The organism is Pseudomonas sp. MOIL14HWK12:I2 (assembly GCF_000510745.1).
GTDB classification, from domain to species: domain Bacteria; phylum Pseudomonadota; class Gammaproteobacteria; order Pseudomonadales; family Pseudomonadaceae; genus Chryseomonas; species Chryseomonas oryzihabitans.
In genome coordinates, this window is sequence record NZ_AZOA01000009.1 from 56105 (window position 1) to 112538 (window position 56434).

Annotated in this window: 54 protein-coding genes (2 of these 54 cut by a window edge); 35 read left to right on the forward strand and 19 right to left on the reverse strand. The window is 61.4% G+C overall.

All coding sequences use genetic code 11. The features are described from left to right. From PSK12I2_RS0107325 to PSK12I2_RS0107370, 9 genes are all read left to right on the forward strand, one after another. Positions 1-1551 carry the 3' portion of a hypothetical protein gene (locus PSK12I2_RS0107325; protein ID WP_027597876.1) on the forward strand. It extends 672 nt beyond the left edge of the window, so the window shows 1551 of its 2223 coding nt (coding positions 673-2223); its start codon lies off the left edge, out of view; the stop codon is at positions 1549-1551. 427 nt (positions 1552-1978) lie between these two features. Next, positions 1979-2683 (forward strand): hypothetical protein, encoded by a 705-nt coding sequence (locus PSK12I2_RS0107335; RefSeq protein ID WP_027597877.1) that lies wholly within the window; start codon positions 1979-1981, stop codon positions 2681-2683. A 12-nt stretch (positions 2684-2695) separates the two neighbouring features. Beyond that, complete coding sequence (locus PSK12I2_RS0107340; protein WP_051398693.1) at positions 2696-3448, forward strand: TIGR03759 family integrating conjugative element protein; 753 nt, start codon at positions 2696-2698, stop codon at positions 3446-3448. After that, complete coding sequence (locus tag PSK12I2_RS0107345; RefSeq protein ID WP_156930125.1) at positions 3445-4011, forward strand: transglycosylase SLT domain-containing protein; 567 nt, start codon at positions 3445-3447, stop codon at positions 4009-4011. Before PSK12I2_RS0107340 ends, PSK12I2_RS0107345 begins: the two co-directional genes overlap by 4 nt. Beyond that, positions 4008-4508: an integrating conjugative element protein gene (locus tag PSK12I2_RS0107350; protein ID WP_027597880.1), complete on the forward strand. Its 501-nt coding sequence runs from the start codon at positions 4008-4010 to the stop codon at positions 4506-4508. The genes PSK12I2_RS0107345 and PSK12I2_RS0107350 overlap by 4 nt, the downstream gene beginning before the upstream one ends. A gap of 9 nt (positions 4509-4517) precedes the next feature. Continuing rightward, positions 4518-4775, forward strand: coding sequence for a hypothetical protein (locus PSK12I2_RS0107355; protein ID WP_027597881.1), 258 nt, complete (start codon positions 4518-4520; stop codon positions 4773-4775). Positions 4776-4777: 2 nt separating this feature from the next. Continuing rightward, positions 4778-6943, forward strand: coding sequence for a type IV conjugative transfer system coupling protein TraD (gene traD, locus PSK12I2_RS0107360; RefSeq protein ID WP_027597882.1), 2166 nt, complete (start codon positions 4778-4780; stop codon positions 6941-6943). A 40-nt stretch (positions 6944-6983) separates the two neighbouring features. Further along, complete coding sequence (locus tag PSK12I2_RS0107365; protein ID WP_027597883.1) at positions 6984-7730, forward strand: TIGR03747 family integrating conjugative element membrane protein; 747 nt, start codon at positions 6984-6986, stop codon at positions 7728-7730. A gap of 108 nt (positions 7731-7838) precedes the next feature. Continuing rightward, the gene (locus PSK12I2_RS0107370) at positions 7839-9299 is read left to right on the forward strand and encodes a UvrD-helicase domain-containing protein (RefSeq protein WP_027597884.1); all 1461 of its coding nucleotides are present in this window, start codon (positions 7839-7841) and stop codon (positions 9297-9299) included. 96 nt (positions 9300-9395) lie between these two features. Here PSK12I2_RS0107370 and PSK12I2_RS0107375 read toward each other — a convergent pair whose 3' ends face one another. Continuing rightward, positions 9396-9926 (reverse strand): hypothetical protein, encoded by a 531-nt coding sequence (locus tag PSK12I2_RS0107375; RefSeq protein ID WP_027597885.1) that lies wholly within the window; start codon positions 9924-9926, stop codon positions 9396-9398. A gap of 31 nt (positions 9927-9957) precedes the next feature. Then, complete coding sequence (locus tag PSK12I2_RS0107380; RefSeq protein ID WP_027597886.1) at positions 9958-10257, reverse strand: hypothetical protein; 300 nt, start codon at positions 10255-10257, stop codon at positions 9958-9960. A gap of 470 nt (positions 10258-10727) precedes the next feature. Between PSK12I2_RS0107380 and PSK12I2_RS0107385 the strand changes: the two genes are divergently transcribed. Genes PSK12I2_RS0107385 through arsH form a run of 4 tightly spaced genes read left to right on the forward strand, consistent with a single transcriptional unit; the run spans position 10728 to position 13586 of the window. Continuing rightward, positions 10728-11102, forward strand: a complete 375-nt coding sequence (locus PSK12I2_RS0107385; protein ID WP_037007576.1) for a metalloregulator ArsR/SmtB family transcription factor — start codon at positions 10728-10730, stop codon at positions 11100-11102. After that, positions 11096-12385, forward strand: a complete 1290-nt coding sequence (locus tag PSK12I2_RS0107390) for an arsenic transporter (protein ID WP_027597888.1) — start codon at positions 11096-11098, stop codon at positions 12383-12385. Before PSK12I2_RS0107385 ends, PSK12I2_RS0107390 begins: the two co-directional genes overlap by 7 nt. Before the next feature lie 8 nt (positions 12386-12393). Further along, complete coding sequence (locus PSK12I2_RS0107395) at positions 12394-12867, forward strand: arsenate reductase ArsC (RefSeq protein ID WP_027597889.1); 474 nt, start codon at positions 12394-12396, stop codon at positions 12865-12867. After that, complete coding sequence (gene arsH, locus PSK12I2_RS0107400) at positions 12864-13586, forward strand: arsenical resistance protein ArsH (RefSeq protein ID WP_027597890.1); 723 nt, start codon at positions 12864-12866, stop codon at positions 13584-13586. Before PSK12I2_RS0107395 ends, arsH begins: the two co-directional genes overlap by 4 nt. Positions 13587-13845: 259 nt before the next feature. On the opposite strand, the gene PSK12I2_RS24550 is transcribed toward arsH, so the two are convergent. Together PSK12I2_RS24550 and PSK12I2_RS0107405 are read right to left on the reverse strand one after the other, a co-directional pair. Then, positions 13846-14310, reverse strand: coding sequence for a DUF411 domain-containing protein (locus tag PSK12I2_RS24550; RefSeq protein ID WP_084222070.1), 465 nt, complete (start codon positions 14308-14310; stop codon positions 13846-13848). Positions 14311-14545: 235 nt separating this feature from the next. Further along, positions 14546-15325: a cation diffusion facilitator family transporter gene (locus PSK12I2_RS0107405; RefSeq protein WP_027597891.1), complete on the reverse strand. Its 780-nt coding sequence runs from the start codon at positions 15323-15325 to the stop codon at positions 14546-14548. 68 nt (positions 15326-15393) lie between these two features. On the opposite strand from PSK12I2_RS0107405, the gene PSK12I2_RS23810 reads away from it, so the two are divergent. Continuing rightward, positions 15394-15828, forward strand: coding sequence for a helix-turn-helix domain-containing protein (locus tag PSK12I2_RS23810; protein ID WP_037007578.1), 435 nt, complete (start codon positions 15394-15396; stop codon positions 15826-15828). 166 nt (positions 15829-15994) lie between these two features. On the opposite strand, the gene PSK12I2_RS0107415 is transcribed toward PSK12I2_RS23810, so the two are convergent. The 4 genes from PSK12I2_RS0107415 to PSK12I2_RS0107430 all read right to left on the reverse strand — a co-directional run bounded on the left by PSK12I2_RS0107415 (position 15995) and on the right by PSK12I2_RS0107430 (position 21982). Beyond that, positions 15995-16204 carry a hypothetical protein gene (locus PSK12I2_RS0107415; protein WP_027597892.1) on the reverse strand — a complete coding sequence of 70 codons (210 nt, stop codon included), beginning with the start codon at positions 16202-16204 and terminating at the stop codon, positions 15995-15997. Positions 16205-16295: 91 nt separating this feature from the next. Further along, positions 16296-19433 carry a CusA/CzcA family heavy metal efflux RND transporter gene (locus PSK12I2_RS0107420; RefSeq protein WP_027597893.1) on the reverse strand — a complete coding sequence of 1046 codons (3138 nt, stop codon included), beginning with the start codon at positions 19431-19433 and terminating at the stop codon, positions 16296-16298. A 9-nt stretch (positions 19434-19442) separates the two neighbouring features. Then, positions 19443-20717, reverse strand: a complete 1275-nt coding sequence (locus PSK12I2_RS23815; protein WP_027597894.1) for an efflux RND transporter periplasmic adaptor subunit — start codon at positions 20715-20717, stop codon at positions 19443-19445. A 41-nt stretch (positions 20718-20758) separates the two neighbouring features. Beyond that, complete coding sequence (locus tag PSK12I2_RS0107430) at positions 20759-21982, reverse strand: TolC family protein (RefSeq protein ID WP_027597895.1); 1224 nt, start codon at positions 21980-21982, stop codon at positions 20759-20761. A 252-nt stretch (positions 21983-22234) separates the two neighbouring features. On the opposite strand from PSK12I2_RS0107430, the gene PSK12I2_RS0107435 reads away from it, so the two are divergent. Together PSK12I2_RS0107435 and PSK12I2_RS0107440 are read left to right on the forward strand one after the other, a co-directional pair. Next, complete coding sequence (locus PSK12I2_RS0107435; RefSeq protein ID WP_027597896.1) at positions 22235-22909, forward strand: heavy metal response regulator transcription factor; 675 nt, start codon at positions 22235-22237, stop codon at positions 22907-22909. Continuing rightward, a complete protein-coding gene (locus PSK12I2_RS0107440) occupies positions 22906-24279 on the forward strand; it encodes a heavy metal sensor histidine kinase (RefSeq protein WP_027597897.1) in 1374 nt (457 codons plus the stop codon). Before PSK12I2_RS0107435 ends, PSK12I2_RS0107440 begins: the two co-directional genes overlap by 4 nt. Positions 24280-24557: 278 nt before the next feature. On the opposite strand, the gene PSK12I2_RS23820 is transcribed toward PSK12I2_RS0107440, so the two are convergent. From PSK12I2_RS23820 to PSK12I2_RS0107470, 6 genes are all read right to left on the reverse strand, one after another. Then, positions 24558-25964, reverse strand: a complete 1407-nt coding sequence (locus tag PSK12I2_RS23820) for a heavy metal sensor histidine kinase (RefSeq protein ID WP_051398694.1) — start codon at positions 25962-25964, stop codon at positions 24558-24560. Continuing rightward, a complete protein-coding gene (locus PSK12I2_RS0107450; RefSeq protein WP_027597898.1) occupies positions 25961-26647 on the reverse strand; it encodes a heavy metal response regulator transcription factor in 687 nt (228 codons plus the stop codon). The genes PSK12I2_RS23820 and PSK12I2_RS0107450 overlap by 4 nt, the downstream gene beginning before the upstream one ends. 55 nt (positions 26648-26702) lie before the next feature. Next, a complete protein-coding gene (gene copD / locus PSK12I2_RS0107455; RefSeq protein WP_027597899.1) occupies positions 26703-27635 on the reverse strand; it encodes a copper homeostasis membrane protein CopD in 933 nt (310 codons plus the stop codon). A gap of 1 nt (position 27636) precedes the next feature. Beyond that, positions 27637-28014, reverse strand: a complete 378-nt coding sequence (gene copC / locus PSK12I2_RS0107460; protein WP_027597900.1) for a copper resistance system chaperone CopC — start codon at positions 28012-28014, stop codon at positions 27637-27639. Positions 28015-28067: 53 nt separating this feature from the next. Continuing rightward, positions 28068-28937 carry a copper resistance protein B gene (locus PSK12I2_RS0107465; protein ID WP_256203959.1) on the reverse strand — a complete coding sequence of 290 codons (870 nt, stop codon included), beginning with the start codon at positions 28935-28937 and terminating at the stop codon, positions 28068-28070. 266 nt (positions 28938-29203) lie between these two features. Next, positions 29204-31048 (reverse strand): copper resistance system multicopper oxidase, encoded by a 1845-nt coding sequence (locus tag PSK12I2_RS0107470; RefSeq protein ID WP_027597902.1) that lies wholly within the window; start codon positions 31046-31048, stop codon positions 29204-29206. 396 nt (positions 31049-31444) lie between these two features. On the opposite strand from PSK12I2_RS0107470, the gene PSK12I2_RS0107475 reads away from it, so the two are divergent. The 14 genes from PSK12I2_RS0107475 to PSK12I2_RS0107535 all read left to right on the forward strand — a co-directional run bounded on the left by PSK12I2_RS0107475 (position 31445) and on the right by PSK12I2_RS0107535 (position 41265). Next, the gene (locus tag PSK12I2_RS0107475) at positions 31445-31774 is read left to right on the forward strand and encodes a hypothetical protein (protein ID WP_027597903.1); all 330 of its coding nucleotides are present in this window, start codon (positions 31445-31447) and stop codon (positions 31772-31774) included. 163 nt (positions 31775-31937) lie between these two features. Beyond that, on the forward strand, positions 31938-32234 hold the full coding sequence (locus PSK12I2_RS0107480) for an RAQPRD family integrative conjugative element protein (protein ID WP_027597904.1): 297 nt from the start codon (positions 31938-31940) through the stop codon (positions 32232-32234). Next, entirely contained in the window at positions 32231-32470 is a 240-nt protein-coding gene (locus PSK12I2_RS0107485; protein WP_027597905.1) for a TIGR03758 family integrating conjugative element protein, read from the forward strand. The genes PSK12I2_RS0107480 and PSK12I2_RS0107485 overlap by 4 nt, the downstream gene beginning before the upstream one ends. 18 nt (positions 32471-32488) lie before the next feature. Beyond that, on the forward strand, positions 32489-32854 hold the full coding sequence (locus PSK12I2_RS0107490) for a TIGR03745 family integrating conjugative element membrane protein (protein ID WP_051398696.1): 366 nt from the start codon (positions 32489-32491) through the stop codon (positions 32852-32854). 15 nt (positions 32855-32869) lie between these two features. After that, positions 32870-33250, forward strand: coding sequence for a TIGR03750 family conjugal transfer protein (locus tag PSK12I2_RS0107495; RefSeq protein ID WP_027597907.1), 381 nt, complete (start codon positions 32870-32872; stop codon positions 33248-33250). Next, entirely contained in the window at positions 33247-33903 is a 657-nt protein-coding gene (locus tag PSK12I2_RS0107500; RefSeq protein ID WP_027597908.1) for a PFL_4703 family integrating conjugative element protein, read from the forward strand. The genes PSK12I2_RS0107495 and PSK12I2_RS0107500 overlap by 4 nt, the downstream gene beginning before the upstream one ends. Beyond that, positions 33900-34805 carry a TIGR03749 family integrating conjugative element protein gene (locus PSK12I2_RS0107505; RefSeq protein WP_037007580.1) on the forward strand — a complete coding sequence of 302 codons (906 nt, stop codon included), beginning with the start codon at positions 33900-33902 and terminating at the stop codon, positions 34803-34805. Before PSK12I2_RS0107500 ends, PSK12I2_RS0107505 begins: the two co-directional genes overlap by 4 nt. After that, positions 34789-36291, forward strand: a complete 1503-nt coding sequence (locus tag PSK12I2_RS0107510; protein WP_027597910.1) for a TIGR03752 family integrating conjugative element protein — start codon at positions 34789-34791, stop codon at positions 36289-36291. The genes PSK12I2_RS0107505 and PSK12I2_RS0107510 overlap by 17 nt, the downstream gene beginning before the upstream one ends. After that, complete coding sequence (locus PSK12I2_RS0107515; protein ID WP_027597911.1) at positions 36269-36715, forward strand: TIGR03751 family conjugal transfer lipoprotein; 447 nt, start codon at positions 36269-36271, stop codon at positions 36713-36715. The genes PSK12I2_RS0107510 and PSK12I2_RS0107515 overlap by 23 nt, the downstream gene beginning before the upstream one ends. Beyond that, positions 36715-39732 (forward strand): conjugative transfer ATPase, encoded by a 3018-nt coding sequence (locus PSK12I2_RS23825; protein WP_051398697.1) that lies wholly within the window; start codon positions 36715-36717, stop codon positions 39730-39732. Before PSK12I2_RS0107515 ends, PSK12I2_RS23825 begins: the two co-directional genes overlap by 1 nt. Further along, positions 39729-40040 (forward strand): hypothetical protein, encoded by a 312-nt coding sequence (locus PSK12I2_RS0107525; RefSeq protein ID WP_027597912.1) that lies wholly within the window; start codon positions 39729-39731, stop codon positions 40038-40040. Before PSK12I2_RS23825 ends, PSK12I2_RS0107525 begins: the two co-directional genes overlap by 4 nt. 32 nt (positions 40041-40072) lie before the next feature. Then, positions 40073-40726 carry a DsbA family protein gene (locus PSK12I2_RS23830; protein ID WP_177324642.1) on the forward strand — a complete coding sequence of 218 codons (654 nt, stop codon included), beginning with the start codon at positions 40073-40075 and terminating at the stop codon, positions 40724-40726. Next, positions 40707-40886, forward strand: a complete 180-nt coding sequence (locus PSK12I2_RS24825; protein WP_156930126.1) for a hypothetical protein — start codon at positions 40707-40709, stop codon at positions 40884-40886. The genes PSK12I2_RS23830 and PSK12I2_RS24825 overlap by 20 nt, the downstream gene beginning before the upstream one ends. Next, positions 40870-41265 carry a hypothetical protein gene (locus PSK12I2_RS0107535; RefSeq protein WP_027597913.1) on the forward strand — a complete coding sequence of 132 codons (396 nt, stop codon included), beginning with the start codon at positions 40870-40872 and terminating at the stop codon, positions 41263-41265. Before PSK12I2_RS24825 ends, PSK12I2_RS0107535 begins: the two co-directional genes overlap by 17 nt. 323 nt (positions 41266-41588) lie before the next feature. Here the strand turns inward: PSK12I2_RS0107535 and PSK12I2_RS24555 are convergent, their stop codons facing one another. Then, positions 41589-41999 carry a VOC family protein gene (locus tag PSK12I2_RS24555; protein WP_084222071.1) on the reverse strand — a complete coding sequence of 137 codons (411 nt, stop codon included), beginning with the start codon at positions 41997-41999 and terminating at the stop codon, positions 41589-41591. Between the two features lie 79 nt (positions 42000-42078). After that, on the reverse strand, positions 42079-42819 hold the full coding sequence (locus PSK12I2_RS0107540) for an SDR family NAD(P)-dependent oxidoreductase (RefSeq protein ID WP_027597914.1): 741 nt from the start codon (positions 42817-42819) through the stop codon (positions 42079-42081). Between the two features lie 160 nt (positions 42820-42979). Here PSK12I2_RS0107540 and PSK12I2_RS23835 point away from each other — a divergent pair, with 160 nt between their 5' ends. Then, positions 42980-43582, forward strand: a complete 603-nt coding sequence (locus PSK12I2_RS23835) for a TetR/AcrR family transcriptional regulator (protein WP_037007582.1) — start codon at positions 42980-42982, stop codon at positions 43580-43582. A gap of 29 nt (positions 43583-43611) precedes the next feature. On the opposite strand, the gene PSK12I2_RS0107550 is transcribed toward PSK12I2_RS23835, so the two are convergent. From PSK12I2_RS0107550 to PSK12I2_RS0107560, 3 genes are read right to left on the reverse strand one after another with little or no spacing between them, the layout of a single operon-like run. After that, positions 43612-44589, reverse strand: coding sequence for a trans-acting enoyl reductase family protein (locus PSK12I2_RS0107550; RefSeq protein WP_027597915.1), 978 nt, complete (start codon positions 44587-44589; stop codon positions 43612-43614). Next, positions 44586-44987 (reverse strand): VOC family protein, encoded by a 402-nt coding sequence (locus PSK12I2_RS0107555; protein WP_027597916.1) that lies wholly within the window; start codon positions 44985-44987, stop codon positions 44586-44588. The genes PSK12I2_RS0107550 and PSK12I2_RS0107555 overlap by 4 nt, the downstream gene beginning before the upstream one ends. 18 nt (positions 44988-45005) lie before the next feature. Beyond that, positions 45006-45749, reverse strand: coding sequence for an SDR family NAD(P)-dependent oxidoreductase (locus tag PSK12I2_RS0107560; RefSeq protein ID WP_027597917.1), 744 nt, complete (start codon positions 45747-45749; stop codon positions 45006-45008). Between the two features lie 138 nt (positions 45750-45887). Between PSK12I2_RS0107560 and PSK12I2_RS0107565 the strand changes: the two genes are divergently transcribed. From PSK12I2_RS0107565 to PSK12I2_RS0107585, 4 genes are all read left to right on the forward strand, one after another. Further along, a complete protein-coding gene (locus tag PSK12I2_RS0107565; RefSeq protein WP_027597918.1) occupies positions 45888-46778 on the forward strand; it encodes an AraC family transcriptional regulator in 891 nt (296 codons plus the stop codon). Between the two features lie 429 nt (positions 46779-47207). After that, positions 47208-55766: a GH36-type glycosyl hydrolase domain-containing protein gene (locus tag PSK12I2_RS23840; RefSeq protein ID WP_084222072.1), complete on the forward strand. Its 8559-nt coding sequence runs from the start codon at positions 47208-47210 to the stop codon at positions 55764-55766. Positions 55767-55997: 231 nt separating this feature from the next. Continuing rightward, positions 55998-56198 carry a hypothetical protein gene (locus PSK12I2_RS0107580; protein ID WP_027597919.1) on the forward strand — a complete coding sequence of 67 codons (201 nt, stop codon included), beginning with the start codon at positions 55998-56000 and terminating at the stop codon, positions 56196-56198. A gap of 75 nt (positions 56199-56273) precedes the next feature. After that, positions 56274-56434, forward strand: partial view of a Crp/Fnr family transcriptional regulator gene (locus PSK12I2_RS0107585; protein ID WP_027597920.1) — the beginning only. 562 nt of this gene lie beyond the right edge of the window; only the first 161 of its 723 coding nucleotides appear in the window; its start codon is at positions 56274-56276; its stop codon lies off the right edge, out of view.

Below are 56434 nucleotides of genomic sequence, written 5' to 3' on the forward strand. Positions count from 1 at the left end.
ACGATCGCCAACATCAAGTCGTTTCATTCACACGACGGATTGGGCGATGGCAGCCTGGCCGATGCAGCGGCATCACTATGTCTAATATCAGCCTCGACCAACTGTGGACTCGCCAACGAGTGGGTTAAGGTCAACGGCGCTCCCTCCACTCGAGTAGTGACCTTCCTGTCTTTCGTAAGCAACTCCGACTCATGCACAGTGCTTCATACCATCGACAAACCAGAGGATTTTGAATCTGTAGCCGAAAGTGACTCAACCGAAGGTCGTAAGCTCATTCGTATCCACGGTGAACGATTTGTTGCCCAGCATACCGAAACTCGTGTGCTCAATATTGGCATGGGTCACCTGCCAGAAGGTCTTCAGACCAAATTTTTTTCATTTATGGGAAAAGGCTTATTCAGGTGTTTCAGCCGAATCCCCCAAAGAGAACGCTACAGAACCGTGCAGGTAGACAAGGACAAGCTTGTGCATACTGTGGAATTCAAAAAGTGGTTCGAAAAAATGCTCATGGAGGAGTCTCCTGCCTCAACATCGCTCATCATCCATGACGATGATAGTGCCAGTCAGAAGATGGCTCTGGATGCCTTGGCATTCCTTAATGAAAGGGGCCTTCGCTGTAAAGTGGTATGCGCTTCAGCCTTCGACCCTAATGCCAAATTTAATGGGTCAGTGATTATCGTTGCCGCTGCAGCAGAGCGGGGCACCCTGCTCCTGAGCATTAGTCGCCGCCTCAGGTCTGCCCAAGAGACTGGCACTCGCATATACCTTGTAGGTGCCCTTTTGGGCCGCTCGCATGAGCTGATGGATGAGCTTGCGTCTAACCTCACGCAGCCGCCAAAAGGGAGTCGTAAGTATGTCTTCAAATCCTTTATCGAGATTCCAGCCGCTAGCCTCGCTTGCAACAATCACTGGCATCAGGAACAAAAGATGCTCAACCGGTTGCTTTCATTTGGAGAAGAAGGCGTATCTGACGTTGTAAAAGCGCGTATCAAAGCCTTTGATGACGCTACTACTGACGGCCTTTCTGAAGATGCATTCTGGCCGAGCAGCTACCAACCGGGTCAAATGAAGCTTACAAAAGGCTTCGCGTTCGTCAGCGGAGATAACGATGTCACCGTGGCCGCATGTACGGATATTTTCCTGACGATTCTTTGGATCCTACAGAACGCCCGGAAAGGCGCCAAAATCGATCAATCGAAGCGATTGGAGTCCGGCGAACTTCAACAGGTACTGCTCTCCCCCGAGATATTCTCTCGATACGACGACGGGATTATTCAAGGGGCTTTCCTGAGAGCTGCGCTTCCTACTGAGCTTGATTACAGCGCCCATGAAACGCACAGCGCGTCTATGGCCGATATCATCTTGCGTGTTGTCCAGGGCCACGGTTTCGAGCGGGGTGATGCTTCAATGGAATTCATCACCGCCTTGGCCATTGGTAAAATTCGCCTCCATAGAGAAGTGGACGAAAGGCTTCGAAATAGCATCAGGCTAGCTTTTCCTGGTCACACCGATGCGATCAAAATTCTCTTTGGAGAAGAGTCGCCATTCTAGGACTGCTGGAGCGTCGGGTGCCCTGATGCTGTGATAAATGCTCAGTTGTGGATCAAATGATCCTAAACACCGAGTTGAGCCTTTACTCATCGACCGACCGTACCGGGACTACACTAAACTGGTACGGTCGCTGCCGGGTGTAACGCTGCATTAGGAACCGTCTAATCCCAGATGCCGTACCCATTCGAGGTGCTAACCTGGCGCTCGAGGTTGATCACCCCACCTTTTTCTAGCCGAATCACAAGCATCTTCGTAGCCCTTTCAGCTAAAGCGAGCATCATACCTGCCTGCTTTCGTCCGCCGGCTAAAGGGCGACCTATGGGCTGTTGAACCCCAAAACCTAACCTCCTGAGACCTAGATAAGGTTTCCTACTGACCCCTTCCCGCGCTTCTGCGACCGTGCACGGCATCCTGTGCGAGGTCCCCTATGAAGCGCCTTTCCCTCTCTCAAACGCTTGCCGCCGTAGGCTTTGCTGCCTTGTCAGGTGCCTGCCTGTATCTCTACGTTGAGCTGTCCCACGTAAATCGTGACCTGAACGCGACGGCAGACCAGAACACGGTCCAGGCCATTACCCAACGTCTGGACAAGATGCAGGACCAGATGGATGGCTTCGCCGGCGGCAAGCCTGTGCAGGACGCCGATTTTCGCGCCAGTCAGCAAGCGCTATCCCAACGGATCGATACCGCCCAGGCGATGCTGGTGGAGATCCAACGTGCCAATCAGACCGCGCTGCAGGGCATGGCCCAATCCGGCGACCTGGTCGTGATCGAGGCCAAGCTGGAAGGCCTGCAAAACGACCTTGGCGAACTGCGGCGAAAAGCGGTGGAACCCTCCAAGGCACCGCCCCCGCTGATCGTTCCCAAGCAGCGCAGTGCTCCGGCAACCGTGCGCAAGCCCGACCCACCGAAGCCGGTCGACACCCCTCCCCCCTTTACCGTCGTGGGCATCGAGTACCGCGGCGGCGAGCGCTTTCTCTCAGTCGCCCCTCCCGGTAGCACCCAGCTCAGCGAGCTCTACCTGGTGCGCCCGGGCGACAACGTCGGCGGTACCCGCTGGCGGCTGGCCAATCTCGACGACCGCCAGGCGCAATTCAGCGTCGACGGCGCGACCCGCACCCTTTCCGTCAAGTAGTAGAGGCAACTCATGCGCCCCCAGTCCCCTCTCTTCCCGGCGAGCCTTGCGATCGCTCTCATCCTGCTCTCGCCATCCGCGCCGGCACTCACCGCAGACCTTGTCGCCCCCCAAGTCTTCTCTAGTGAAACAGGTAGCGCTGAGCGCCCAAGTACGGTCCAACGTAACGACAGTGCCATCGCCCAGGAATGGGGCCTGAGCAGCCAGGAATTCCAGCGCTACCGGACCCTGATGCAGGGCAGTCGTGGCGTCTACTCACCCGGTTTGGATCCGCTCACCGCTCTGGGCATCGAAGCCCAGTCCGATGCCGAGCGGCGCCGATATGCCGAGCTGCAGGTTCGTGCCGAGGCGCAGCGGGTGCAGAAGGAGCTGGCCTATGACCAGGCCTACCGCGACGCCTGGAATCGCCTGTACCCGAACCTACAGCCGGTGCAGGCCGGCGGCCAGGCAGCGCCCCAGGCAAGTCCAGCCGTGCGCGGCAATGGACGGCTCGCCGTGTTCGTGACCGATAGCTGCGCCACCTGCACTGAACGGGTTCAGGCGCTGCAGAGCGCTGGCCAGGCCTTCGACCTCTACCTGATCGGCAGTCAGAACGACGATGCCCGGATCCGCCGCTGGGCCGTGCTCGCCGGCGTCAATCCGGCAAAGGTGCGCGGGCGGCAGATCACGCTCAACCACGACGCTGGCCGCTGGGTCCAGCTGGGCCTGGGCGGCGAGCTGCCGGCCGTTGTCCGCGAGGTGAATGGGCAATGGCTACGGCAATGATCAAGGCGCTCGGCGCCGGCGTGATCCTGCAGGCGCTTGCGATCGGCGCCCAGGGGGCCGAGATACCGCCGCCCGCCTATCAACTGGCGGCCTATCAGGCGGGCATCCCCCCCGAGGTGCTGTACTCGGTGGCTCTGCAGGAGAGTGGTACTCGACTGCGCGGCAGAGGCCCACAGCTGGTCCCCTGGCCCTGGACGCTCAATGTTGCCGGCGCAGGCTATCGCTTCGCCACCCAAGCAGATGCCTGCACGGCCCTTTTGGTAGCGCTGCAAACAGTGGGCCCTAAGCGCGTCGACGCCGGATTGATGCAGATAAATATGGGTTGGAATGGCCATCGCTTCGGCGTAGGCGCACCGCCTTGCTCTGCGCTCGACCCATACAAGAACCTCAAGGTGGGTACCGACATCCTGGCCGAGCTACGCGCCCAGGGCGGCGACTGGATCAATGTCGCCGGCCGCTATCACCGTCCCGCTGGCGGCGCCCCCGCTGCCAAGTACCGCGAGCTCTTCGCCAAACACCTGAGCCGGGTCACCGGCGTGACCTTGCTGGCCTCGAACCCATGAAGCAGACCCTCTCGCTCCTCATCCTGACCGTGACCCTACCGCTGACCACCCAGGCCGCCAGTCTTACCGTGGTCGAAGACCGCGGCGGCGTCTCTGCCCTGCCCTACTACCAGAGCCTGAACCCGGAGCCGGTACAGGCACAGCGGCAAGCACCGCTGCCTCAGCCTGCCCAAGCCCTGGGCTTCCCCGTGCGATCGCAACGGCTTACCCCCGGCACAGTCCAGGGGCGCGCACTGAACGCACCGGGTCTGCAGCCCTTTTTCCTGATCGGCGATGACGACCTGTCTCGCCAGTGGCTGGCTACCCGTGGCGAGACTCTGCAGCGCCTCGGCGCCGCTGGCCTGGCGGTCAATGTGGCCAGCGCCCGGCGCCTGGCCGCGATCCGCAGCTGGGCCTCCGGGCTGGCCATCAGCCCCGTGGTCGGCGATGACCTGGCCGCCCGCCTCGGGCTCAACCACTACCCCGTGCTCATCACCCCCACCGCTCTGGAGCAATAGGAGCCTCCCATGCCTAGCCCCCTATCCCCGTATTTGACGCTGGTGATCCGCATGCCCGCCGGAGCCGCCGCTCGTGAAGCGCTCGCAGGCGACCTCGGCGTCTTGATCGACCTCCATGGCGGGGAGATTGCGGGACGCTCGATGGATGATGAGCTGACCCTCTGTGAGCGCTTCGAGGCAGCGCTGCCGCGTGGCGAAGCCGAGGCTATCCGCAAAGAGCACGCCGCGGCCCTGCCGCTGCCAGGCTCTGGCGAGCTGGAGCGCTGACTATGGCCCGTAATCATGCCCTGGACACGCTGCTGCGGCCTGCGGTGGAGCTCTACACGGTGCAGGTGTGCTTGGCGATGGCCTTCCTATGCGTGTTCGCGCCCTGGGCCGTCGCCCTGACGCCGCTGTTCGGCCTGGTCACGGCCGTCGCCTTTCTTGGCTTCGGGATCTACCGCCTGCGCCAGGCGCTGCGCGTGCTGCGCTATCGGCGCAACATCCGGCGCCTGTCGTTCTACAGCATGACCAGCAAGGAGATTCCGGTCAGTAATGAGCGACTGTTCATCGGCAAGGGCTTTCGCTGGGAGCAGAAGCACACCCAGCGCCTGGTCGACACCTACCTGCCGCAGTACGCGCCCTATGTCGAGCCGTCGGAATGGACCAACAAGGCCCGGCGCCTCGAGGCGCGCCTGGAATTCGCACCCTTCCCGCTCACCCTGCTGGCCAAAGTCACCGCCTGGGACAACGCGGCGAACCCGTTCCGACCGCTACCTCCGGTGGGCGGTCTTCCGCGCCTGCATGGCATTGAGCCCGAGGAGCACGACGTCACCCTGCCGCTGGGCGAGCGGGTGGGTCACACCATCGTCCTGGGCACCACTCGGGTGGGCAAGACGCGCCTGGCCGAGCTCTTCATCACCCAGGACATCCGCCGCAAGCGGCGCGGCCAGCATGAGGTGGTGATCGTCTTCGATCCCAAGGGCGATGCTGACCTCCTTAAGCGCATGTACGTCGAGTGCGAGCGCGCCGGCCGGGCCAACGAGTTCTACGTCTTCCACCTGGGCTGGCCGGACCAGTCCGCACGCTACAACGCGGTGGGCCGCTTTGGCCGGATCTCGGAGGTGGCCACTCGCGTCGCGGGCCAGCTGTCCAGCGAGGGCAATTCGGCAGCGTTCAAGGAATTCGCCTGGCGCTTCGTCAACATCATCGCCCGGGCCCTGGTCGCCCTCGGTCGGCGGCCGGACTACCTGCAGATCCAGCAGCACGTGATCAACATCGAGGGGCTGTTCCTGGAATACGCCCAGAAATACTTCGACGAGCATGATCCCAAGGCCTGGGAAAAGATCATCTTCATCGAGAGCAAGCTCAACGATAAGAACGTCCCCTTCAACATGAAGGGCCGCCCCCTGCGGGTCATTGCCATCGACCAGTACCTGAACCAGACCCGCGTGATGGATCCGGTCATGGACGGCCTGCGCAGCGCCGTGCGCTACGACAAGACCTACTTCGACAAGATTGTCGCCTCGCTGCTGCCGCTGCTGGAGAAACTCACCACCGGTCGCATGGCCGAGCTGATCGCTCCGGACTACCACGACGTCAACGACCCCCGGCCGATCTTCGACTGGATGCAGGTGGTGCGCAAACGCGCCGTGGTCTACGTCGGCCTGGACGCCCTTTCCGATACCGAGGTCGCCGCGGCGGTTGGCAACTCCATGTTCTCGGACCTGGTCTCGGTTGCCGGTCACATCTACAAGTACGGCATCGATGATGGCTTGCCCGGGGAGGCCAGCGGCAAGGTGGCCATCAACCTGCACGCCGACGAGTTCAACGAGCTGATCGGCGATGAGTTCATCCCCATGATCAACAAGGGTGGCGGCGCCGGTCTGCAGGTGACGGCCTACACTCAGACCCTGTCCGACATCGAGGCCAAGATCGGCAACCGCGCCAAGGCCGGGCAGATCATCGGCAACTTCAACAACCTCTTCATGCTGCGGGTCCGCGAGACGGCGACGGCTGAGCTGCTGACCAACCAGTTGCCCAAGGTGCAGGTCTTCACCGCTACGCCAGCAAGCAGCGCGAGCGACGCCGTCAACGGCAAGACCGCCTTCACCTCCAACACCCATGACCAGCTCAGCGCCACCAGCGTGCCCATGCTGGAGCCCGCCCATGTCGTGGGCCTACCCAAGGGCCAGTGCTACGCGCTGATCGAGGGCGGCAACCTGTGGAAAGTGCGGATGCCGCTGCCGGCGGTGGATCCGGATGAAGCGATGCCCAAGGACCTGCAGGAGCTCGCGGAGAAGATGCGCAAGGCCTACCAGGTGGGCCAGGCCACCGGCAGTGAGTGGTGGGAGGCTCCAGGCCAGCGCCGTGTCGCAGACGACCTGCCCTTGGACCTGCAGGACGACTTCCGGCAGATGGCCCAAGGCGCCGCTGACGAAGGAGATGCTGCATGACCGCCAGCTTTGATCATGACCACCCCAGAGGATGCCGCTAATGGCCGACGTCGCCCAGCGTGCCCAGCAGCAACAGGTCAAGGAGCAGACCTTCGTCGGGTCGGTGCTCAGCTTCCCCTTCCACTTCATCGGCGTGATGTTCCTGTCCCTCGGCGGCGCCATCCTGGTGGACTGGCTCTGCCTCTACTTTCTCTGGCCAGAGGCTGGCTGGCACCATGCCAAGGGCATGCTCGATCACGAACTGGCCTGGCTGTCGCAGGGGTTTCTATCCAGCGTTGTCGTCCAGGAGCCCGGGCACACCGCGACCTGGTTGGTGGGGCTGCTCTATGACTGGCTGTTCGTGAAGACGGGTTTGGTCCACTGGCTGACCGGGATGCAGCAGCTGGCCGCCGCCGGCCCACGTGGCGAACTGGATCTGCGCTACATGGCCGCGCAAGGGATCACCAAGGTGCAGACCTACGGCCTGTCTGCTCTCTTCACCGTGTTGGTGTTCTGCGTGCGCCTAGTGATCCTGATCCTGGCGGTACCGCTCTTCGCCATGGCCGCCCTAGTCGGCTTCATCGACGGCCTGGTGCGGCGAGACATTCGCAAGTTCAGCGCGGGCCGCGAGTCGAGCTACTTCTACCACAAGGCCCGGAGCACCATGTTGCCACTGGCCCTGCTGCCCTGGTCGCTCTACCTCGCCTTGCCGTTCAGCGTGAGCCCGCTCCTGGTGCTGCTGCCGTGTGCAGCTCTGCTGGCCTTGTCAGTGAACCTCACGACCGCCTCGTTCAAGAAATACCTGTAGCCACCGGCCTGCTCCGTGGCCGCAACCTGGCCACAAAGAGCGCCTTCATGCCCATCAATATGCAGGGGTGGTATTGAATCCCTGTCCCAGCCGATCTGGAGTTACCCCATGCAGTGGACCTCTGAGCAAGCCCCCGCCATCGCGTCAAACGCGCGCAAGCTGCTGATCCAGGCCTTCGCCGGCACCGGCAAGACCACCACCCTGGTGGGCTACGCCAGCGCCCATGCTGAGGTGAAGATGCTCTACCTCTGCTACAACAAGTCGGTGGAGATGGCGGCGAAGAATCGCTTTCCGCGCAACGTCACTTGCAAGACCGCTCACGGCCTCGCCTATGCCGTCTATGGCACCCAGTACCAGCACAAGCAGGCCGGCAACCTGCGCATCACCGAGGTCGCCCGGGTGCTGGATACCCAGGACTGGGAGCTGGCCAGGGACGTGGTCAACACCCTCAACACCTTCATGGCCAGTGCCGACATGGCCCTGGACGGTCGCCACTTCGCCCGCTACGACGGTCGCGGCCTGACGCCGCTGCAGGAGCGGCGGATCACCCAGGTGGTGGGCATGGCCATCAGCGTCTGGAAGCGCATGATCGACCTGCAGGACGCCGGCGTGCAGATCACCCACGACGGCTACCTCAAGCTATACCAGATGAGCCGCCCGGACCTATCCAACCGCTTCGGCGCCATCCTGCTCGATGAGGGCCAGGACGTGAACCCGGTGATCGCCGACCTGGTGCAGCGGCAGCGCACCATCCAGGTCATGGTCGGCGATCGCCACCAGCAGCTCTACCGTTTCCGTGGAGCCCAGGACGCCCTGAGCGCGGCGTGGATGGCCGATGCCGAGAAGCACTACCTGACCCAGTCATTCCGCTTCGGCCCGGCCGTTGCTCACGTGGCCAACGTCATCCTGTCGTTCAAGGGCGAGACGGTGAAGCTGCAGGGGCTTGGCCAACGCACCCTGGTGAAACGTGCCCTGCCTGAGGACCTTGCCCATCGGACCTGGCTCCATCGCACCGTCAGCGGCGTGATCGAGAACGCTCTGCGCCTGGAGAAACAGGGTGGCCACCGCATGTTCTGGATCGGCGGGATCGACAGCTACTCGCTGCGCGAGCTCGAGGACCTGTTCCAGTTCAGCCGAGGTCGCAATGACCTGGTGCAGCAGAAGAAGCTCTTGCGCGACTACCGTGACTTCGAGCAGTACCAGGAAATCGCCAAGGCTACCCAGGATCCAGAGATGCAGCGCTCGGTGCGAATCATCGAGGCCTACTTCGACCTGCCCAAGCGCATCGAGCAGCTGCGTCGCTGCGCGGTGGCCAGCGAGCTGGATGCCACGGTCACCTTGACGACGGCGCACAAGGCCAAGGGTCTGGAGTGGGACTTCGTGGGGCTGTACGACGATTTCAGCGCGGATCCGCTCGCACCAGAGATCGACCGGGCCAGCCGCGACGATGAGCTGAACCTGCTGTACGTCTCGGTGACCCGGGCCATTCAGATCCTTGCGGTGAACTCGCTAGTGATCGACATCATGCAGCGGTACAAGGATCTGCATGGAAGTATTGCAAGACTCTAACTGTCCTTTTTTGGCGGCTGGACCTTCGGCATAGGACGAGTGTTTTGCACTGGTGGTAGCCCTCGATCATTGGTTTGAGGCGACCGCGAGGGCGTGTTACGAGGCGGCTGTTGATTCTTGTCGCTCATCTGGACTCTCCGGATAGTGAGTACTGAAGTACAGGTGCATCTGTGACTCAGCTTTTTTCATAACGCCAGCGTTTTCCGGTAAAACCATACCTTTGAAAGCTGCTGCCATGATCGTTGATTTCTTCTTCCGAATCGCAAAGCGCGCGTCGTTGATCTCTCGCTCCGTCAATGTGCCTTGAGCTACATCGAACCATCCTCTCTCTGCCTCATCCGCAAGAATTGAGAGCTCAACAGCGGCGGTACTCAACGGCTGTATTCGTGCCTTGAACGGAAGATACCTGTAGACCACTGAAATGACTTGGCTAAGAGCGATAAAAAGGCCCCACGCGAAGGCATACTCTTTCCAGATGATCCAGCCAGCGATGCTTCCAGAAGATGCTACAGCCAGGACTATGCTGATACAGCGCTCCATGCTCTCGGACTTTATCTGATAGAGCTCAAGGTAGAGAACGTGTGCTCTGAGGTTCTGTAGCTCCACCCAATACTGCGCTTGATACATATCTTGCTTCCGATGCCAGAGACTCAACCGATCAGTGTTTCAGCTGGCTCTGATGAATTCGCGCAGCCACAGCGCCAGCGATCCGACGCCGCGGCTTTTGCTTGTGTTTGAGATAGTCTGATCGACATTGATCAAACAGGTCGGCTGCCGCCCTGAGGAGCTGCTTACCCTGCGGCGCCGTGATCCGATCAAAGTCGAGCATGGCCTGTATGTAGCCTTCGAGCTGCCCGTACAGCTTGGCCAAATGCCCCAGGCCCATGATGGCCATGGCATGAGTCAGGTCTCGCCAGCGTTGTTTGGCTTCTTCGGGGAGAAACGCAATGTCGGTCATACGACCTCCCGTGATTTTTCTGATGACAGCATAGCCAAGCGGTTTGTTCGACGCCCTGATCGTAACCTCTTGAGACCCAGATACGGTTTCACCTGGTGGGGTTGCAGTGGGCCACAGGACGATGGCCATCCCATCGAACTGGAGCCGTCCATGTCCCTGTCCGCTCCGAATACCATGCAGGTCTGCCATCCCTCGCCAACCGCATCTAGAAGCATGTCGGACTCTTGCTCAAGCATAGGGAGTAGACGTCGCCCACCACCGCGATCCCAGGACCGGCAGGGAGCACACGCGACCAAAGCAAGCCGCGACGGCTACGGCACCTGTACGCCACCAAGGTGATGGCGAAGCGCGCGGTGGAACGGGAATGGAGAAGGCCGCGGGAAAACCGACTGTCGACCTGACGCTAGACCGCCAGCTTATACATATGTATTTTCGCATATACGAATTTTCACATATTCAGGACTCTCGCTATGTCCCCTACTGGCTTCTTCAAGTGTCTGGCCGACGATACGCGCGGGCGCATCATGCTCATGCTCTGCGCCGAGGCAGAACTGTGTGTGTGCGAGCTCATCCACGCGCTTGATGACAGCCAGCCGAAAGTCTCACGCCATCTCGCGCAGCTGCGCACCTGCGGATTGCTTGAGGATCGGCGCCAAGGACAGTGGATCTACTACCGGCTGCATCCCCAACTACCTGCCTGGGCCCGAAAGATTCTGGAGGTGACGCTCAGGGCCAACCTGCCGTGGGTACAGCCCCAGATGGATCGCCTCGCCTCAATGGACAGCAGGCCTTCTAGGCAGGCTGCTTGCTGCCCGCCTGGCGCGGTGGAGACCGCGTCATGCTGATTGCTGCATCGATCTTCGTTATGACCTTGGTACTGGTGATCTGGCAACCAAAAGGTCTTGGAGTGGGCTGGAGCGCAGCGGGCGGTGCGGTATTGGCGCTACTGACGGGCACCGTCAGCCTGGCCGACGTCCCTGTGGTTTGGAACATCGTCTGGAATGCAACGGCAACCTTCATCGCCGTGATCATCATCAGTCTGGTGCTGGATGAAGCGGGCTTTTTCGAGTGGACCGCGCTCCATGTTGCCCGCTGGGGGCGCGGCAGATCAGGCAGGCTGTTCGCCTACATGATCCTGCTGGGCGCGATCGTGTCCGCCCTTTTCGCCAACGACGGCGCTGCGCTCATCCTGACCCCTATCGTGATCGCCATGCTGGTAGCGCTACGCTTCAGTCCGGCCTCGACACTTGCCTTCGTCATGGCTGCCGGCTTCATCGCCGATACGGCCAGCCTCCCACTGGTGGTGTCCAACCTGGTCAACATCGTCTCCGTTGACTTCTTCCAGATCGGCTTCGGCGAATACGCCTCGGTCATGTGGCCGGTCAATATCGTCAGCGTCGCCGCGACGCTGTTGATGCTGTGGCTGTTCTACCGCAAGGACATCCCAGCGTCTTACGACCCTAAAGCGCTCGAACGCCCGCAGAATGCCATTCGCGATCGCGCTACCTTCCGAGCGGGATGGTGGATCCTGGGTGTCCTCCTGGTCGGGCTATTTGCCCTAGAGCCGCTCGGGATTCCGATCAGCGCAGTAGCAGCGATCTGTGCAGCTGTGCTGCTCGTCATCGCCGGCAAGGGATCGGTCATCTCCACCCGCCAGGTGCTCGCCAACGCCCCATGGCAGGTCGTGCTCTTCTCGCTGGGCATGTACCTGGTGATCTACGGCCTGCGCAATGCGGGGCTCACCGACGCCCTTTCCTTCCTGCTCAACACCTTCGCCAGTCATGGCCTGTGGTCAGCCACCTTGGGCACTGGCCTCACCGCTGCGCTGCTCTCCTCGATCATGAACAACATGCCCAGCGTCTTGATCGGCGCTCTATCCATCCAGGGCAGTGAGGCCAGCGGGGTCATCCAGCAGGCCATGATCTACGCCAACGTCATCGGGTGCGATCTGGGTCCGAAGATCACGCCGATCGGCAGTCTAGCAACCCTGCTCTGGCTCCACGTCCTGGCCCAGAAAGGCATCCGGATCACCTGGGGCTACTACTTCCGAGTGGGCTGTGTGCTCACCTTTCCCATCCTGATCGCCACCCTCGCCGCCCTGGCCGTGCGCCTCAGCATTCATCCGTAGGAGAAGCCATGAAAGTCCTCTTTATGTGCACGGCCAATAGCTGCCGCAGCGTTCTGTCTGAAGGTCTCTTCAACCACCTCGCACCCGCAGGCTTCTCTGCCGTGAGCTCAGGGAGCTTCCCCAGCGGACGATTGAACCCTACCGCGGTCCAGACGCTGGAGGGCCTGGGCATCGACACCTCCAGCCTCTACAGCAAAGGGTCCGAGACCTTTCAAAGCAACCCGCCAGACATCGTCATCACGGTCTGTGACAAGGCAGGAGGCGAGCCCTGCCCAGTCTTCTTTGGCCCTTCGATAAAAAGCCACTGGGGCTTGGCGGATCCTTCTGACGTTGTCGGCAGCGCTGACCAGGTCCAGGCCGCGTTCGATGCAACGGTGGCTCAGATCCGTAGAAGACTGGACGCCTTTTTCCGCCTCGACCTGAACGCTCTGAGCCCAGCGCAACTGAAGCAGGCGCTCGATCAGATCGGAGAGATCCAATGAGCGACACTCTCGAAACCAACCCGAACCTGGACGAATCGCTGTTCGACGTCCCAACCGTCGATAAGCTCTCCGAGCCGGTACAGCTTCAGCACAAGCCGCGCATCCTTCTGCTGTACGGATCGAACCGCGAGCGCTCCTTCAGCCGGCTGCTGGTTGAGGAAGCAGCCCGAATCCTGCAGCTCATGGGGGCTGAGACGGCGGTCTTCAATCCGTCCAGCCTGCCTCTGCCTGACGACGCGCCGGTAGAGCATCCCAAAGTTAAGGAGCTACGCGACCTGGTGCTCTGGTCCGAAGGGCACGTGTGGTGCTCCCCCGAACGCCATGGCTCGATGTCAGCGGTATTCAAGGCGCAGATCGACTGGATTCCACTCACGCTGGGCGCGGTACGTCCTACCCAAGGCAAGACGCTCGCTGTCATGCAGGTCAGTGGCGGATCCCAGTCGTTCAACACCGTGAACCAGCTGCGGGTCCTCGGTCGGTGGATGCGTATGGTGACCATCCCCAACCAGTCATCGGTCCCCAAAGCTTTTTTGGAGTTCGACGAAGCGGGACGCATGAAACCCTCGGCCTACTACGACCGGGTGGTGGATGTCATGGAGGAGCTAATGAAATTCACGCTTCTCACCAGAGGCCGGGACGCCTACCTGGTTGACCGCTACTCCGAGCGCAAAGAGAGCGCGGAAGCACTCTCTGCGCGGGTCAATCAGCGGTCGATCTGATCGATGCACTCTTGCGGGGCTTACGTCGTGCTCTCCAGTGCTTCAGGCGTATCCGCATGAGTGCTACTGCCGCAAGGTATTGGCTGACACGACCGGTATGGGGAGTATGGCGCAGCTTCCTTTTTCAGGCTCTTACTTCCTACTGTCACGGGCGTGGCGGGTGAAGGGGTAGAGCCTTAGCAGCGGGGGCAGAGGGTTGGTTTGAACATTATGTGAGGTTGGCATTTTTCTCCCTGTGGCGATGCTCTGATCCCAGACCTTACTGCGCTGGATAGTCAGCAATAACCTCTTGTTGTCCGCTCTTACTCAGCCCAATAATCTGATACGCGCTTCTACGACCCCCGTATTCCATACCCGGCGATCCCATAGGCATGCCTGGCGCGGCTACGCCTGCCAGGTCTTCTCGTTTCGCCAAGTCATTAATTTGCTCCACCGGAACATGGCCTTCTACAAATCTTCCGTTTACCACTCCGGTATGGCACGACATCAATTTTTCAGGCACTCCCAGCTTGGCCTTTAGCGGACTCATGTTGACTTCCAAATGGTCGTTCACCGTAAAGCCGTGATCTCGAAGATAGGCAATCCATTTGGAGCAGCATCCGCAGTTGGGGTCTCGATACACATCAATCAGCTCACCAGCATCAGCTTGCACTAACGAGGCAGTGGCCAGGGTAGCGAGAACGGCTAGACGCTGCATAGCTGAGGTAAGGCCTTTAAGTTTCATGCTTTTAAGTTACCTGATTAGTTATTACATGGGCGGATCGGCCCGTAGTGATCTCCTGCTCGCTAGCTCGTCCTGTTGCATTGCAGCAGGAACATGAACTGGCTACTGGTAGAGACCTCTGTGCAGCTGACCAAAGACTGCGGCCTAGATCGTTGCACTGAGCACCGCTGCTATGCCACTTGGTGGTCCGGGCATGCATTGGCAACAGCCCAAGATTCGACACAATCCGTCTCTTCTACTTTGGCTGATTGCCACAGGCGCTACCAGAACAGCATCCCCCGGATGGTTGGGCGCGTTGTGCAGGCTTAACGGCCGCCACCTGCGGCGCGCTATCGCAGCACGGTGTGACAACGCTAATAACGCGTGCGGATACAGGAGTTGCAATTGGCACCGTCCGCTCGGAATCCGCCTGCCAGGCTTTCAAGGCCTCACGAATAACCTGCCAAGCCGAGTGCAGGAAAAGCGCAGCGATAGCCAAGCCGACCAAGACGTCCGGCCAGAGGCTGCCACTCACAGCCACAAGTACGGCGGCCACTACCACGCTTGCATTGGCCACCAGGTCATTCCGTGAGCAAATCCAGGTCGACCTCATGTTCAGATCGTCCGCTCTATGGCTGTACAGCAGATAGAAGCAGTAGGTGTTGGCTAGGAGTGCGGCTAGGCCAACGATGCCCATCCAGTCGGCCAGCGGCGCCTCCTGCAGAATCAGCTTACGCACTGCGTCTGCGATCACCACCAAGCCGAACAGCAACATGAAGCCACCTTTCACCAGCGCCGCGCCAGCCCGGGCTCGTTCGCTACGGTTCAGGACGAACAGCGTCAGGGCATAGACCGAGGCGTCCCCAAACATATCCAGCGAGTCCCCCAGCAGCGCGGTCGAGCCCGCCAACCAACCGGCCGTGAACTCAATCAGGAACATGACGGCGTTGATCGCTAGCACAATGTAGAGGACGCGGCTCTGACGACTCCGTAGCTGAGCGAGTTCGCTGGCTTTGTTTTCACAGCAACTGTCCATGGCACCCTCTCTGCAACACTTAGGATTTGCCTTAGGCTGAGGGTTATAGTCGCTATAAGGTCAACACCATGAACGTCAGCACCTACACCATCGGTCAGTTAGCCAAGGCCACGGACACCAAGACCGTCACCATCCGCTACTACGAAAAGGAAGGCTTACTGCCTAGCTCAACGCGTTCAGTGTCAGGCTATCGGCTGTATGGCCCAGTTGAGCGGGATCGGCTGCAATTCATCAGGCGCGCCCGAGCGCTGGGCTTTAGCCTGGGCGAAGTGCGCGAGCTACTCGGCCTGGCAGATCGCCAACAATCACCCTGTGATGCCGTGGATAGCTTGGTTGCGGAACACTTGCGGCAGGTACGGTTGAGGCTGGCCGATTTGCAGGCATTGGAGGGAGAATTGCAGCGCCTGTTAGCGTGCTGCCACGGCGGGACGATCTCGGAGTGCAGGATCATCGAAGCGCTTGTCAGCAGTGCCAAATCGCAAAAGGCGGGAACCTCTTGCTAGAAGTCAGTCGAGATCGACCCCACTTCGCAAGAACTTGCATTGTCAGGTCTTGACCGGGAGCGTTATCAACCACCGTTCATGTGTACATCATTCCAAGCAGTTTTGCTCATAGAGGCTGCAAGACGTGGCCATAAGCGATGCTACGACCGCTCATGGCCACAGGCTGTCAGTTTGTCGCCTGAACGCTGCCTGTTTTGTCTGACTGGCGACCTTCTTTCGCCAACGTCTCATGCATCTCCCGGTGCTGCTTGAGAGCCGCTTGGCTCTCTCGGAAGTCTTCGTTGTGCGATATGGAGCGCTCGCTGCCATCGGCGGCGTAGCTGATGTTTGCAACGACGAGTACGGCGGTAGCCAGGGCAGCTTTCACGAAAGTCATGATGTTTCTCCTTCTAGAGTGGAGTGTGGGTATGAACGCCACTCTAGAGGAGCGCGGCTAACGCCAAGATGAGCCGCGCATTACAATCCCGTCATCCTTCGGCTGCGGTTTCGCGCCGGCGCAGGACGCTGTGGTAGAGCGCGGGCAGGACCAGCAGCGTCAGGGCAGTTGAGGACAGGATGCCGCCGATTACCACCGTCGCTAGCGGGCGTTGCACCTCTGCGCCAGTGCCTGTTGCCAGGGCCATTGGAATGAACCCCAACGAGGCCACCAGCGCGGTCATCAGCACCGGGCGCAGGCGGACCAGGGCCCCCTCGCGCACGGCGATGTCCAGCGGCTTACCCTCCTCCAGCAGGCCACGGATGAAGGAGACCATCACCAGGCCATTGAGTACCGCGACGCCCGACAACGCGATGAAACCCACACCGGCCGAGATCGACAAGGGAATGTCCCGCAACCACAACGCCAGCACTCCGCCCGTCAAGGCGAAGGGAATGCCGGTAAAGACGACGAGGCCGTCGCGCAGATTGCCGAACATCATGAACAGCAGCACGAACACCAACAGCAAGGCCACCGGCACCACGAGTTGCAGGCGGGCGGCGGCGGCCTGCAACTGCTCGAATTGGCCACCCCAGCTGGTCCAGTAGCCTGCGGGAATCCGTACCTGCTCCGTGATGGCGGCAGTGGCATCCGCCACGAAGCTACCCAGGTCCTGATCGCGCACATTGGCACTGACGATCACCAGGCGCTTGCCGTCTTCACGGCTGATCTGATTCGGCCCCAGTACCGTTTCCAGGCGCGCCACATCGGCCAGGGGGATGAACTCGACGCGGCCTTCCACCGCTGGCAATGGAATGGGCAGGCGCGCCAATACCGCCGGATCGCTGCGCAGGGTCTCAGGGAGACGGATCATCAGATCGAAGCGACGATCACCCTCGAAGAGCGTGCCGGCCTTGCGTCCGCCGAGCGCCGTTGCGACCACATCCTGGATGTCACCGACATTGAGGCCGTAACGCGCGGCTCGCTCACGATCGATCTGCACGCTCAGCAGCGGCAGCCCACCGGTCTGCTCCACCTTCACCTCGGCAGCGCCGGTGACCTTCTGCAACACCCTGGCAATGTCCGCAGCGGTCTTGTTCAGCACCACCATGTCATCGCCGAAGACCTTGACCGCCACATCGCTGCGCACCCCGGAAATCAGCTCGTTGAACCTCAGCTGGATCGGTTGCGACAGCTCGTAGTTGCTACCGGGGACGCGCGCAGCCGCCGCCTCCAGCTCGGCCATCAGCTGCTCGCGCGACTTGCCTGGATCGGGCCATTGCGCCTGCGGCCTGAGCATCACATAGCTATCGGAGATATTCGGCGGCATCGGATCCGCGGCGATCTCGGCAGTGCCGGTACGCGCGAATACCCGCTCCACCTCGGGTATCTGATCCAGGATGGAGCGCTCCAGGCGCTGCTGCATGTCCACCGACTGCCCCAGGCCGGTACCCGGCACCCTGAGCGCCTGCAGCGCGAAATCACCTTCGCTCAAGCTGGGCACGAATTCACTGCCCAGGCGCAAGACCAGCAGCACCGTCAGCACCACGCTCAGGCCAGCGCCGGCGAAGACCAGTGGCCGCCGACGCATGGCTGCATCCAGCGCGACGGCATAGCCGCGCCGCGCCGCGCTCATCAGCCGATTGTCCTTTTCCTGCACGCGACCCGTGACGAACAGCGCCACGGCCGCCGGGACGAAGGTGATGGACAGCAGCATGGCGCCCAGCAGGGCGATCACCACGGTGAAGGCCATGGGATGGAACATCTTGCCTTCCACACCCGTCAGGGCGAACACCGGTAGATAGACCACCATGATGATCAGTTGCCCGAAGATGAGCGGTCTCCGCGCCTCACGGGCGGCGGCGAACACTTCCTGGAAGCGCTCCCGGCGATCGAGCACCCGACCGTGCCGCGCCTGGGCATGGGCCAGCCGGCGGATGGCATTCTCCACGATCACCACGGCGCCATCGACGATGATGCCGAAGTCCAGCGCACCCAGGCTCATCAGGTTGGCGCTGACCCGATTCGCCGCCATGCCGCTGAAGGTGAAGAGCATCGACAGCGGAATCACCAGCGCGGTGATCAGCGCTGCGCGCAGATTGCCGAGGAAGACGAAGAGCACGGCGATGACCAGCAGCGCACCCTCCACGAGATTCTTGCGTACCGTGGCGATCGCCTTGTCCACCAGCGTGGTGCGATCGTACACGGCGACCGCCTGCACGCCTTCCGGCAGGTTGCGATTGAGCTGCGCCAGGCGCTCGGCCACTGCCAGGGCCACCTCGCGGCTGTTCTCGCCCACCCGCATGAAGACGGTGCCGAGTACCGCTTCCTCGCCATTCTCGGTAGCCGCCCCGGACCGCAACTCCTGCCCAACCCCGACCGTGGCCACATCCCGGACCCGTACCGGGGTACCGTCCACGGTAGCGAGCACGATGGTGGCGATATCCTCGACGGAACCGAGCTGCCCCGGTACCCGGATCACCAGCTGCTCCCCGGCGCGCTCGATGAAACCGGCGCCGACATTGGCGTTGTTCCGCTCGAGCGCCACCGCCAGTTGTTCCAGGGTGATGCGATAGCCGGCCAGGCGCTTGGGATCGGGCGCGATCTGATACTCCTTGGCATAGCCGCCAATGGTGTTGACTTCCGCCACCCCGGGTACGGTGCGCAACTGGGGTTTGACGATCCAGTCCTGGATCTCGCGCAGATCGGTGAGGGTATAGGCTTCGCCGTCAGCCCGGCGCGCCTGGGGCGCCGCCTTCACCGTCCAGAGGAAGATTTCCCCAAGCCCCGTGGACAGCGGCCCCAGGTTGACCTCCACACCCTCTGGCAGGGCTTCGCGCGCCCCCTGGAGGCGCTCGCTCACCTGCTGGCGAGCGAAGAACAGATCCGTCCCATCGGCGAAAATGACGCTGATCTGGGCAAAGCCCGAACGCGACAACGACCGCGTCCGCTCCAGCCCAGGTAGACCGGCCATGGCCGTTTCCAGCGGATAGGTGACCCGCTGTTCGGCCTCCAGCGGCGAAGCGCCCGGTACTTCCGCGTTGATCTGTACCTGGACGTTGGTGATGTCCGGCACCGCATCGATGGGCAGGTGGCGATAGCTGTAGATCCCCAGGGCAGCGATGCCGAGCGTGGCGAGCAGCACCAGCCAGCGCTGCTCGATGGCGAAGCGAAGAATACGTTCGAACATGATGCGCCCTTAGTGGGAGTGCTCGGCCGAGCCCTTGCCCAGTTCCGACTTGAGAATGAAGCTGCCGCGGTCAGCCACTACCTGGCCGGCGCTCAAGCCCTGACGAATCTCGGTGCGCTCACCGTCCCGCACCCCGGTGACCACGGGTGTCGCCTGGAATCCGTCCGCTGTCCGGACGAACACCACGGGGCGATCCTCCACGACATGCACGGCGCCACTGGGTACGCCCAGTACCTTGGCCCCTCGCTCGTCATCGAGCCGCACGGTGACGAACAGACCCGGGCGCCAGGCGCCTGCCGGATTGGCCAGGGTGACGCGAGCGGTCGCCGCCCGGGTCTGCTCGCCCAGCAGATTGCCGACATGCGCCACGGTGCCCTCGATGCGGCTGTCCAGCTCTCCTGCGACTACCTCCACCGTTCGGCCAACGGTCACTCGATCGAGGTCGCGTGCGGGAACGGCGAATGTGGCCCAGACGCGGGACAGGTCGGTGAGCGTGAAGAGATTGCTGGCTTCGTCCACCCGCTCACCCAGGACCAGGTGCTTCTCCACCACCACGCCGTCGAAGGGCGCGCGCAGCTCGTAGCGACTGCCGCCCAGAGCGGAAGCCGCTCCACCCAGGGCCTGGGCTTTCTGGCGGGCGTTGCGGACGGCGATCTCGGCTTCCTGCAGGGTCTGCCGCGCCTGCAGCAGATCCTGCTCGGCACTGATCCGCTCCTGCCAGAGGCTCTGCTCGCGGGCATAGAGGGTGCGCGCCAGCTGCAAACGCTGCTGGGCGGTCGCCAATTCACTGCGCACCTCGGACAGCTGCTCGCTGGCAATGACCGCCAGCACCTGCCCCTTGCGCACCCGATCCCCGAGATTGGCCTTCACCTCCTCGACGATGCCGGGGGTTCGCGACACGACATGCGCGGTGCGATCCTCATCGAAGCGAATCTCTCCCGGTAGGCTCAAGGAGGCGCCAATGCTTACGGGCATGACCTCAAGAGTCTCGATGCCGGCCGCACGAATCTGCTCTGCGCTCAACTCGATCTCGCCTTCGGCATGCGTCTCTTCGCCTTCGCCATGGCCGTCCTCGTCTGCTGCCTGGCCGTCTTGCTCTGCGATCGGATCCGGGCGCGGCTGGGCCGCTCCCGCCTTGGCAGCTGCCGCCTTCGCCGGGGGTGCGGCGGATTCGGGATGGTCGTGACCGGCACCCGCCTGCAGCGTACCGAACGGCAGCCCACTGCCAATTACCGCGATCAGCAGCGGCCGCAGCAGTCTCGGCCTCAATGAAATCATGGTCATGCAAGAACTCCGCACCCGGTTTAGTCCCGGGATTTGTAGCGTCATGGGGAAGTGAAGAGCGGGCCGTGAAGGCGTTCAAGGCGGGTCCATGCCTCAATCTGCGCCCGCTGGGAGACCAGGTACTGCCCCCTGGCCGAAATCAGGGCGCGCTGGGCTTCAAGCACGTCTAGCTGGGCAAAACGGCCCAGCGAGAATCCACGCGTAAGGTCGTCGACGGTGCGTTGGCCAGCCGGCAATATTCGGTTGCGCAGGTCATCAACGTCTGCTGATGCGCTGCGCCAGTCACGCAGCGCTTGAAGGGTCTCGGCCTGAACTTGCAGCTCGGTCGCTCGCTGTAGATCGCGGGCCTGGTCGGCGCGACTGGAGGCCGCGAGCAGGTTGCCCTGGTTACGATCGAAGAGCGGTAGCGGGAGCGAGAAGCCCACCAGATTGACCCGCTCCCCCTCGAGCTCGTCGTATTGGCTGCCCAGGCTCACCCGCACGTCCGGATAGCGCTGGCTGCGCTGCAGATCGACGTCGGCATCCCCGGCGGCTACCTGCCGCCGCGCCTTGAGCATTGCCGGTGTCTGGCGGATCGCCTTCAGCAGCAGGGCTTCGCCGGGAGGTGCGGGCAGACGATCCAGGTCACCGACCGGCTCACCGAGCTCGGTCACGGAGATACCCAGTTGGCGGGCAAGACTCACCCGCGCGTTGTCACGCTGCTGCAGTGCGCGTCTCAGCTCCAGCCGCTGGGTGACTTGCTCTACTTCAGCGCGGGTGCCTGATACCGGCGAGATCTTGCCGGCACGTATCTGCGCTGCTGAGCTGTCTAGGCTACGCAGGGCCAACGCCTGCGACTGCTCGGCGAGACGTACTCCCTCTTCGGCGAGTAACAGTTCGTAAAAGCTTTGGATAATGTCCGCCCGTAGCGCATAACTTCGCGCCGTGAGTTCGGCGTCGACGACAGCGGCGTTAGCCTCCGCCAACGCAACCCGCGCGGCGCGCTTGCCTCCCAGTTCGAAGGGCTGGGTAAGGGTTACGCTGCGGGTCTGACTTGAAGAGCGGGTATCTTCTACCTCGAAGGCCAGCTCTGGATTTGGTATGAGACCGGCCTGCTGGCGTGCCCCCACCGCTGCGGCGGTCTCTTGGCGGGCGGCCAAGTAGTCGGGACTGTCGCGAAGGGCTTGAGCGAGCGCCTGCTCCAAGGTGAGCGGTGCAGCCTGGATGGGGCCACCAACCAGTAGGAGGCCTAGCCCGAAAAGCAGGCCCGTCAGGCGAGCGGACATGAAGTGTCGACAGGGAGGGTGTAACGGCACGACGGCGGCTCCTGTGCGGAAGGCGCGACGCCCGAAGGGATCGTCGCTCGATAGCGGAAGCCGACTCTAGGGAGCCCTACCTATCGCTCCGGTGACGCCAACATTACAAAGTTGCAAGGAAGTTGCTGTCGTGCAGGTATACCGGCACGCTTGCTCGCTTGACCCTCTAGCGACTACAGGCTTCAGCCTGCGCCGCATTCTCTACACGACCGACAAAAAACGATGCGCTTACTGATAGTGGAAGACGAAGCTCGGGCCGCGGACTACCTGCAGCAGGGTCTCACGGAGAATGGCTATGTGGTCGATCGCGCCGCGAACGGGATCGATGGTTTGCATCTCGCCCTGCAGCAGGACTACGACCTGATCTTGCTGGACATCAATCTGCCGACAATGGATGGCCTGGAGGTCCTGGAACTACTCCGGCGACGCAAGCAAACCCGGGTGATGCTGCTAACGGGCCAAAGCCGAACCAGCGAACGCGTCCGAGGACTGGACGCTGGTGCTGACGACTACTTGACTAAACCGTTCGAATTTCCAGAGTTGCTTGCCCGTATTCGCGCACTGCTACGGCGCGGGGATACGCGGCAGGTCAGCGATACGCTACAACTGGCCGATCTTGAGCTGCATCCATTTCGCCATCGTGCCTTCCGCGGTGACCAGCGGATTGACCTGACCAGTAAGGAATTCGCTCTGCTTCAGCTGCTCATGCAGCGCCAAGGCGAGGTGCTCTCGCGCACCGAAATCATCTCAAGAGTCTGGGACATGAATTTCGACTGCGACACCAACGTGGTCGAAGTCGCTGTCCGACGCCTGCGGATGAAGGTCGATGAGCCTTTTGGTGAGCCGCTTATCCATACCGTACGGGGTGTTGGCTACGTGATGGAGCGGCGGTCATGAGACCCATGAGCCTGGCCTTGCGCCTGGGACTGATTGTTACAGGCGTGGGCTTGCTTTTGGCAACCGTTTTGGTGGTTCTGGTGTACGGCGTTTTGGCCCGCGAGTTGGATAAGCGCGCAGTTGACCAGCTGCAATCTAAATTGGGACAAATCCAGCACAGCTTGGAAGAGCGCCCCACGGATCCTGGAGCACCTTGGCAGCACATGCTGGCTGACGCGCTGCTCGGTCACGACGAGCTGTCTGTGACGGTGCTGTCTTCCGACGATGGCACTCCCCTGTATGGTCTCGGCTCACACGCCTATGCTGAGGAGCTGCGACAAGGAAATTGGCCGAATGGCCAGACAATGGCCTGGCATGCCGACGACGGTCACGATTTGCTAACCGTTCGGGCGGACCTGACGATCCCAGGCTTGCCCGCGCAGCGGCTGCTGCTAAGCCAGGACCGTAGCAGCGATAATTTTCTTCTCGATGCTTTCTTGCGCGCGGCTCTGATAAGCCTACCAATATTACTGGTGCTAATCGGCGCCGCAGCTTGGTGGACAGGCTACCAGGGCCTGGCACCATTACGGCGCTTTCGCCGGACCACACGCGCCATTACCACTCGGCGGCTGTCACTGCGGCTTGACGACACCGATCTGCCTGCGGAAGTGGCTGATCTGGCAGCCGCGCTGAACACTATGCTGGAGCGGCTCAATGCCGGCGTGCAGCAGCTTGATCGCTTCGCAGACGACGTCGCGCATGAGTTACGTGCCCCTCTAGGTACGTTGGTAGGTCGTACACAGATGGTATTGAGCCGAAAGCGAGATGAGGCGACATACCGGCAGGCGTTGGAGGAATCGTTGGATGAGCTGGACCGCTTGGGCCGGATCGTCGAGGACATGCTGCTACTGGCTCGACTGGATAGCCAGGAGCCCCTGCGCTCACCGACTCGAGTGAACGTTGATCAGGAAGCGCTCAAAGTCTGTAGCCTGTTCGAAGCCTATGCCGAAGCGCACGAAATCGAGCTGGTGGTCAAAGGTCACCTTGCAGTTGAAGGTGACAAGCTGATGATTCAACGTGCGCTTTCAAATTTGCTATCGAATGCGATTCGTCACGCGCATCCTAAAACACTGGTGTATATAGAGCTGGTAGCTCAAGAACACGACGCTGGTGGCCACGTAGCTGTGATCAACCAAGGCAAGACGATTGATCCGCAGGACCTTCCCAGACTCTTCGAGCGCTTTTACCGATCGGGTAACCGGCAAACAGGCGGCAATGGACTAGGGTTGGCAATCGTCCGCGCAATCATGGCTTATCATCAAGGGCGAGCTCATGCGGAATGCCCGGAAGGAGAGACACGCTTTATACTGACGTTTCCCCCACTTGCTTGATCCGCTCGCGTCCTCAAGAGCTAAGGCAGTGTTCGCTAGCTCTCGTGGACGATATCGGTCATGTGAAGGTATTGCCTATAGTAGAGATAACTTCTTAGGCTCAAAGAAGTCCTACCGACCTTACCGCAAGTCATATAAGTAACGCCTCTTTAAACCCTATTTTCGTTTCGTCTTATGTCAAACATGGCACGGGGCATTGGACTAGTTCTTAGGCATAGGTGATGTGGGAATCAAAGGAGGAGGGATGTTCAGGGATTGTATATATTGCTAGGCCGTTATTAGGAGTGTTTACTGGTAGCTACGCGGTCAGGCCTATCCATAATCGACTTTGTGAACGACAACGTAAATGTCGTACGACTATTCTCTGAGGTACATAAGATCATGCCTCCATGCGCGTGCATTAGGGACCGTGCGATCGCCAGTCCCAGACCTGCGTTTCCGTCACCTTCTCGACGCGCAGGATCTACCCGATAGAACCGGTCAAAAATCTTCGCCAAATGCTCCGGTGGAATCTCGGGGCCAGGGTTTTCGACCCGAAGTTCGACACGGCGGCCATGGTCTTGGATGTTGACTTCAATCGTCTCCCCGGGCGGGGTATAGCGCAGGGCGTTAGATAGCAAGTTCGACACGACACGGTCGATCATCACGCTATCCGCGAAGATCAAAGCGCTTCCCGATGCCTTGAGCTGGACTCCCTTGTCCTCAGCCAGAAGCTCGTAATACCCAAACAGCTTGCTGATGACCTTACCCAGGTCTAGCTCTACCGGCTCGGGCACGATGAGCCCGTTGTCGGACTTGGCCAGGAACAGCATGCCGTCGATGATTCCAGACAGACGATTGAGCTCTTCCAGGTTAGAGGTCAGGTTCTCCTCGTACACATCCGCATCCCGTTTCTTGGCCAGAATCACCTCGGTATGGGTCCGCAGATTGCTAATCGGGGTGCGAAGCTCGTGTGCGATGTCGGCGGAGAAATTTGATAGACGCATAAACGATTCGTCCAGGCGACCGAGCATGGAATTGAAGGCGGTGATGAGCTCGCGCAATTCATCGGGTACCGGCTCCAGAGGAATACGTTCCTTCAAGGAGCCTGCGGACATCGAGGCGGCTGTCTGGGTTACCTTTGCTACCGGACGCAGCCCATTCTTGGCGACCAGCCAACCAAGTGCGGCACTCAACACGGTGCTGGCTATTAAAACGCTCCAGAACCAGCGCTCTAGCATGGCAAAGAAGTGCATATGGGTAGTGACGTCCAAAACCAGCCACGCGGCCAGCGGAGCGCTGGTTTCTGAAAATGCGACTGGCGCCTTTAAAGCCCTGAACATGTGTCCGTCGCTTTCCCACTCCCACACGGCATCGTGCTCGGTAGCCTGAGCAAGGGAAGGCACTGATGCCTGGGGAGGCTCCGCAAAAAATAGGCTTCCGTCCGCTTTGAGAAATACCGCGCTGAGATCAGGATGTGCTCCCAGCAGCGTATGCCAGCGAGTTTTGATCTGTTCCGAGTTCGCGCCGGGCTCCTGGGCGATCTGAATGATCGCTTCCATCTTTTCTTCCAGCGCCTGGGCGTCCAGAGCACGAAAGTGGTGGCGGCTCAGCTCGTTGAAAGCGATGCCCACGATGATGAGGACAGCAACAACCGCGACCACAAACATGAGGCTCAGGCGGAAGGTGAGTGAACCCTGCTTCATCCTTCGCCCTGCACGTCTAGCCTGTAACCCATTCCACGGCAGGTATGGAGCAGCTTAGTCTCAAAGCCATCGTCGATCTTGGCCCGCAACCGCCGGATCGCTACCTCGATGACATTGGTGTCGCTATCGAAGTGCATGTCCCAGACCTGGGCGGCAATTAGGGATTTGGAAAGAACCTCGCCGCGCCGGCGCATTAGCAATTCCAGCAAGGCGAACTCCTTGGTTGTAAGGTCGATTCGCGTACCACCACGCGTGACGCGGCGTGTGAGCAGATCGACCTGCAGGTCTCCGATCTGCAGGTTCGTTTGAACCGGCAAGCTGCTGATTCTACGGCGTAGCAGCGTTCGAACTCGTGCGAGAAGCTCTGAAAATGCAAACGGCTTGACCAGGTAGTCGTCAGCGCCGAGCTCCAACCCTTTGACTCGGTCATCTACTCCATCCCGTGCCGTCAGAAACAGTACCGGTACTGAGAGACCCGCAGCACGCAGGTGCCTGACGACCTCCCAACCATCGAGGCCTGGCATCATCACGTCGAGAATTAACAGGTCATAGGCTTCGGTCTGCACCTGATCGAGGGCATCCGCTCCGGTCACCACGCGATCTACCGTGAAGCCTGCCTCTCGGAGACCCTGCTGTAGATAGATGCCGGTCTTGGGCTCGTCTTCGGCTACCAGCAGTTTCATGCTCCATCCTCGGCTACGCGATCTTTTCGGGGCAGCACTAAGGGATCAGGCGGCTTCACATTCCCGCTTCCATCTCAGGGGATAGCGTACCGAGCCAAGCAATCAGTCCTAGCACTAAAACGGCGGAGCCTAGCTCCAGGGCCATGCTGTGCCGAATACACCGTGCCGCACGAGTGTAATCGCCTTGGTGGACTGCTCGCTCCAATGCCGGGCTCAAGAGAAAGCGATTGGCCGAGGCAAGCCCGATCATTACGGCGAAAAGCCCCAGCTTAGCCAGCAGCAGCACACCATAGGTGCTTTGTGCCAGGCCCCTAATTTGGGGTCCGACGATGAGAAGATAGTTCATCACACCCGTGAAGATGATCAGCACTACGATCACGGCACCGGCCCGTTCAAAGCCTGCAAGCGTGCGCGATAGGATCTGGACTGACGCCCGTGTTTCCACTTTGCTAGGCCGTAACAGCAGGGCAAAAGCTACCAGCGCGCCGAACCAGCTACTAGAAGCCCAAAGGTGAAGAATGTCTGCACTGAAGTGCCAGAAGCGGCGGGCCCCCTCGTCCATAGCGCCGTGCCCGGCCCATGCCAGTGTGGCCAGCGCCACGCCTGCCAGCAGCGAAACTGCGAGTAGGCTTGCCATTGGCCAACGAGGGTTGAAACCGATGGCCGTAGCAGCGGCAGCGAGCGCGGCCATACGAATGAGCCAGGCGGTGCCAAGCTCTGTCTCGGTGACCATCATCTCAACGTGCGGCATGGCCTCACCCCATTCCGCTGCTCCACTCATAGCCTTGGCCATTTGCACGATGGATACGGTCGAGAGCAAGAGGCCCACCACCGCGGTTGTAGCCAGCAACGGCAGGAAGGGCAACACCATACCCGAGCGGCGTTCAAGGCCACGCAAACTATAGAGACCAAAGAGCGCCAGCCCGAACAGCATCATCAAATCGGCATACAGCGCGAAGCGAAGTCCGATGCTGAACGGATCTTCCATGTTATTTGACCTTGAACGTCACACTGCCGGTAATGGGGTGAGTATCTGATGACACTGCCCGCCAATCGGCCTTATAGGTGCCCGCCGTCAAAGGCGACGCAGGTGTGATGACCATTGTCTTGGGATCACTGCCACCCGAAACAGCTGCTTTGACCGCCATTGGCGGATGCTCCATACCCGGCATCGCCGTCATGACCAGCTTTGCACCGGAAAACTGGGTTACCAGATTTTCCGAAAAGTGCAGCTCGATCTTTGCCGGAACTGCGCCTTCACTGCCTTCGGCAGGCGTCGAAGACACCAGTTTGGGATGGGCGAGAGCTAGGGCGCTGAACAGCATTCCAGCGCCGAAGAGCGTTACGAAAGATGCACGATTGAGCATACGAACTCCTACAGCCCAAAGGCTGTTCGTTGGGAACGGGGTTTATTGTTTGCTTAGAACCACATACGCACACCTAGGACTAGGCGGGCCTCACTACGGTCCTCCCCCTCTTCCCGGGCAAAATCGGCGGTGTTGTCGTAGGAGCGGCTCCAGCTGACGCCAACGTAAGGGGCGAACTCACGATATATTTCATACCGCAAGCGCACCCCAATTTCCGTTTCGGACAAACCAGAACCGATTCCGCGTTTGGGGTCGTTCTGTCCGTAAAAATTTGCTTCGGCGGTGGGCTGCAAGATCAGGCGATTGGTGAGCAAAATGTCGTAATCGCCTTCCAGCCTCAAAGCAGTTTGGCCGCCCTCTCCAAGGAAGGCGGTCGCTTCGGCCTCGAAGTTGTACAAGGCCAGGCCCTGGAGACCAAACGCGGCCCAGGTCTGCGGCGGGCCTGGTTTGAAGTCCTGCCGTACGCCACCAACCACATCCCACCAAGGGCCGATCGAGTGGCCCCACAATGCTTGTAGCTCGGCGGATTCGGTTTTTCCGTTGGTGCGCTCGCCCTCGGAGCGAATCCAGAGCCGGTCAATATCACCCCCGACCCAACCGTTGACGTCCCAATTCAGCACACTGCCGTTATCAGCGTCCTGCCACTCAAGCTGATCGAACAGCAGGAAGTAGTTGAGCGCATCGTCATGGACGGTATGGCCTTTGCCACTTTGATAGACGGCCGCCCGGCTCGCATCCGTGATGGGCGGAATAGGTGTGCGGCTTTGAGTGGGGGCTGCCGGCTTGCTGGGAGCCATGGTGGTCATTCCAGAATCCATGCCCTGCATCTTGGAATGATCCATCCCCTGCATCTGGCTGTGGTCCATGCCTTGCATCTTGGAGTGATCCATCCCCTGCATCTGACTGCTGTTCATGCACTGCATCTGGGAATGATCCGTACCCTGCATCTTGCACTTGTCCGTGCACTGCATTTTCGAGTGATCCATACCCGGCATTTTGCCGCTGTCCATGCATTGCATTTTGGAGTGGTCCATGCCACGCATTTTGCATTTGTCCATGCACTGCATCCGGCTATGGTCAGTACCAGCCCTGGTGGTATCTGCAGCAAAGGCAACGATGGGTGCCATGGTGAAGCTGGTGATAGCAAACAGCGAATAAACGTGGAATCGACTCAAGGCGATCACTGGCTTCACTCCTCTACCCGGACTTCGCGGAACATACCCATCTCCATGTGGTACAGCAGATGGCAGTGGTAGGCCCATCGCCCCAGGGCATCGGCGGTGACGCGATAGCTGCGCTTGGACCCAGGTGGCATGTCGATGGTGTGCTTGCGTACCAGGAAGTTACCTTCCTCGTCCTCTAGGTCACTCCACATTCCGTGCAGGTGAATCGGGTGCGTCATCATCGTGTCGTTTACCAGCACAATCCTCACCCGCTCGCCGTATTTGAGAACCAGAGGGTGAGCTTCGGAGAACTTGATGCCGTCGAACGACCAGGCAAACTTCTCCATGTGTCCTGTCAAGTGGAGCTCGATGGTGCGGCTCGGCTCGCGGCCGTCAGGGTCTTCGAAAGTGCTTCTGAGATCGGCGTAGGTGAGTACCTTGCGCCCGTTGTTACGCAGGCCCAGACCGGGGTCATTCAGTTTGGCAGTAGGGGACATCGCCTGCATGTCGACCAGCGGGTTGTTCTTCTCACTCGCGGGATGACTTTGCATGGTCATTCCGGCCATTCCAGACATGGAACCGGGGTCCATCCCCGCCATCGTGCCGTGATCCATGCCCCGCATAGAGGGCATCTGGCTGTGGTCCATGGCTGGCATGGGGTCGCCCCCCATACTGCTCATGGTCTGCATGCCGTCATCGGCTCCTGACTTCATGCCCTCCATGCTGCCGTGGTCCATACCGCCATGGTCCATACCGCCCATGCCCATATCGTCCATCGTGACCAACGGGCGAGGATCAAGCGGAGGAATCGGAGCCACCAAGCCATCCCGTACGGCAAGGGTGCCCCGCGCATAGCCGGTACGATCCATTGACTGGGCAAAGACCGTGTAAGCATCGCCGGTAGGCTCGACAATGACATCGTAGGTTTCGGCCACGGCAATGCGCAGCTCGTCGACCTCAACCGGATTAACGTAAAGGCCATCCGACGCTACCACGGTCATTTTCAGGCCCGGGATACGAATGTCGAAGTACGTCATGGCAGAGCCGTTGATGAATCGAAGGCGTAGCTTCTCGCCAGGACGGAACAGGCCGGTCCAATTCATGTTCGGAGCTTGGCCATTGAGCAAGTAGGTGTAGGTTGCGCCACTGACATCAGCAAGGTCCGTGGGATTCATTTTCATCTCAGCCCACATCTTGCGATCCGCAAGGGTCGCGGCCCAGCCCTTATCAGCCACATCGTTGACGAAGTCGCCAACGGTGCGTTTGTGAAAATTGTAGTAGTCGGACTGCTTCTTAAGCGTGCGCATCAGTGAGGCCGGATCTTCATCCGTCCAGTCCGTCAGCATCACCACATGCTCACGGTCGTATTTGAAAGGTTCGGGCTCTTTGGCCTCGATGATCAAGGGACCATAGACCCCTACCTGCTCTTGGAAGCCTGAGTGGCTGTGATACCAGTAGGTCCCGTTCTGCTGGAGCTTGAATCGATAGACGTACATGCCGCCCGGCTCGATGCCCGCGAAGCTCAATCCTGGCACCCCATCCATGTTTGGCGGCAGGATGATGCCGTGCCAGTGAATTGAGGTAGCCGCATCAAGCCTGTTGCGCACGCGAAGTGTCACTGTATCGCCTTCCCTCCAACGCAGCAGGGGGCCTGGCAATCCGCCGTTGATCACCATCGCTGTACGGCGCTTGCCGGTAATGTTCACTGGCATTTCGCCAATCGACAGATCGAACTCTGTACCAGTCAACGTAGTGAGCGTTGGAGAACCGGCTGCAGCCCAGCTAGGCGAACGCCAAAGCCCCAGTCCGCCCAGCATGCCGGCAGCCGTGAGGCCTTTGACGAAGGTACGTCGAGAGGTTCTTGATTCCATACGGGCAGGTCCTGGTAGCGGGGACGGCAGCGGCGCCGTGCACAGGAGTTAGAAGATTAGGCGGGAAGATGTCACAGCGCTTTATGGGGTGCGATTACATTTCTGTAAGCATCGGGGAAGCTGTTTCGCTATACGCCGCGTAAGTAACTTCATTCCATCGGTTTGAACACCCTAGTTACAGCAGCTCCCGCCGATCCAGCGTCAAGCGGCGCACTTCCATAGCGCATACTGGTCTTGCCCACCACCAGCATCACCTCACTGGCCTAGATCAAGATAACGGGGGCTAGGATCGCTCGACGCCCTGATCGCAACCTCATGAGACCCGAATACGGTTTCGCCTGGTGCGGCGACCGTGGACTACAGGACGATGGCCACCCCATCGAACTGGAGACGTCCATGTCCCCTGCCCGCTTCGAATACCACACTGAATTCTCCCCCCTTTCCTACCGCGTCCAGGAGCGCGGCTGGTTGATGTTCAAGCACGAACAGCAGACCGGCACCCCTGACGTCGCTGCTTTCCTAGCCGATCCAGAACGGCAGGCTCGCCTGCAGGCCCTGGGCGCGGACGGCTGGGAATTGGTCAGCGTGCAGCCGGTGCTGGAAGGCCGCGCCCAGATCGGTCAGCAGACCGCCCACGGCAACCAGGGGTGGGGCGTAGGCTACGCGGTGGCCACCGGCTTTCTGCTGTTTTTCAAGCGCCTCATCACCCCTTCGCAGAGTCAGTAACCAAGCGGGTTTGCAACCTATTTGGGTGCAGTAATGGTTTCCCGCTGACCTCCCTGGTGGCCCTCGGCATCCTGTGCGGCATTAACCCGCTGCCCAGGGCCCCGCTGTGAAACTGTCCCCTCCTCCACGCAAACTCTTCGCCCGCTTCGGTCTCGTCAGTGGCCTGGTCTTCACGTTTGGACTCACGACGGGCGCCGCTCGCGCCGCCGGCACCGCCAGCGAGCAAGCCAACGTCGACGTGATGATCCGCCAGCTCAACGCCGTTGAGGCGGTCGCCCGCCGCAGCGCTGAGCTGCCCAGCGATGGCAGTTCGCGCTACCACCTGGACTACAACCGACTCGCCGCCGACATCGCCCGGATACGCCAGGGCCTACAGGACTACCTGGCCCCAAGCCGTGCCCAGCCACGCGATGCGGCCGAGCTCTCCGGCCAGTACCAGCGTGAAGACGCCCAGCCATGAGCATGACCGCCGCGCAGACCGCTGCCTTTCAAGCGGCCAGCGGCCTTACGCCGGCAGCCAGCAACACCTTCTGGCTTTCGGTGGCAATGGCCATCACCACGATCTGGTTCGCGTGGCTCTCCATCAGCCTCTACAAGGGCTGGGCGAACCAGAACCTCAAAGCCGCCGCGGCCAAGGGCGCCCTCATTCGTGGGCTGCTCCTCTACTGCGTGCTGTCCTGGCTCATTTTACATTAACCCCTCGAGGAGAAATCCATGCTGTCCCTCAAACGTCTGTTCACCCTCGGCGCCCGCGCCAAAACTCAGCTGGCCTTGGCCAGCGCTGGGCTAGTGCCAGCAATTAGCCAAGCTGCCCTTCCCCAAGCCCAAGCCCCCTCGCGAGGCGAAGGGTCTACCTGGCTGGAGACACTGAAAAACTACGGATTCGACCTCATCTCGCTGTTTGCGCTGGCCTTGTGCGCCCTATGCCTGATCGTCGTCGCGGCTCACGGCATTACCGTCTACCACGAGATCCACCTGGGCAAGAAAACGTGGAAGGACCTGGGTGTGACGGTAACAATCGGTGTCGTCCTCATCGGCCTGGTGATCTTCATCGTCACCAAAGCCACCGGCATCATGTAAGGCAGGACGGCGCCGATGGACATCACCCAAGACCTGCATGAGGACGGCACCCTTCGCTTCTTGCCGAATCGCCTCAACACCCAACCCGTCGTCGTTGGCGGCCTGACCACGGACGAGATGTTCGCCACGGTCGGCATCTGTGCTGCATTTGGATTCGCAGTAGGCATCCCGTTTGCTTTCTTCGTTACACCGGCCATGCCTATTTTCGCCGCGCTGGCATGTGGCGCCCTCGGCCTGGTCTCCGCAGGGCGGATCCTGCGTCGCTGGAAGCGCGGCCGCCCGGAGACCTGGCTCTGGCGCCAAGTCGAGTGGCGCCTTGCGCACTGGGGACTGGCGGGTCGCCGTCTGGTCATCCGTAGCGGTGCCTGGACCTGCAAGCGGATGGTGGGGCTATGAGCCGCGCGTGGAAGCTGTCGGATTCGCAGCGCGCCCATATCACCACCCTACGCCTTGCCCTGGGCCTGGTCAGCGGCATCGCGATCTGGAATGGCTACGGCTGGTACAGCGCGCCTAAGGACCTGACTGTGCACGTGCCACCGGACCTGCGATCTGGAAGCACGCGTCCCTGGTGGGAGATCCCTCCCGAGTCGGTCTATTCCTACGCCTTCTACATCTTCCAGCAGATGAATAGCTGGCCAGCTGATGGCGAGAAGAACTACAGCGACAACATCGCACGCCTGACCCCTTTCATCACCCCTTCGTGCAAGGCCTATCTGGAGGGGGACGAAGCACTCAAACGCAACAGCGGCGAGCTGCGCAAACGCGTGCGCAACGTCGCGGAGATCCCCGGATCAGGCTACGGCGACGACCCCACCCGCCGCGTCCAGGTGCTCGGCAATAGCGAGTGGACGGTCATGCTGGATGTCGTTGCGAACGAGTACCTGGGCGGTGAGAAGGTCAAGACGGCGCTCACGCGCTACCCGCTCCATGTCGTCAGGTCCGACGTCGATCCCGAGAAGAACCCCTGGGGCATGAAGTGGGACTGCTACAGCGGTCAGCCACAGCGGATCGAGGCCGGCGTCGAAGTCAAAGCTCGAGGTACACCATGAGATCCCGCCACTCCCTCGCCCTGGTGCTGGGCGGCCTGCTGCTCAGCAGCCTTGCCCAGGCCATCGAGATCCGCAAGTGGGAACGTGTCCCCTTGGCCATCCCGCTCGTGGTTGGTCAGGAGCGAATCCTATTCGTTGATGCCAACGTGCGTGTCGGCGTGCCTCCCGCCATCGCTGACAAGCTCAGGGTGCAGAGCACCGGCGGCGCGATCTATCTACGGGCCAAAGACCCTATCGAGCCAAGTCGGCTGCAGCTGCAGAATGCAGCCACCGGCGAGATCATGCTGGTCGATATTGCCGCAACGCCGACGCAGGAAGGCCAGGCTGCGCTTGAGCCCATCAAAATCGTACCAGGCGACACCACGCCTACTCGCTACGGTCATGCCGCTGCAGTGGCTCCGAATTCGACGGCCAAGGCCAGCCGCCAGGCCGAAGAAGATGATGACGAGCCAGCCGCGCCCAAGCGCGAAACACCTATCCCCGTCGTGCTCACCCGCTACGCCGCCCAGATGCTCTATGCGCCGCTGCGCACCGTGGAGCCGGTGGAGGGCGTCGCCCAGGTCAAGATCGATAAGCGCCTGGACCTGTCGACGCTGCTGCCTGCCCTGCCGGTTGAGGCAATCCAACTGGGCGCCTGGCGCCTGGACGATCACTGGGTGACCGCGGTGAAGCTGCGCAACCAGACCGGCCAGCGCCTGGCCCTGGATCCGCGTGAGCTCATGGGCGACTTCGCCACCGCGACCTTCCAGCACCCCTACCTCGGCGCCCGGGGCGATGCCAGCGACACCACGGTGCTCTACCTGGTCACCCGGGATCATGGCCTTGGCCAGTCGCTGCTGCCCAGCCTGGGCGCTGCAGATCCTCGCGGCACCGCGGAGGCCCGCCATGCAGCTCAGAAGTAATCCACTCCTCAAGTATGCGCTGCTGGGGGTTCTGGTCCTGGTGGTCTATGTCGGCGTGACCCTACTGGGTAAGAGCAAGCCGCAAACGCCCGAACAGCCACAGTCCGCCCAGCTCACGCCTGAACAGGCCAAGGCGCTGGGGATCGAGGGCGACACGGCCAACGACACCCTGCGAACCATTGTCGTCGAGAGCCGGCAGCTGAAAGAGCAGTTGAACAAGGTCCTGAGGGACAACGAAGAAGCCAAGCGGGAGAACGATGGTCTCAAGGCCCAGCTGAGCAACATCAACACAACGGTCGATAGTCGCGTTCAGGCAGGCATCAACCAGGGCCTGGAGAGCCAGCAGAAGCAGACACAGGGTCTGTTCGATGGTCTGCAGAAGCAGCTCAACACCCTCTCGCAGATGGGCAGTGGCACCAGCTCTAGCGCAGACATGCCTATCGGACTTGGCATCGCTCCCGGAGAAGGCAATCAGTTCAAGAAAGGAGGCTCGGATCTCGTCTGGATCGAGCCGCAGGATGGCACCGCAGTCGATGCCAATGGCAAGCCCCTTGCTGTTGGCAGCAGCCAGGCCGCCAGCGGGTTCGCCTTCCCGACCGCCTTCGGCGCCGCCGGCCAGAAGACCCTGGACGCTGCCTCGAGTGGCGCTCAGCGCGCAGCCGATGGCATGGGGGGTGATGAGCAGTCCCGCAAAAAGGTCCGCAAGGTCTACACCCTGCCGCAGAACTCGACGCTGATGGGTTCGGTGTCCATGACCGCCCTGGTGGGCCGCGTGCCGGTCGATGGCACGGTCAACGACCCCTACCCCTTCAAGGTCCTGATCGGCCCCGACAACCTGACCGCCAACGGCATCGACCTGCCCGACGTCGCCGGCGCCGTCGTGAGCGGGACGGCCTCGGGTGACTGGACGCTGTCTTGCGTGCGCGGCCAGATCCGCAGCATGACCTTCGTCTTCACCGACGGCACCGTGCGTACCCTGCCGGCGCCGCAGGTGAACGCTGGTCAGCGAGACAACGGTCAGAACAACCAGAGCGCCTCCACCAATGGCCAGCCTGCCGCGGTTCAGGGTGGCATGGGCTGGATCAGCGATCCCTACGGCATCCCCTGTATCGCCGGCGACCGCCGCAGCAACGCTGCCCAGTACATCGGCTCCCAGGCCCTCATCACCGCCGCCGGCGCCGGCGCCGCCTCGCTGATCAAGAACGATGGCACGACTTCAAGCTACGTCCAGACCCCGAACGGCACCATCGGCACGAGCGGCATGTCCGGTAACGAGGCCATGGGCAAGATCCTGAACCAGGGCGTCAGCGACATCTCCACCTGGGTGAACAAGCTCTACGGCCAGGCCTTCGCCGCCGTCTACGTGCAGCCCGGGGCGAAGGTGGCCATCCACCTCGACCAGGAGCTGGCCATCGACTACGAACTCAAGGGCCGCAAGGTCGACTATCGGACAGGAGCTCGCCATGCCTCGGCTGCCCTCGATTAATCGCACACGACTTCAGATAGCGGCTGTACTGGCCCTGGCCCTGCTGGCCAGCGGCTGCGCGGTCGACAAGGAGAAGATGCTCCCCCATGGCGACCAGACCATGATGGACGTCTGGAATGCCGGCACCACCGGCTCGACCGGTAGCAGCCAGGGTCGCCAACTGGTCGATGCCCGGGCGGAGCTGCGCCGTCCGGTGGACACGAGCCAGGCTCGGCCGCTGGCTGACAACGCCGGCTATTCGCGCACCGCGCAGAACGAGATCTACAGCCAGTTCAAGCGCCTGCCCAATCCGGACCTGGTCATGTACGTCTTCCCGCACCTAGCCGGCTCCGACCCGGCGCCCATCCCCGGCTACACCACCGTTTTCCCGCTCTACCAGCGTGTGCAGTACGCCATGCCCGGTGAGCGGGTGGAGAACTACTGATGGGCATTTTCGAACGCCTGCGTGGCAAGAAGACCCCCAAGACTTCGACTGCTGAGCCAGCACTGGTGGAAAGCCAGCAAGCGCTTGATGAGCCAGCTGATAACACTGAGCCAGTCATTCATCCTGAATCCATCCGGGCCACCCGTGCCCTCGAGGTCGACGAGGAAGCCGCCTACCAACGCTACCTTGATCGCCTGAGAGCGCACGGTATCCCTGAGCCAGGTGCTTGGATGACGGGCAAGGAGAAGCCCGCGACGGTCGCTGACATCGCCGGCATGCACCAGGTCAATCCCAGCTTCACCAACCTGTTGCCCTGGGTCGAATACCTGCCCGAGCATCAGGCGATGCTGCTGGAAGACGGCAAGTCGCTGGCTGCCTTCTTCGACCTGGTGCCGATCGGCACCGAGGGCCGCGAAGCCAATTGGCTTCGCCAGGCCCGCGACGCCTTGGAGAACGCCCTGCAGGACGCCTTCGATGAGCTGGAGCAAAGTCCCTGGGTCATCCAGTTCTATGCCCGCGACGAGATCCAGTTCGACGGCTATCTCACGGGGCTGGCCAACTACATCCAGCCGCGCGCCCGCGGCTCCGAATTCACCAAGCTCTATCAGAGCCTGATGAAGCACCACCTGCACGCCATCGCCAAGCCGGGCGGCCTCTTCACCGACACGGCCGTGTCCCAGCTCCCCTGGCGCGGCCAGCATCGGCGCGTCCGGATGGTCGTTTCCCGCCGCAGCGTCGGCGACGGCCTGGTCAGAGGGCAGGCACCTGCCGCGTACCTCGCGAATATCTGCAGTCGGCTGACCGGCGCCCTGCGCAACGCCGGCGTGACGGCTCATCGCATGGACGAGCGCGCCATTCGCCACTGGCTCCTGCAGTGGTTCAATCCGTGCCCGGATCACCTGGGCACCTCGGCCAAGGATCAACAGCGATTCTTCGAGGTGGTCAACAGCGCCTTCGACCAGGACGAGTTGCTGGCCGAAGGCACCCTTCCCTTCCTGGCCAGCGGGACCGATTTCTCCCAGTGCCTGATGTACCGCGAGCCTCGCTCGGATGCGCAGAAGGGCCTGTGGTTCTTCGATGGCCAACCTCATCGTGTGGTGATGCTGGATCGGCTGCGCACCGCGCCGAGGACCGGTCACATGACCGGCGAGCGCAACTTTGGTGATGCCCTGCACGCCCTGTTCGACGAGATGCCCGAAGACACCGTGCTGGCCATCACGCTGGTGGCCACGCCCCAGGATACGCTCGAAGCCCACCTCAACAACCTGCACAAGAAGGCCGTCGGCGACAACCAGGCCTCCGCCCTCACCCGGGAGGCCATCAAGGACGCCCGTCAGCTGATCGGGCGCAAGCACAAGCTCTACCAGGGCAGCTTGGCCTTCTATGTCCGGGGTAAGAACGAGCAGGAGCTGGAGCAGCGCTGCAACGACCTCACCAACACCCTGACCAGCGCCGGCATCGAGCCGGTGCGGCCCGAGGATGAGGTGGCTGCACTGAACAGCTACCTGCGCTGGCTGCCCGGCAACTTCGATCCCAACCAGCCGCGGGCGCTTGAGTGGTACACCCAGCTTATGCTGGTTCAGCATGTCGCCAACCTGGCGCCCATCTGGGGCCGCTCGACCGGAACGGGACATCCGGGCATCACTCAATTCAACCGCGGTGGCAGTCCGCTGACCTTCGATCCGCTCAGCAAGCTGGATCGCCAGATGAATGCGCATGGCTTCGTCTTCGGTCCTACCGGTGCCGGCAAATCGGCGACGCTCAACAACCTCTTGATCCAGTGGCTGGCCATCTACCGGCCGCGCATCTTCGTGGCCGAAGCCGGTAACAGCTTCGGTCTGCTGGCGGACTTTGCCCAGCGTCTCGGCCTGACCGTCCATAAGGTCCGCCTGGTTCCCGGCGCTGGCGTTAGCCTGGCACCTTTCGCCGACGCCATCCGCCTGGCTGAGGATCCGGCTCACGTGGCCGTGCTCGATGCCGAGGACCTCGACGCCTCAGACGAAGCCAGCAGCCCGAAGCCCGACCTGGAGGACGATCAACGCGACGTGCTCGGCGAGATGGAGATCGTGGCTCGCCTGATGATCACCGGCGGCGAAGAAAAAGAAGACGCACGCATGACACGCGCCGACCGCGCTGCCATCCGGCACGCCATCATCAATGCCGCCAAGGCCTGTTCCAAGGCAGAGAAGACAGTGCTCACCCAGGACGTGCGCGACGCACTGAGCGAAGCTTCACGTGACGAACGCCTGCCAGCGCCACGACGGGAGCGCCTACAAGAGATGGCCGAAGCCATGGAGATGTTCTGCATGGGCGCCGATGGTGAGATGTTCAATCGGCCCGGCACGCCCTGGCCGGAAGCCGACCTGACGGTCGTGGACTTTGCCACCTACGCCCGTGAGGGCTATCAGGCACAGCTCGGCATCGCCTACATCTCACTGCTGAACTCGATCAACAACATCGCTGAGCGCGACCAGTACAAGGGCCGGCCGCTGATCAAGCTGACCGACGAAGGCCACATCATCACCAAGCACCCGCTGCTGCTGCCCTATGCGATGAAGATCACCAAGATGTGGCGGAAGCTCGGCGCCTGGTTTTGGCTGGCGACCCAGAACATTGATGACATCCCGATTTCCGGAGCGCCGATGCTCAACATGATCGAGTGGTGGATCTGCCTGAACATGCCGCCGGATGAAGTCGAGAAGATCTCCAAATTCCGCAATCTGAGTACCGCCCAGAAGGAGCTGATGCTGTCGGCACGCAAGCAGAGCGGCGCCTATACCGAAGGCGTGGTGCTCTCCAAGTCGATGGAGACACTCTTCCGCGCGGTGCCGCCCAGTCTCTATCTGGCGCTGGCCATGACGGAGCCTGAGGAGAAGGCGGAGAGGGCCCAACTGATGGAAGAGCTCGGCACCGATGAGCTGGGCGCCGCGCTGGCCGTCGCCGCCCGTTTGGACCGGTTACGGGGGATCGAACCCTACCCCTTCAAGCTGCCACCGGCTCGCGGAGCCCGGCGATGAGAGTGATGGACCAATTCACCCAGGACCTCATCGACAGCCTGACCGGCTTGCTTCGGCAACCGCACCTGCCGGAGACGCTCAACGCCCTGCAGATCTGCGCACCGGTCTTGATCAGCAACCTGCAGGCAGTGAAGTCACGCGCGGTGGATCGCCGGGAGATCGAGGCCCAGCTCGACACGGCGCTCAAGGACTGGCTGGCCAAGCATCCGCAGCCGGATGACGCACAACAGGCGCTGCTGGAGTTGCTGCATCGCGACGTGCTGGGCCGGCAGCCGGATAAACCTTCTGCCAAAGAGGCTTCGGCATGAAGAGGGGAGCTCTCTCCCGGCAACCAGCGGCAATGGCACTCATACTGCTGGCCGCGTTGCTCTATGTCCTGTGGCACCTCTTTGGATGGTTCGCAGCAGTAAAGCCAAGAGCTACACCTGAGCCACCGACCTTCATCTATGGGGCTGCCAAAGCCCGCTTCACGCTGATCGAGTACGGCGACCTGGAATGCCCTTACTGCAAGGAAGCCTACCGACAGGTCAAACAGCTGATTGATCGGCACGAAGCGCTGAACTGGCAGTGGCATCACCTGCCGCTGCCCATGCACGGCGAAGCAGCGCAGCAGGAAGCACGGCTGGTCACGTGTGCGGGATGGTTGGGCGGCAATCCGGTGTTCTGGCAGGCGGTCGAAGCCGTCTACCAGCACAGCCGCGGCAACGGCGCCGGTTTGGCAGTGCCAATCGATCAGATCGGCCTGCAACCGGCGGTATCGCTGCAGCACCTGCAGGCGTGCATCCAGGACAACACGACCGCGCGCCGGATAGTCGCTGAGCAGACCGCAACCGCAGCGCAGAAGCGGATCGAGGCCACCCCGACCTTCGAGCTCCGGGACAATCGGTCGGGCCGTACGATTCAGCTTCCATCTCTGCTGGACGATGCCGGCATGCTATCGGCCATAGACTGGCTGGCGAGTCAGGGAGGTGCGGATGCGCAGCAGCGCCAATGACATTCCCTATTGGCTCGCCAGTCTTTCCGATCGGACGCTACGGCGGCTCAACAGCCGCCTGACCTACCTATTGCGCATGATCGATGCCGAGATGCAACGCCGCGATACCCAGCCCCACCGTTTTCCAATACCAGGCAACTCCGATGAGCAATCCCGCTGAAACCTCCCTACCCGGTGTGACCGGTGGATTACCGAAGCCCTGGATCGTGTTTGAAGCCGGCAGCGCACTTCCGCCAATCAAGCTGGCGCGGATCGCTTATGGATCCCGCCACCAATGGTTCTTCTGGGTTGGCGCCCACAAGCATCAAGAATCCTACGACAGCGAACGCGAGGCCCTAGAGTCAGCCGAGCGGCTGCTCTTCACCCTCTTTCGGGACATCGCGGATCAACAGGTACTGGCTGCCCTTCGCCGAGAGGATACGTCCCTTGCGATGCGGTATGCCGAACGCCGGGGCTACTGGCAGGGGCGCCAAGAGGAAAAGAAGCTTCATCAGCTCGCCGTAGGCAATGCCTTGGCAGCGCTGCAACACCTCACCTAAAGCAGATGTCGGTTTACGAAATCCTGAAAATACCAAAAACGGAATCAGCCAATGATAGCAATCGACCCAAAGCAGCCGTTGGCGTAGGGCAGCTAGCGGCCAAAGGCTGCCTTTTAACGAACGTCTAAATATCCCGCAGACAGATCATTGCTCCAAAAACAGCCATTCGGCAGTAGCCGTATCCGAGGCAAGCCTGTCCGTAGAAATGAGGTGGAACCCGTTCGAGTCCGAAGCGCTTCTGCATGTCCCAAGTGAAACAAGGGAACAACATGTTGATCAAGGGCCGTCCTAGCTGTGACTCGATTGGGGTGCGAGGCACAGCACTAAGCAGTTAGCTGGCAAACCGCTTCCAGATTCACTCCCTCAGGACCTAGGACATACGCCGCATAGTAACTGGGGTGGTAATGGGGCCTGATGCCGGGCGCTCCGTTATCTTGTCCGCCAGCGGCAATGGCGGCCGCATAGAACGCATCGACCGCGTCACGACTCTCTGCGATCAGAGCTATGTGCGTCCCGTGACTGGGGGGAAGCGCAGCATGCAACCATAAAAACGGTTTTCCTTCAGAGCCGAACCCCAGTCGTCGAGGTGTTGAAGCTTGCGGATCGGCCTTGATGCTCATCAGCAACTCAATCCCAAGCGGCCTGAGCGCGGGTTCGTAGAAGGCTTGAGCATGCGAAATGTCCGAAACCCCGAGGCCTATATGATCGATTGCTGACCCAGCAAAGTTGCTCATCAAGTATCTCCATAAACGCTCATGAATCGGCAGGTTGGTAGAGCGCGTCGTTGACAGCGCGGGCCGCTCCGTGTGGGTATCAAATCTGAGATGCACCACCATCGGCGAACAGCTCAGCTCCATTGACATAGCTCGATGCATCGCTCGCCAGGAAGAGCGCGGCCTGACCGATCTCATATGCCTGGCCGATCCGACCGAGCGTGCTCTTCTCGCTAAGGGCATCGATCACCTCCTGCGCGTTCTCACCCAGAACGTTGCGCAGGGACGGGGTGTCCACGGGGCCAGGGCTGAGCAGATTGATGCGTACACCGGATCCTTTGATATCCAGAATCCAGCTGCGCACCAGCGAACGGAGCGCGGCCTTGGTGGCTCCGTAGACACTCAGGCCGGGGCCGGGGTTGATCGACGCGGTCGAGCCGATAACGACGATGCTGCTCCCCTTACCCATCAACGGCAGCGCGCCTTGCACAGTGAAGGTCGTGCCTTTGACATTGGTCGTGAAGAGCCGATCGAAACCTGCTTCGGTGATTGCACCCAACGGCTCGATTTCACCTGTCCCGGCATTAGCGATCAATACGTCGATACGGCCATGCACCCCGCTGATGTGGCTGAACAGCTGGGTCAGGTCACCAAGGTTCGAAATGTCCGCGCATACGGCAGAGGCGTTCTCGCCGAGGCTCTTAACGGCTTCGTCGAGCTGAGGCTGGCGGCGCCCGGTGATGACTAGCTTAGCGCCCTGGCTGGCGAAGGCTTCAGCGATGGCGAAACCCAGGCCCGAAGAGCCACCAGTGACCAGAACAACCTTGTTTTCAAACAACATGGGAAATACCTGCGTGGGTGAATATATAGTGAACACTACATAGACAGGCACCTGGGCGCAACATATTTAGTGACTGCTATATAATCCTGACTGCCGATCTGTGATTGAAATCTCTTGCAGTGATCGCTACATTAACCAAACCGACAGGAACGAGATCGCCATGAACGAGAAAAACCGGCAGCGCCGCCCTCCCTTCGACCGTGAGCAAGGGATAGCCATCGCACAGGCGCTATTTCATCAGCGCGGCTTCGACGCGGTCAGCCTGACCGACCTGACCGAGGCCATGAACATCAAGCCGCCGAGCTTTTATGCTGCATATGGCAGCAAAGCCGAGCTGTTCGAGCGCGTGATGCATCGCTACGCCAGTGAAAACGCGCTACCTATGGACAGGCTGCTGGGACCGGATCGCCCGCCCGCAGAAGCACTGACCGCACTACTGATTACCGCTGCGAAGCAGTACGGGCGAGACCGGGCTTTGCGTGGCTGTCTGATTACCGAGGGTATGCGCGCGGACGATCCGACTGCCCGCGATATGGCCGAGAAACTGGGTAACGCCGGGAACCAGGCGATACGCCGTTACCTTGATCAGTTCCGCCCGGAAGCCGGTCAGGTTCTGACTGACTACGTGCTTATTACCCTGCGGGGCCTATCGGCGGCGGCATGCAGTGGCATGTCTCGCGAGCGCCTGGCGGAAGTGGCGCAGCTTGCCGGCAAATTGATTTCCCTCGAGTTCGAAGCTTGCGACAGCGCCACGAATGTCTGAGCAACCCGCATAGACGCTACCTACGGAAGTCAGCGATCAGTGATTGTCGTTCCGGCAATGCTCTCGGCAAATTCGCCACCGAAAATGCGAGCTGGCGTTTCAAAACCAGGCTTGCGCTCGCCGCTTAACACCCGGCGCGCAGCTTCAATGGCGGCCAGCGGCGTGTAGGAATATCCGTTTACCGTTTCGATCATGGATATTGCAACGCTGCCATCCGCCGCGGTGACCTCTGCAACCGCGCAAGCCCTATGGGTGTCCCGCTCATGGGCGCTGGGACCATCAGGCAGTTGTGATAAGTCCCCCGTGGGAAAAGCCTCGCCCGAGATATGCACGAACATCGCGATGTTGGGGATGCCTGTCGAATGCCACCCCGTCACCAGATCACCGAAAGACAATGGCTGGCACGTCACCGGCCCGTCGCCAAAATCAAACTGGCGTGACTGCGAATCAGGCGTTACCACGAGTTCACCGTCGACCCTTGCGAGCAACCCTGCGCCGATAACTTCGCTGACGCTCATCGCCGAACCTCGCGACATCGACCCGGGAACCTGCAGCGCAATGTTCAGCGCATGAGGGCCCGCAACCCGCTGGGCCACATGCATAGCCAGGCAGTCCGTGGGGACAACGTCCCAGCCGACGCCAGGCAGAAGCATCACGCCCGCCTCACCAGCTTGAGCACCCAGCCGTTCCGCGAGTCGGTAGACATTGATCTCGGCCGTGATGTCTAGGTAGTCGACACCAGCCTGCATGCACGCCCGCATCAACGCCTCAGCCGTTTGCGCAAAAGGCCCTGCGAAGTTCAACAGGACGTCTATACCATCTAGCGCCTCTGCCGCCTGAGCATCTGCTCCGAACACGCGGTAAGGAACATCCAGTTGCGCGGCAAGATTTTGAAGTCGATCAACCGTACGTCCCCCTATTTCGAAAGTTAGACCCACTGCTTTCGCTCGCTCAGCGGCCATGCGCCCGGTGTAACCCGTCGCACCGTAAATCAATAATGTCTTCATTGTGCGTGCTGCCAGTTCTTGTAGACGAATTCCACACTGTAGCCATCCGGGTCGAGCACGTTCGCGGCGTAATAATTCGGATCGTAATGCAGCCGGGTACCAGGCGCGCCATTGTCAACGGCTCCCCGGCTCATAGCGGCGGCATAGGCAGCCTTGACCTCGGCCTTACTGCTCGCAACAAACCCGACGTGAGCAGCCCGCCCCTCGACCACACCCTCGCGCAGCCAGAAAAACACTCGGCCATTGGCGCCGAAGCCTTTGAGATCCGGATGACCTGGCGGGCCGTTCTTTCCGTCGTAGTCCAGACGTGCGTTGATGCCAAGCGGCGACAGTGCCGCTTCGTAAAAACGAATGGAGCGTTCAATGTCGCTAACCGATAGAAAAACATGATCCAGCACGTCATAGTCCTCGCTTGTTCAGATGTTGTAGCCGCCTGCCACTTCGATGGTCTGGGCATTGATCCAGGCGCCGTCTTCGGACAACAGCATGGTAATGACCTGCGCTACATCTTCAGGCTCACCCACCCTGCCCAGAGCGGTTTGCCCAGCCAGCATCGCCTCGAACTCGTCGTTGAGCCCGCCTCCCAACTCAGTTCGAATCGCTCCAGGTGAAACCGCATTGGCCCGTATGCGCCGATCACCGAACTCCTTGGCCATATAGCGTGTGAGCACCTCCAGCCCACCTTTAAACGCCGCATAAGGCGCCACCCCGGCCGTGGCGACGCGGGTGGTGGCGCTGGTCAGGTTGACGATGCTGGCGTTCTCTTCCAGCAATGGAAGAAGTGCCTTGGTCAGGAAGAACGGACCTTTCAAGTGAACGTTGTACAGGCCGTCGAACTGCGCTTCGCTGACCGTCTGCAACGGGTTGAATAGGCCATACCCCGCATTGTTGACCAAGCCAGTGAGCGTGCTGATGTTCCAGACGTCTCTCAAGGTCATCACGACCGCTTCTCGAAAGGCTTCGAAACTGCCCACGTTGCCAACATCGAGTTTGAGCGCAACGGCTTTACCGCCGGCCTGCTCGATACTCCCTACGACCTCCGCCGCTGCTTGGGGATTGTTGTTGTAAGTCAGGATGACACCCGTGCCACGCTGGGCAAGGTGCCGTGCCGTACTGGCACCGATACCACGGCTGCCGCCGGTGATGACAATCACGCTCATGTGGTGCTCCGCTGTCGATGAAATGAGTCACCACAGTAGCGACGCACCGCTTCGCCGACGCAGCCGTTCCTACTCCAAACTTGCCTGTTTCTGCTTTTTGCTTGTACGGCGCGTCGATCTCCGGTCAACATCCCTTCCATGAAAGATCAACTGAATGAGCTACGCATCTTGGCCGCCAAGGCCGAAAATCGCCGCACCGAAACGGGTATTCCGCGAGTCGCCATGGTTCAGGGCGATATCCCCGAGCACATGCTCGCTGCCGTCTACGACCCGATGATCAACCTGATCCTGCAAGGCAGCAAAACGATGACGGTGGGCGACCGCACCCTTCGGTATGACCCTGCGACGTATTTTGTGATGTCCATCGACCTGCCCGCGGTAGGGGCTGTCCATGCTGCGGGGACAGGCGAGCCCTACCTAGCGGTTAGCCTGACCCTCGACCCGACAGTGCTCGTTACATTGCTGGCTGACCTTCCGAAACCTATGGGGCGGTACGAAAACGACCCCGGCTTTTCGGTTGCTGCCATCACGCCAGAGTTGATGGACGCCTGGGTACGCATGCTTCGACTCATGGGCAACCCAGATGCGATTGCCGCGCTCGCCCCAGCGTACGAGCGCGAGATATTGTTTCGCGTTCTACAAGGCCCGCATGGCTGGATGTTGCGAGAGATCGCCGCACCAGACACTGCCATGGCCCGCGTGAGCCTGGCCATTCAGTGGATTCGGCGAGACTTTGCTGAACCGATCAGAGTAGAAAGCCTGGCGCAAAAAGCGGCCATGAGCGTCTCGGCGTTTCACCGGCATTTCAAAGCCGTCACTACGCTGAGCCCATTGCAGTACCAGAAACGGGTTCGCCTGCTACAGGCCCGAACCCTCATGGTCGCCAGCGCCAAAAGCGTCACGGCCGCCGCGTTCGAGGTGGGCTATGAAAGCGCCACGCAATTCACGCGGGATTATGCACGGGTGTTCGGCCTGCCTCCTGCGCGGGATGCTGCGAGAATCTTGAGCGAAACGAGAGCCGATTTGTGACATTGGCGAGATCCGATACCGATCAGCGTGCTGCGGACAGCGGCGGTCATTGTCGGAATTGCACATCCTCCATGAGCCCGGTTTAACTTATTTGCGAGTGACTGCTATTGGCCGATTCCAGCCCGTCGCCACCGGCTGCAATCGACCCAAAGCAGCCGTTGGCGGAGGGCAGTTAACGGCCAGCAGCGCGAAGAAGCTACACCTGGCCACTGGCAATGGCGACTTCTAAAAGGTCGTCCAACTGACGGGGTGCGCCGTACCTCACAAACCGCCATCAAGACCCAACGCTATGTGTGCCAGCAGACAGACGCCCCATATCCAGACTTCCACACTGAATGAGCATCCCCTCAAGCTGTCGTGCCCGCGGCAATAGCGTGAAAGGCATCTCCGCGTCGTTGTCTACGTTTCGCGCTGAATGCTAAGGAAAACATGGATAGGCAATGGCTTCGAGCAATCCAACGGCTGTGGCATCCCGCACCGCGCACCTTCCAGTATGAGCCGGCGTTACGCGCGGAACTGTTCAGTCTGGAGCAGATGGCGGCCCACGGCGCTCATCTCGCCCGACAACATCAGCTGAGCACCCATAACACCTCGGACGCCCTGCTTCACCGCCTTGCCGAGAATGCCGCCGTACTGGCCAGCAGCGGCCAGGCGATGGCCGTGGCCGCACTGTCCAGTCAACGCGCCACGCCAGCGGCCGCCTGGCTACTCGACAATTTCTATCTGGTCGAGGAGCAGATACGCACCGCCCAGAAACACCTGCCCAAAGGCTACTGCCGTGAGCTGCCCGGTCTGGAAGACGGACCCTCGCGCACCTTTCCGCGGGTGTATGACATTGCGCTGGAGACCATTTCCCATGGCGACGGCCGCGTCGACAGCGAGAATCTGAGTCGTTTCGTCACCGCTTATCAAACGGTGACGCCCCTGACCCTGGGCGAGCTGTGGGCCATTCCCATCATGTTGCGCCTAGCGTTGATCGAAAATCTTCGACGTGTCGCGTCGCAGGTAATGGCCAGCTGGACCGATCGCAACCTCGCCGATAACTGGGCCGACCGTTTCATTTCGACGGCGGAGCACGACGCCAAGAGCGTCGTGCTGCTGGTAGCCGATCTCGCACGCTCTGCGCCGCCGATGACCAGCGCCTTCGTTGCGGAACTCTCGCGACGTTTGCAGGGCCAGAGTACCTCACTGGTTCTGCCGATGACCTGGGTCGAACAGGCCCTGGCGGAGTCCGGCCAAAGTGTCGAACGCCTTATTTATCTCGATGGCCAACTGCAGGCCACGGAGCAGGTGTCGATCAGCAACAGCATCAACAGCTTGCGGCTGCTATCGGCGGTGGACTGGCGCGAGTTCGTCGAACGCCTGAGCGGGGTCGAACAGGTGCTGGCTAAGGACCCGGCCGACATCTACAGCCGCATGGATTTCGCCACTCGCGATCACTACCGCCACACCATCGAGCGCCTGGCGCGCAGTTGCTCGTCTTCCGAGATTGACATCGCGCAGGCGGCCATTGGGCTCTGCGACGCCGCAGCCGAACAGGATCCAGTGCAGAGGCACGTCGGTTTCTACCTGGTGGGCGCGGGGCTGGCCACCCTGGAAATACAGCTGGGTGCCCGGCGCTCCCTGGTGGAGCGCTGCCGCAGGATACTGCGTGGCGCGCCCATGGCGTTCTTCGTTGTGCCCGTTCTGGCGCTCAGCCTGCTGTTGGCCTGGCCTTTCTTCACCGGGTCGAAAGCGGACGGCTGGGGACTCTGGACGATACTGCTGCTTGGCGGGCCGATAATGGTAATGACCAGCCAGCTGGCCATCGCGCTGGTCAACCGCCTGGCGACCCTGACGCTGCGGCCGGACATCCTGCCCCGCCTGGATTTCAGCGCCGGTATTCCCTCCGATGCACGCACACTGGTCGTGGTGCCAACCCTGATCGGCAGCGTTCAGGATGTGGAAGAGCTGATCGATGGCATGGAGGTACGCTTTCTCGCCAACCGTGACGCCAACCTGCATTTCGCCCTGCTCACCGATTTCATGGATGCCCAGAGCGAAGTCCTCGAGAGTGACGCGGGGGTGCTGCACTACGCGAGCCAGGCTATCGAAGCCCTGAACCTGAAGTACCCGGAAACCGGCGCGGCGCGGTTCTTCCTGCTGCATCGCCCACGGCGCTGGAATCCCACCGAACAGCGCTGGATAGGCCATGAGCGCAAGCGCGGCAAGATAGCGGACCTCAATGCACTGCTACGTGGGCATGGCGCTGGATGCTTCTCGCTGGTGGTCGGCAACCTCTCCGCCTTGCCCAGGATCAGCTACGTCATCACGCTGGATACCGACACCCAGCTGCCGCGCGAGGTGGCGCGGCAGCTCCTGGGGGCGATCTGCCACCCGCTCAACCAGCCGCGCTTCGATGGGCGCCAGAAACGCATCACCAGCGGCTACGCGATCCTGCAACCCCGTGTCGGCATCAGCCTGCCAAGCATCGCCCGCTCCTCCTACGCTCAGTTGTTCGGCAGCGACGCGGGCGTGGACCCCTATACCCGTTCCGTCTCCGACGTCTATCAGGACATGTTCGGCAATGGCTCCTTCATCGGCAAAGGGATCTATGCCGTGGACGCCTTCGAACATGCCCTGCAGGACCGCTTTCCCGAAAACCGTATTCTCAGCCACGACCTGATTGAAGGCTGCTATGCCCACTCTGGTCTGATCAGCGATGTACAACTCTATGAAGAGCATCCGGCGCGCTACAGCGCCGATGCCAAACGCCGTCATCGCTGGATCCGCGGTGACTGGCAGTTACTGCCGTGGCTGATGCCCTGGACCCCGAAATCCGATGGTGGTCTGGAGCCGAATCGGCTGACGCACCTGGCCTATTGGAAGATCATCGACAACCTGCGTCGTAGCCTGGAGCCGGCCGCCTTTCTCGGGGTACTGCTATGGGGATGGTTCGCCAGCGCTCATCCACTGGCATGGAGCCTGGGTGTACTGCTGCTGGTGATCACCCACCCCCTGATCAGCGCCTCGCTGGAGCTGCTACACAAAGCCCCGGACATCCAGCTCGGTCAGCACCTGAAGGTGGTCCTTCGCAGTGCGACCCAGCAGTTCACGCGGGCACTGCTAAGCCTGGTGTGGCTACCCTTCGAAGCCTTCAGCAGCCTGGACGCCATCGGTCGCACGCTGTGGCGCCTGACCATCAGTCGCCGCCATCTGCTGCAATGGAATTCGTCCCGCGAAGTGGAGCGCAGCAGCCGCAACGACCTGTCGGGCCTGTATCGGCTGATGTGGATCGCGCCATTGCTGGGGAGTGTCGTCGCCGCGCTGCTGCTGGGTGATCTCTGGGCCTTGGCAAGCGCAACGCCTTTCCTGCTGGCCTGGCTGCTGGCACCGGCCGTCGCCTATCGGTTGAGCCAGCCAAGTGACCCCTCGGTATTCACGCCGTCACCCGCAGACCAGCAATTTTTGCGCGCCCTGACGCGCAAGACCTGGGCCTTCTTCGACGATCATGTGGGCCCTGGCGATAACTGGTTGCCACCGGACAACATTCAGGAGCAACCAACGTCGGTGATCGCACATCGAACCTCACCAACCAACATGGGCATGGCGCTGCTGTCCCACCTGGCCGCCCATGACTTCGCCTACTTGAGCGGCGGTCGCCTGCTCACACGACTGGACAAGGCCCTGACCAGCATGTCGCGGCTGGAGCGTCATCGCCGCCACTTCTACAACTGGTACGACACCCAGACGCTGCAACCGCTGCCACCGCGTTACGTGTCTACGGTGGACAGCGGCAATCTGGCTGGCCTGCTACTGACGCTGCGCTCCGGGCTTTATGAATTGCCGCACGCGCCACTGCTCAGCGCAGATTGGTGCAATGGCCTAGCGGACTGCTTTGGCGTACTGCGAGAGGCAGTACGGGCGAGCGAACTGGATGAGCACCTGCTCGACGGTGCGCTTAGCGAATTGGCGTCCGCCCACACGCTTGAAGGTCTGCACGAGATCAGTACCGTCCTGCAGCGCCTCATCGTTTGGGCCGAGGCTCTGAAACCCGCACTGGAAGCGGCTCCCGAAGCCGACTACTGGCGCCAGGCGCTGTCCGCGCAATGCCAGGATCTCCATGGCGAGGTGGCCAGCCTCACCCTCCCTGGATCCCCCCTGGCATCAGCCAGTTGGCATGAGCTGGCGCAGCTGGAGGTCACGCAGTGGCCCATCGACGAACAGCCTCGGGTACGGGCGGTGATCGCCCAGGCCAAGGAGCGCATCGCCACCGCGCTGCGCCTGGCAGATGTCACTGCCGACCTGGCCGACATGGACTTCACCTTTCTCTACAACCCGCAACGCGAGCTGCTGACCATTGGCTACAACGCGGACGAACAACGCCTGGACGGCGGTTACTACGATCTCCTTGCATCAGAGGCACGTCTGACCAGTTTCCTGACCATCGCGCAGGGCCAACTGCCGCAGGAAAGCTGGTTCACCCTTGGTCGGCTGTTGACGAGTAACGGCGGCAATCCCGTGTTGCTGTCCTGGACCGGTTCGATGTTCGAGTACCTGATGCCGATGCTGGTCATGCCCCACTATGCGGACACCCTGCTCGACCAGACCTGCCGCGCGGCCGTGGCGAGGCAGATCGAATACGGCCAGCAACTGGGCCTGCCATGGGGCGTATCCGAGTCCGGCTATAGCACCCTGGATGCACAACTGAACTACCAATACCGGGCCTTCGGCGTGCCCGGACTCGGTCTCAAGCGCGGACTTGGCGATGACCTGGTGGTGGCACCCTATGCGTCGGTACTGGCGCTGATGGTAGCGCCAGAAGCCGCTTGCAAGAATCTCCAACGCCTGGCCGGCTTGGGCATGGCTGGCCGCTATGGCCTGTATGAAGCCATCGATTTCACCAGCGCCCGCCTCCCTCCCGGTCAGCACGCCGGACTCATCCAGTCGTTCATGGCGCACCACCAGGGCATGAGCCTGCTATCGCTGACCCATGTATTGCGCCAGCGGCCCATGCAGCGTCGCTTCGAAGCCAATCCACAGTTCCAGGCGACGTCCCTGCTGCTGCAGGAGCGGGCGCCGAAAAGTGCCGCGCAGTACCTGCACACCGCCAATGCCTCACTGGAAGGCCAGGTCTCCCGCGCCAGTGAGAACAAGCTGCGGGTCTACACCGACCCCTGCCGCCGGCACCCCGCGGTACAGTTACTTTCCAACGGCCGCTACCATGTGATGATCAGTAATGCCGGCGGCGGCTACAGCCGCCGCGACAATCTGGCCGTCACGCGCTGGCAGGAAGACATCACCTGCGACAACACCGGCACCTTCTGTTACCTCCGCGACGTGGACAGCGGCGACTTCTGGTCTTCGGCGCACCAGCCCACCTTACGCAAGACGGAGGGCTTCGAGGCGATATTCACCGATGCCAGGGCCGAGTTTCGGGTCCGCGAACGTGATTTCGATGTCCATACCGAAATCGTCGTCTCGCCGGAGGACGATATCGAATTACGGCGCCTGCACATCAGCAATCGCAGTGGACGGCGCCGAACCCTGGAGCTTACCAGCTACGCGGAAGTGGTCCTGGCCCCCGCCTTGAGCGACGCCTTGCACCCGGCATTCAGCAAGCTGTTCGTGCAAAGCGAACTGCTCACCCCGCTGCAGGCCATCCTGTGTAGCCGGCGGCCGCGCTCCAGTGATGAAAAGGTGCCGTGGTTGTGTCACCTGCTGGCAGTCCACGATGCGGACATCGCGGCGATCTCCTACGAAACCGATCGAGCCCGCTTCATCGGGCGTGGGCGCAATTTGACGCACCCCGCCGCCATGGATGCCGAGGCACTTTCCGGTACCGCCGGCGCAGTGCTCGACCCCATCGTGGCCATTCGCTGCCGGATCACCTTCGACCCAGGCCAGATCGCCACCATCGACCTGGTGACCGGCGTGAGTGACAACCGTGAGGGTTGCCTCCAGCTGATCAACAAATACCGCGACCGCCGCCTCGCTGACCGCGTCTTCGACCTGAGCTGGACCCACAGCCAGGTGCTGCTGCGCCAGCTCAACACCTCCCACGCCGAGGCGCGGTTGTTCGAGCAGATGGCTGCGTCCATCATCTATACCAATCCCTCACTGCGGGCCGCACCGAATATCCTCGCGGCCAATCAGCGCAATCAAAGCGGCCTCTGGGGCCAGGCGATCTCGGGCGACCGACCCATAGTGCTGCTGCAGATTTCCACGGCTATCCATATCGATCTGGTGCGCAAGCTGGTGCAGGCTCACGCCTACTGGCGACACAAAGGGCTCAGTGTCGACCTGGTGATCTGGAACGAAGACCAAGCGGGATATAGGCAGGACCTGCAGGACTCGATCATGGAGCTGGTTACCTCCGGCAGCGAGGCGCACCTGATCGATCGGCCAGGTGGCATCTTCGTGCGGCCGGCGCAACAGCTCTCCCATGAGGATCGCGTGCTGATGCTGGCGGTCGCTCACCTGGTGCTCAGCGATGAGCGCGGCAGTCTCGCCGAGCAGGTCCACCGGCGCCGCGCGGAACCGAAGCTACCTGCCTTCGCGGCGGAGCTGTTGCCCCGCATCGCTCCGACCCCCGCGATTCCGCTGGCCGATGCGTCCCTGATCCTCGGCAATCCCCATGGCGGCTTCAGCGCCGATGGCAAGGAATACGTCATTCACTCGCAGGCCGGACAGCGCACGCCAGCGCCCTGGGTGAACGTGCTGGCAAACCCCAACTTCGGCAGCGTGATTTCGGAAAGCGGCAACGCCTACACCTGGTACGAAAATGCCCACGAGTTCCGTCTGACCCCGTGGCGCAACGATCCGGTCAGCGATCCAGGCGACGAGACCCTCTACCTTCGTGACGAGGACAGCGGCCACTACTGGTCGCCCACGCCCTTGCCCCGTCCTGGCAAGGGTACCTACGTGACCCGGCATGGCTTTGGCTACAGCGTCTTCGAACACGAAGAAGACGGTATCCGCAGCGAATTGTGGGTCTACGTATCGCTACAGGATCCGCTCAAGTTCTCGCACCTGAAAATCCATAACGCCTCGGCTCGTCCCCGGCGGCTGTCGATCACTGGCTACGTGGCCTGGGTACTCGGGGATCTTCGCGAGAAGGCCTGCATGCACGTGGTCAGCGAGACCGACCCGAACAGCGGCGCGCTCTTCGCACGCAATAGCTACTCCATCGAGTTTCCGGGCCGTGTGGCCTTCTATGACGTCGATCTGCCGATCGCCAGCAGTACCGCCGGCCGCGGTGACTTCATCGGTCGCAATGGGCATCTCGGTGCCCCTGCCGCGATGGCGCAGCCCCACCTGTCCGGACGCAGTGGTCCAGGGCTAGATCCTTGCGCCGCCCTGCGGGTAGATGTGCAACTGGCGCCTGACGAAAAGCGTAGCGTCACCTTCCGGCTCGGCGCCGCGCAGGATGCCACCTCCGCATCCCGTCTGGTGCTGCGCATGCGGGGCAACGTCACCGCAGAAGCGGAATTGCAATGCGTCCGCGAGCACTGGCACGACACGCTGTGCAAGCTGCAGATCACTACGCCGGAGCCGGCCGTGGACGTACTGGTCAACGGCTGGCTGATGTATCAGGTGATCGCCTGTCGCTTCTGGGCCCGCAGTGGCTATTACCAATCCGGCGGGGCGTTCGGTTTCCGCGATCAGTTGCAGGACAGCATGGCCATGCTGCATGCCGACCCGGCCGCGGTTCGCCAGCACCTGCTGCTGTGCGCTGCCCATCAATTCATCGAAGGCGACGTGCAGCATTGGTGGCACCCGCCCCTGGATCGGGGTGTGCGTACCCGCTGCTCCGACGACTATCTCTGGCTGGCCTGGGCGACCAGCCGCTACGTCAAGGTCACAGGTGATGCCAGTGTCCTCTTGGAAAGCGTGGGTTACCTGGAAGGACGCGCACTCAACCAGGGTGAACAGTCCTATTACGACCTGCCGACCCACTCCCCCTTACGAGAGACGCTGTACCAGCATTGCGTGAGGGCCATCGAGCACAGCTTGGCGCGTGGCGCTCACGGCTTGCCGCTGATGGGTGACGGCGACTGGAACGATGGCATGAATCGCGTCGGCGAAGGGGGCAAGGGTGAGAGCGTCTGGCTCGGCTTCTTTGGCTACGACGTGCTCCGCCGCTTCGCCACCACCGCCCTGCTCCATGACGATGCCGCCTTTGCCAAGCGCTGCGAAGAAGAGGCCGAGACGTTGCGCTTCAGTCTCGATGCGCACGCGTGGGACGGAGACTGGTATCGCCGCGCCTACTTCGACGATGGTACGCCCCTGGGTTCGGTCGGCAATGATGAATGCCGCATCGACTCCATCGCCCAGAGTTGGTCGGTGCTGTCGGGCGCGGCGCCAGAGCCGCGCCAACGCGCGGCCATGGCGTCTCTGGAGCAGCACCTCATGCGTCGTGATATCGGCCTGGTGCAGCTGCTTGATCCGCCCTTCGACCAGGGTGTACTTGATCCTGGCTACATCAAGGGCTATGTACCCGGTGTTCGCGAGAACGGTGGGCAGTACACCCATGCGGCGGTGTGGGCGGGCATGGCGTTTGCCAAGTTGGGAGACAGTGCCCGGGCATGGGAGCTACTGCGGATGATCAATCCAGTCGGCCACGGGAACGATGCCACCGCCACCTACAAGGTCGAGCCCTATGTCGTGGCTGCCGATGTCTATGGCATGCCGCCCCACGAAGGACGGGGTGGTTGGAGCTGGTACACCGGCTCCGCCGGCTGGATGTATCAGCTGATCGTCGAGTCGCTCCTCGGCGTGCAACGCAGCGGCAGCCAGTTGCGCATCCGCCCGGTGCTACCGGCAGAGTGGGCGACCTTCAGCCTGGACTACCGGTTCGGCACCACCCTCTACCGCATTGCGCTTTCCCGCGGCGACCTGCCCCAGCCGACCATGCAAATGGACGGCACGATGGTGCAAGGCGACAGCATCGATTTGATCGACGATGGCCTGGAGCATCAGGTCGATGTGCGCTGGCCGGACAACTAGAGCTGCGCAATGCCAGAGCGCTCCGAGCCCTTCGCAGGAGCGCGCGAGACAGAGGGACAGGACTTGACGACGAAGGACCAGCGAAAAGCCGCATCATGCAAGGACATCCCCCATATTCCCGACTGGGACAGGGCCCTCTGAACGAACGGCTGGTCTGCGGACACAAGCACGGCCACCTGCCTCGAGGAGGGCGCTACACAGCAACGCTCATACAGCCACAAGGAAGCCGTCATGCTTGCCTATTTCGTCGTTTCAAAAAGTTCGGGCAACATCATTCGGGTCACCAGGCGCGACGTCAGGCCGGCGGACTCCGCAACCGTCACCTTCCGCGAGGCATTGCCCAGCGAGCTGGCTCGCTACGAGTCTGCATACGCCCACGGTCAGGACCTGATCAACATCGCCGATACGGCGAGCCGTCCCAGCAGCGCCTGACGCCAAGGGAGCATTCGTGGGTGACGCCAGGCGTATAGTGTCGGCTCAATCCGACCGAACTGCCGAAGAGAAGCCATGCCCGAAGACTCCAAGCCACAGCGCAATAGCTTGTTGGCTGCTCTACCTGGTGACGTCCAGCAACGGCTTTCTTCGCACCTGGAGCTCGTCCATCTGGCGCTGGGTCAGGTGCTCTATGAATCTGGTGAGTCCGTACGCCACGTGTACTTCCCCACCGA

Excerpts from the sequence above, each read along its gene's own strand:
- arsH (WP_027597890.1), top strand. The coding sequence starts at position 12,864 with ATGAGCGACACTCTCGAAACCAACCCGAACCTGGACGAATCGCTGTTC.
- PSK12I2_RS0107565 (WP_027597918.1), top strand. The coding sequence starts at position 45,888 with ATGAAAGATCAACTGAATGAGCTACGCATCTTGGCCGCCAAGGCCGAA.
- PSK12I2_RS0107485 (WP_027597905.1), top strand. The coding sequence starts at position 32,231 with ATGAGCATGACCGCCGCGCAGACCGCTGCCTTTCAAGCGGCCAGCGGC.
- copD (WP_027597899.1), bottom strand. The coding sequence starts at position 27,635 with ATGGAAGATCCGTTCAGCATCGGACTTCGCTTCGCGCTGTATGCCGAT.
- PSK12I2_RS0107385 (WP_037007576.1), top strand. The coding sequence starts at position 10,728 with ATGTCCCCTACTGGCTTCTTCAAGTGTCTGGCCGACGATACGCGCGGG.
- PSK12I2_RS0107365 (WP_027597883.1), top strand. The coding sequence starts at position 6,984 with ATGGCCGACGTCGCCCAGCGTGCCCAGCAGCAACAGGTCAAGGAGCAG.
- PSK12I2_RS0107470 (WP_027597902.1), bottom strand. The coding sequence starts at position 31,048 with ATGGAATCAAGAACCTCTCGACGTACCTTCGTCAAAGGCCTCACGGCT.
- PSK12I2_RS23825 (WP_051398697.1), top strand. The coding sequence starts at position 36,715 with ATGGGCATTTTCGAACGCCTGCGTGGCAAGAAGACCCCCAAGACTTCG.
- PSK12I2_RS0107450 (WP_027597898.1), bottom strand. The coding sequence starts at position 26,647 with ATGAAACTGCTGGTAGCCGAAGACGAGCCCAAGACCGGCATCTATCTA.
- PSK12I2_RS0107355 (WP_027597881.1), top strand. The coding sequence starts at position 4,518 with ATGCCTAGCCCCCTATCCCCGTATTTGACGCTGGTGATCCGCATGCCC.
- PSK12I2_RS0107340 (WP_051398693.1), top strand. The coding sequence starts at position 2,696 with ATGCGCCCCCAGTCCCCTCTCTTCCCGGCGAGCCTTGCGATCGCTCTC.
- PSK12I2_RS0107405 (WP_027597891.1), bottom strand. The coding sequence starts at position 15,325 with ATGGACAGTTGCTGTGAAAACAAAGCCAGCGAACTCGCTCAGCTACGG.
- PSK12I2_RS0107415 (WP_027597892.1), bottom strand. The coding sequence starts at position 16,204 with ATGACTTTCGTGAAAGCTGCCCTGGCTACCGCCGTACTCGTCGTTGCA.
- PSK12I2_RS0107510 (WP_027597910.1), top strand. The coding sequence starts at position 34,789 with ATGCAGCTCAGAAGTAATCCACTCCTCAAGTATGCGCTGCTGGGGGTT.
- PSK12I2_RS0107420 (WP_027597893.1), bottom strand. The coding sequence starts at position 19,433 with ATGTTCGAACGTATTCTTCGCTTCGCCATCGAGCAGCGCTGGCTGGTG.
- PSK12I2_RS0107535 (WP_027597913.1), top strand. The coding sequence starts at position 40,870 with ATGAGCAATCCCGCTGAAACCTCCCTACCCGGTGTGACCGGTGGATTA.
- traD (WP_027597882.1), top strand. The coding sequence starts at position 4,778 with ATGGCCCGTAATCATGCCCTGGACACGCTGCTGCGGCCTGCGGTGGAG.
- PSK12I2_RS0107345 (WP_156930125.1), top strand. The coding sequence starts at position 3,445 with ATGATCAAGGCGCTCGGCGCCGGCGTGATCCTGCAGGCGCTTGCGATC.
- PSK12I2_RS0107505 (WP_037007580.1), top strand. The coding sequence starts at position 33,900 with ATGAGATCCCGCCACTCCCTCGCCCTGGTGCTGGGCGGCCTGCTGCTC.
- PSK12I2_RS0107335 (WP_027597877.1), top strand. The coding sequence starts at position 1,979 with ATGAAGCGCCTTTCCCTCTCTCAAACGCTTGCCGCCGTAGGCTTTGCT.
- PSK12I2_RS24825 (WP_156930126.1), top strand. The coding sequence starts at position 40,707 with ATGCGCAGCAGCGCCAATGACATTCCCTATTGGCTCGCCAGTCTTTCC.
- PSK12I2_RS23820 (WP_051398694.1), bottom strand. The coding sequence starts at position 25,964 with ATGAAGCAGGGTTCACTCACCTTCCGCCTGAGCCTCATGTTTGTGGTC.
- PSK12I2_RS0107395 (WP_027597889.1), top strand. The coding sequence starts at position 12,394 with ATGAAAGTCCTCTTTATGTGCACGGCCAATAGCTGCCGCAGCGTTCTG.
- PSK12I2_RS0107540 (WP_027597914.1), bottom strand. The coding sequence starts at position 42,819 with ATGTTGTTTGAAAACAAGGTTGTTCTGGTCACTGGTGGCTCTTCGGGC.
- PSK12I2_RS0107500 (WP_027597908.1), top strand. The coding sequence starts at position 33,247 with ATGAGCCGCGCGTGGAAGCTGTCGGATTCGCAGCGCGCCCATATCACC.
- PSK12I2_RS23835 (WP_037007582.1), top strand. The coding sequence starts at position 42,980 with ATGAACGAGAAAAACCGGCAGCGCCGCCCTCCCTTCGACCGTGAGCAA.
- PSK12I2_RS0107390 (WP_027597888.1), top strand. The coding sequence starts at position 11,096 with ATGCTGATTGCTGCATCGATCTTCGTTATGACCTTGGTACTGGTGATC.
- copC (WP_027597900.1), bottom strand. The coding sequence starts at position 28,014 with ATGCTCAATCGTGCATCTTTCGTAACGCTCTTCGGCGCTGGAATGCTG.
- PSK12I2_RS0107490 (WP_051398696.1), top strand. The coding sequence starts at position 32,489 with ATGCTGTCCCTCAAACGTCTGTTCACCCTCGGCGCCCGCGCCAAAACT.
- PSK12I2_RS0107560 (WP_027597917.1), bottom strand. The coding sequence starts at position 45,749 with ATGAGCGTGATTGTCATCACCGGCGGCAGCCGTGGTATCGGTGCCAGT.
- PSK12I2_RS0107370 (WP_027597884.1), top strand. The coding sequence starts at position 7,839 with ATGCAGTGGACCTCTGAGCAAGCCCCCGCCATCGCGTCAAACGCGCGC.
- PSK12I2_RS24555 (WP_084222071.1), bottom strand. The coding sequence starts at position 41,999 with ATGAGCAACTTTGCTGGGTCAGCAATCGATCATATAGGCCTCGGGGTT.
- PSK12I2_RS23830 (WP_177324642.1), top strand. The coding sequence starts at position 40,073 with ATGGCACTCATACTGCTGGCCGCGTTGCTCTATGTCCTGTGGCACCTC.
- PSK12I2_RS24550 (WP_084222070.1), bottom strand. The coding sequence starts at position 14,310 with ATGAAACTTAAAGGCCTTACCTCAGCTATGCAGCGTCTAGCCGTTCTC.
- PSK12I2_RS0107380 (WP_027597886.1), bottom strand. The coding sequence starts at position 10,257 with ATGACCGACATTGCGTTTCTCCCCGAAGAAGCCAAACAACGCTGGCGA.
- PSK12I2_RS0107465 (WP_256203959.1), bottom strand. The coding sequence starts at position 28,937 with ATGCAGTGCATGAACAGCAGTCAGATGCAGGGGATGGATCACTCCAAG.
- PSK12I2_RS0107440 (WP_027597897.1), top strand. The coding sequence starts at position 22,906 with ATGAGACCCATGAGCCTGGCCTTGCGCCTGGGACTGATTGTTACAGGC.
- PSK12I2_RS0107525 (WP_027597912.1), top strand. The coding sequence starts at position 39,729 with ATGAGAGTGATGGACCAATTCACCCAGGACCTCATCGACAGCCTGACC.
- PSK12I2_RS0107550 (WP_027597915.1), bottom strand. The coding sequence starts at position 44,589 with ATGAAGACATTATTGATTTACGGTGCGACGGGTTACACCGGGCGCATG.
- PSK12I2_RS0107580 (WP_027597919.1), top strand. The coding sequence starts at position 55,998 with ATGCTTGCCTATTTCGTCGTTTCAAAAAGTTCGGGCAACATCATTCGG.
- PSK12I2_RS23840 (WP_084222072.1), top strand. The coding sequence starts at position 47,208 with ATGGATAGGCAATGGCTTCGAGCAATCCAACGGCTGTGGCATCCCGCA.
- PSK12I2_RS0107430 (WP_027597895.1), bottom strand. The coding sequence starts at position 21,982 with ATGTCCGCTCGCCTGACGGGCCTGCTTTTCGGGCTAGGCCTCCTACTG.
- PSK12I2_RS0107375 (WP_027597885.1), bottom strand. The coding sequence starts at position 9,926 with ATGTATCAAGCGCAGTATTGGGTGGAGCTACAGAACCTCAGAGCACAC.
- PSK12I2_RS0107350 (WP_027597880.1), top strand. The coding sequence starts at position 4,008 with ATGAAGCAGACCCTCTCGCTCCTCATCCTGACCGTGACCCTACCGCTG.
- PSK12I2_RS0107495 (WP_027597907.1), top strand. The coding sequence starts at position 32,870 with ATGGACATCACCCAAGACCTGCATGAGGACGGCACCCTTCGCTTCTTG.
- PSK12I2_RS0107475 (WP_027597903.1), top strand. The coding sequence starts at position 31,445 with ATGTCCCCTGCCCGCTTCGAATACCACACTGAATTCTCCCCCCTTTCC.
- PSK12I2_RS0107435 (WP_027597896.1), top strand. The coding sequence starts at position 22,235 with ATGCGCTTACTGATAGTGGAAGACGAAGCTCGGGCCGCGGACTACCTG.
- PSK12I2_RS23815 (WP_027597894.1), bottom strand. The coding sequence starts at position 20,717 with ATGACCATGATTTCATTGAGGCCGAGACTGCTGCGGCCGCTGCTGATC.
- PSK12I2_RS23810 (WP_037007578.1), top strand. The coding sequence starts at position 15,394 with ATGAACGTCAGCACCTACACCATCGGTCAGTTAGCCAAGGCCACGGAC.
- PSK12I2_RS0107515 (WP_027597911.1), top strand. The coding sequence starts at position 36,269 with ATGCCTCGGCTGCCCTCGATTAATCGCACACGACTTCAGATAGCGGCT.